Consider the following 50,322-nt stretch of genomic DNA (forward strand, 5'->3'; position numbering starts at 1 on the left):
CCTTCCGCCGCCGCTGCCTTCAACGATCCCGTGACTCCCACTACCGCAAACGACTCAGCACGCTCGGAAGCTACGAACCGCCGTAGCAGTACTAGGCGAGGGCGCCCCGCGCGTGGACGTGGTGGCGGCCGATCGGCAGCATCAGCGGCTTGCCGGACACCGGGTCGGTGATCACCTGGCTGTCCAGGCCGAAGACCGCGCGCACGCACTCCTCGGTCAGCACCTCGGCCGGCTCGCCGGCGGCGTGCAGGTGACCGTCGGCCAGGGCGATCAGGTGGTCGGCGTAGCGGGCGGCCATGTTCAGGTCGTGCAGGACCATCACGATCGTGGTGCCGCGGTCGCGGTTCAGGTCGGTGAGCAGGTCCAGCACCTCGACCTGGTGGCTGACGTCGAGGAACGTGGTGGGCTCGTCGAGCAGCAGCAGCTCGGTCTGCTGGGCCAGGGCCATCGCGATCCACACCCGCTGCCGCTGACCGCCGGAGAGTTCGTCCACCGAGCGGTCGGCCAGGTCGGCGGTGTGGGTTGCGTCCAGGGCGGCGGCGACCGCACGGTCGTCGTCCTTGCTCCATCGCGACAGGATCCGCTGGTGCGGGTTGCGACCGCGGCCGACCAGGTCGGCGACGGTGATGCCTTCCGGGGCGATCGGTGACTGCGGCAGCAGGCCGAGGGTGCGGGCGAGTTCCTTGGCCGGCATCCGGTGCACCTCGCGGCCGTCCAGCAGCACGTGCCCGGCGCGCGGTGCGAGCAGCCGGGACATCGAGCGCAGCAGCGTCGACTTGCCGCAGGCGTTGGCGCCGACGATCGCGGTGATCCTGCCGGGCGGCAGGAGCAGGTCGAGCGATTCGATGACGACGCGCTCGCCGTAGCCGACGGTCAGTCTCTCGACCGTCAGTGAGTGGTCGGTGGTCACAGCGAGCCTCCCGCGCGGTTCGTGCGGACGAGCAGATAGATGAGGTAAGGGGCGCCGAGGACTCCGGTGATCACACCCACCGGGAAGCGGGTGTCGAAGGCGAACTGGCCGAGGAAGTCCGCGACCAGCACCAGCAGCGCCCCGACCAGGCCGGACGGCAGCAGCAGCGATCCGCCGGGGCCGATCAGCCGGGCCGCGATCGGCCCGGCCAGGAAGGCCACGAACGCGATCGGTCCGGTGGCCGAGGTCGCAAACGCGATCAGGCCGACAGCCGCCACGATCGACACCAGCCGGGTACGTTCCAGCCGGGTCCCGAGAGCCGCCGCGGTGTCGTCGCCGAGTTGCAGCATGGTCAGGTTCCGGGCCTGGGCGAGCAGGACCGGGCCGAAGACCAGCAGCGCGATCAGCACCGGAACCGTCTCGTTCCAGGTGGAGCCGTTCAGGCTGCCGTTGAGCCAGCGCGTCGCCGCCTGCAGGTCCCACTGCCCGGCCTGGTTCAGGATGTAGGAGGTGGCGCTGTTCAGCATCGCGGCGATGCCGATGCCGATCAGCACGAGCCGGGTGCCGGCCACCCCGTCCTTGAACGACAGCACGTAGATGATCAGGGCGACACCGAGCGCGGCGGCGATGGCGAAGACCGAGACGCCGGTCTCGCCGAGGTTGAGCACGATGATGGCGAAGGCCGCCGCCGCACCCGCCGCCGAGCTGATGCCGATGATGTCCGGGCTGGCCAGCGGGTTGCGCATCATGGTCTGGAAGGTGACGCCGCCCATGCCGAAGCAGAGCCCGGTGGCCAGGGCCAGCACGGTACGGGGCAGGCGCAGCTCCCCCACCGTGAACGAGGCGCCGGGCACCGTCTCGCCGAGGATCACCCGCAGCACGTCGCCGGGCGGGTAGAAGGTCTGCCCGACCATCAGCGAGACGGCGACCATGCCGGCGACGGCCACGCCGAGGACGGCCAGCACGGTGCGCCGTCGCAGGCCGCGCCGGACCCGGCCCCGGGTGACGGCCTCCAGGGTCGAGGTGCTCACCGCGGGCACCGGAACGGTCGGCGTGCTCACAGTTCGCGTACCTTCTGCCGGCGGACGATGGAGATGAAGAACGGGGCACCGATCAGCGCGGTGATGATGCCCGCCTCGATCTCGTCGGGCCGGTTCACCACCCGGCCGATGACATCCGCGCCGGTCAGCAGCGCGGCGCCGACGAGCGTGGCGAACGGCAGCAGCCAGCGGTGGTCCAGGCCGACGAGCAGCCGGCACAGGTGCGGGACGATCAGGCCGACGAAGGCGATCGGCCCGGCGACCGCGGTGGCCGCGCCGCACAGCACCACCGAGCCGAGGGCGGCCACCGCCCGGATCAGGACGACCCGCTCGCCGAGGCCGGCGGCGAGTTCGTCGCCGAGCGCGAGGGAGTTCAGCGGCCGGGCGCAGAGCAGGCAGATGACCAGCCCGGCGACCAGGAACGGCAGGACGTTGCCGATGCTCTCCCAGGTCGCGCCGCCGACGCCGCCGACCTGCCAGGACTGGAAGTTCTCCGCGATGTCGCCGCGCGGCAGCACGACCGCTACCACCAGCGAGGCCAGCGCGGCGGAGGTGGCCGCACCGGCCAGTGCGATCTTGAGCGGGGTGGCGCCGCCGCGGCCGAGCGAGCCGACCGCGTAGACGAAGAGCGTGGAGATGGCCGCGCCGGTGATGGCGACCCAGATGTACGCGGTCGCGGTGTACAGCCCGACGGTCACCATGCCGACCGCGATCGCCAGCATCGCGCCCATGTTCACGCCGAGGATGCCCGGGTCGGCGAGAGGGTTACGGGTGACCCCTTGCATGACCGCTCCGGACAGTGCCAGCGCAGCGCCGACGAGCGCGGCGAGGACCGTACGGGGAATGCGCTTGACGACCGCTGCCTGATTGAGCGTCTCGTCGCTGCCGCCGAAGGCAGCGGTGATGTCGGCCCAGCCGACGAACCGGGAGCCGAAGGCGACCGATGCCAGCATGACCAGGACCAGGACGGCCAGGACGACCAGCAGCCAGCCCAGGCGCACCCGGGCCGGGCGTCGCAGGGCAGCGACGTCCGGCCCGGGCGGAGTTTCGACGAGCGTCATCAGAGCTTGTCGGCGGCCTTGCCGAGCAGGTCGACGTAGTCCTTGAGGACGAACGACACGGCCAGCGGCGTCGGGTTGGCGGCGGTGGCCACCGGGGTGCTGCCGGGCAGCGAGACGAACGAGCCGCGGGCGACCGCCGGGATCTTGGAGAGCAGCGGGTCCTTCTGCAGGGTCGCCAGGGTGGTGCCCTCGGCGTCACCGTAGGTCACGATGATGTCCACGTCACTGAGGTTCTGCACCTGCTCGGCGCTCTGGGTGAGGCTGAACTCGGTGGTCGTGGCCGAGGCCTTCTCGATGCTCGCCGGGTGCTTCATGCCGAGGTCGGTGAAGAACTGCGCCCGGGTGTCGTGCGTGGTGTAGAAGCTGATCTTGCTGAGGTCGGTCGGGTCGAGGTGCGTCAGGAACATCACCGACTTGCCGGCCAGCTTCGGGTAGCGGGCCGCCTCGTCCTTCATCTGCTTCTCGATCTTCGCGATCAGCGCGTCGCCCTCGGTGGCCAGGCCGAGAGCCTTGCTCTCCAGCTTGATGCTGTCGCGCCACGAGGTGGCCCAGGCCGCCTTCGGGTACGCGACGACCGGCGCGATCTTGGTGAGGGTGTCGTAGTCCTGCTGGGTCAGACCGGAGTAGGCGGCCAGGATGACGTCCGGCTTGGTGTTCGCCACCGCCTCGAAGTCGATGCCGTCGGTCTCGTCGAACAGCACCGGGGTCTTCGCGCCCAGCTCCTTGAGCTTCGCCGCGTCCCAGGGCAGCAGGCCGTCGCCGTCCTCGTCGCCGAAGTTGGCCTTGGCGTAGCCGACCGGGACGATGCCCAGGGCGAGCGGCACCTCGTGGTTGGCCCAGTTGACGGTGGCGACCCGCTCGGGCTTCTTCTCGATGGTGGTCGAGCCGAAGGCGTGCTGGACGGTGACCGGGAACGCCGCCGCGGCGCTGCCGGTCGTGGCGGGGGCCTCTTCATTGTCGGACGAGCCGCCACAGGCGGCGAGCGCCAGGGCAGTCGTCGCGGCGACGATCCCCGCGAGGAACCGGGTTGCGCGCATGGCTGTGCACTCCACTTCTAGGTAGGTAAGGCTGGCCTAAGCTAGCAGCGGGGATGCTTGCGAGATCAAATTTTGTGGTCCACGACACTCCAGCGCAGGCGCTGCGGCGCGGTACGGCGGCTCAGCCGTGCCGCGGCAGGCGGACGCAGACCACGGTCCCGGCCGGCCGGTTCTGGTTCAGGGTGAGGGTGCCGTGATGCCGCCGCACGATCGCGTGCGCCAGGGTGAGGCCCAGCCCGCTGCCGAAGATGCCGTGGTGACGCACGTTGCTGCCGCGGAAGAACCGGTCGGTGACGCGATCCTGCTCCCCCGCGGGGATGCCGATGCCGAGGTCGGCGATGCACAGCTCGGCGGTGCCGTCGTGGGCCCGCAACCGGACCCGGATCTCGCCGTCGGCCGGGCTGTAGGCGGCCGCGTTGGCGAGCAGCTCGTCGACGACCTGCCGGAGCCGGCCGCGGTCGCCGCTGATCGTCAGCCCGGCCGGCAGGTCGGCGATGATCGTCAGCTCGGTACGGCAGCGCAGCGCCGCCACCGCGTCACCGACGATCCCGGCCAGGTCGACGTCGGCCGCGGTCACCGGAAGCCGGCCGGTGTCGAGACCGGTCAGGTCGAGCAGGGTGGCGGCGATCTGTTCCAGCGTCCGGGCGTTGCGGCTGATCACTTCGATCATCTGCTGGTGGTCGACGTCGAGCAGGCCGGCGTCCTCGGCGAGCAGGGCGGCGTTCGCGGCGATCGACGTCAGCGGGGTCCGCATCTCGTGCCCGACCAGGTCGATGAAGTCCTCCTGCGAGCGGGTGAGCTGCCGGGCGAGCTGCTCGGCGCGGCGCAGCGCCACGTAGACCCCGATCTGCCCGGCGATCCCGTCGAGCAGCACGGTGAGCAGATCCTCGTGACACTCGGGTGTGCTCGCGTAGCAGGTCAGCACGCCGAGCAGGGTGCCGCCGTCGCGGACCGGCACGGCCAGCACGGTACGGATCCCCCGGCGCAGGCACACCTCCACCCGCTTCTGCTCGTACGGCGTGCGCAGCTCGGTGTAGCCGGCGATGTCCGGCACCCAGATCGGCTGGCCGCTCAGCCACACCCGGCCGGTGATGCCCTGCCCGCACAGCGGGGTGTGGTTGAAGAAGCCGTCCTCACCCGCGCCGGTGGCGTCGTGGTGCCCGACCGAGCGCAGGTCGCCGGTCGTGTCGTCGATGAGGAACAGTTCGGCGCACGGCCAGCCCAGCGTCTCGGCCACCACGCGCAGGACCTCCGGGGCGGCGTCCGCGGTCGACTCCGCCGTACGCAAGGCATGCTCGACCTGCCGGTGGCACTCGCGGAACCGTTCGGCGCGGCGCAACGCGGTGACCTCGTGGGCGACCGACACCGCGCCCAGCCGGGCTCCGCCGGCGCCGATGATCGGCTGGGCGGTGGAGGCGAAGGTCCGGGTCCGGTGCCCCGGCACCACGCTGACCACGTCCACGGCGGTGACGTGCTCGCCGTGGACGGCCCGCATCAGGGGTGTCTCGGTCCACGTCATCGGCCGCATGTCGGCGTGCCGCAGGAAGCCGTCGAACGTGGCGCCGTAGTCCGCCGGCAGCGGCTCGTCGGCGGACCAGCCGCGAACCTCGCGCAGGGCCCGGTTCATCACCACGACCCGGCCGGTGTCGTCGCAGGCGATCACGCCGACCGAGAGGCTGTCCAGCAGGGCGGTGAGGAAGCTGCCGTGCCGGTCGGCGAGCGCCCGGGCGGCGTCGCGGTCCGACAGGTCGGTGAGGAAGACGCAGGCCAGCGCCCCGGACGCGCCGTGCACCACGGACAGCGCCGCCTGGGTGGCCAGCCGCCGGCCGTCCCGGTGGCGGACGGTCACCTCGCGCAACACCGGCCGGTGCGGAGCGGCCGCGAACAACCGCTCCAGCGCCACGCTGATCGGCTGCTCGCCGTAACCGGGCAGCAGGCTGTGGTCCAGGTGCCGCCCGCACACCTCCCCCGCGGTGTAGCCGAGCATCCGGTAGGCGGCGTGGTTGTAGCCGACGACGATCCCGTCCGGGTCCACCGCCAGGAACGCCTCCTGCACGCTGTCCAGCAGGGCGGCGCTGTCCAGGCTGGCGACGTACTCGGAGCCGGGGATCTCCCGCGCGGTGCACAGCAGCTCGGCGATCTCGGTCAGGGTGGCGAGGTGGTCGTCGGACCACGTACGCGGCACGGTGTCGAACACGGTGAGCGAACCCAGCGGCAGGCCGGCTTCGTCGCGCAGCGGCACCCCGGCGTACGCCCGCACCCCGAACTGTTCCGCGAGCGGGTGCTCGCGCAGGTCGCCGGAGGCCAGCGGCTGGTTCTGGCTGACGATGTACTTGCACACCGAGTACGACAGCGGGGCGTCGCCGGTCGCCGCCAGCGCGTCCGGCAGCTCGTGCGCCCCGGCGAAGTGCTCCTCGACGTCGTCGACCAGGGTCACCGCCGCCATCGGAGCGCTCAGCAACCGCGCCGCGAGCCGGGCTATCGCGTCCACCGGCAGCGGTGCCGCCGGCAGGCCGCGGCGCGCACGGGCGACCGCGGCCAACCGGACCGGATCCCGGAGCACGGCCTCGTTCAGCACCACCATCGATCTGTCCGAATCCTTGAGTCAGGCGTTACGGTCAGCGGGGCAACGAGGGCATTCCCATCCTGGTGACGCACAATCTATGAAGTTTGCGAACTCAGCGACATTCAAGGCAGGTCAGACGGGCGCAGCTCGGTGGTCCCGTCCGCGGTGTGCACGATGACGGTCAGCGCGTCCACCTCACCGCCCGCCGGGCCCGGCCACCACGCCCCCCACCAGCCCGCCTTCACGCTGGCCTGGAAGACCTTGCCGCTGTCCAGGCGCACCTCGACCGCGGTGACCTCCGGCCCGGCCAGGCCGACGATGTTCGACCACTGGCCGTCACCGTCGCCGAGCGCGCTCATCGTCTCCAGCGTGACCGTGCCGCGCGGCGGCGTCGGCAGCCCGGCCGCGTCCGCCAGGCCCATCGAGGCGAACTGGTCGTCGCCGGCGCTCAGGCACTCGACGACGGTGCCGTTCTCCTTCCGCATGATCAGCAGAGTGGCCTCGCCACGCTGCTCGGCGAGCAGCACGTCCGACGGGCTCACGGTCGCCGAGGTGCCACCGACGTCGTTGGCGCCGCACGCACGCGCCTCGGCAAGCACCTGCTCACCGGTGCGCGACGCCGGCATGGCGGTCCAGGACGCGACCGCCTTCTCCGCGGCCCCGGGCACCAGCGCCGGCACGGCCACCGCCAGCACCGCGCCGATCCCGGCCGCGGCCACGCCGACCGGCAGCCACCGCCGGGCCACAGCGCGACCCGGCCGCTGCATCATCTTTTCCACGTACGCCTGTGAGCGGCGCCATTCCGCGGCGCTGGGCTCCCGGCCCCGAGCCGGGTCGAGGACGGCGAGGCTGTCGAGGTCCTTCATGCTTTCGTCCATTCCTTGACGAGCGGGGTGCCGGATCCGGCCGGGTCGAGGGCGGCCTGCAGTCGTTGGCGGGCACGGCTGAGCCGCATCGCGAACGTCGAGCGGCGGCAGTTCAGCACGGTGGCCGCCTGCTCGGAGGTGAGGCCGTCGAAGGCGATCAGGGCGAGCACCTCACGGTCGGCGGCGCTCAGGGTGCGCCAGGCACGCTCCAGGTCGACGCGGGCCGCCGTACCGGTGGAGTCGTCCGGAACCTCGTGGGTGCCGGCGGCGACCAGGCGGACGTCGAGGGCCCGGCGCCGCAGCCAGCCACGGGTGCGGTTGGCCATGGTCCGGCGGGCCACGGCGAACAGCCAGGGCCGGGCGTCCTCGGGGAGCTCACCGAAGCGCCGCCAGGCGGTCAGGTAGACCGTCGAGACGACGTCCTCGGCGTCATCGGCCGGAATCCGTCGTTCGACGAACCGCAGCAGGTCGGCGAAGGTGTCGCGGTGCAGCCGGCGGAACCGGTCCTCGGCGTCCGCGGCCGGTTCCCTCATCGGGGTGTTCCTTGGTCCATGCCCCCTACCTGTCCGGCTCGGCGGGGGTTGTCACACCCGAGATCTCGTCAGGAGGTGGCGGCCGAATCCGCCGTACGGTCGCCGTGGCCCGCGTTGCGCCCGGGGCGACCGGTCAGGATGCGCGGGCCGCCCGCGGTGATCGCGACGGTGTGCTCGGAATGTGCGGTGCGCGAGCCGTCCGCCGAGCGGATGGTCCACCCGTCCGCGTCGAACCTGATTTTATCGGTGCTGCGGCAGAACCAGGGTTCGATCGCGATGGTCAGGCCCGGCTCCAGCTTCATCCCCCGGCGGGCACGGCCGTCGTTGGGCACGTGCGGCGCCTCGTGCATGGTGCGGCCCAGGCCGTGCCCGCCGAATTCGACGTTGACGCCGTAACCGTAACGGCGGCCGACCGCACCGATCGCGGCGGAGATGTCGCCGAGTCGGCCGCCCGGCCGGGCCGCGGCGATCCCGGCCTCCAGCGCGACCTCGGTCGCCTCGATCAGCTTCTGGTCGGCCGGGTCGGGGTTGCCGACGATCACCGAGACCGCCGAGTCGGCGACCCAGCCGTCGATGCCGACCGCCATGTCGAGGCTGAGCAGGTCACCGTCGCGCAGCACGTAGTCGTGCGGCAGGCCGTGCAGCACCGCGTCGTTGACCGACAGGCAGAGCACGTTGCGGAACGGGCCACGGCCGAAGGAGGGCGCGTAGTCCCAGTAGCAGGACTCGGCGCCGCGCTCCTTGATCCGGCGGCGGGCGTGGTGCTCGAGGTCCATCAGATTGACGCCGACGGCGGCGGTCTCGCTCAGCTCAGCGAGCAGTTCGCCGACGAACTGGCCGGTGACGGCCATGCGCTCGATCTCCGCGGGCGACTTGAGCTCGATCACGGCTACCTCCCTTTCCGGATGCGGTATTTTTATACCACGACTGATCCGGTGGCCATCGGGACTATCCTGCTGACATGGTTCGCCAACCGCTCACCGCCGAACAGATCGCCGCGGGCCGCCGCCTCGGAGCCGCCCTGCGGGCCGCCCGGGCCGACCGCAGTCTCGTCGACGTGGCCGTGGCGGCCGGCATCTCCCCGGAGACCCTGCGCAAGATCGAGGCCGGCCGCCTGCCGGCGCCGGCCTTCGGCACGGTGGTCTGCCTGAGCGAGGCCCTCGACGTGCCGTTGAGCGACCTGGCCGAGGTCTGGCTCGCCGACATGCCCGCCCGCCAGGCCTCCTGACGCCGCGGCCCCGGCCGCTTCGGTCGGATCGCCGATAACGCCGTGCGTCGATCGCCGACATGCTGGACGGCATGGACCCCGATCGGCTCCTGACGATGGCCACGGAGGCCGACGGCCCGGCGGGAACGGACGACGACCGGCAAACCGACCACCTCGTCCGAGCGCTGGGCGACCTGATGACCGCCGACCGCCGGCCGGCCGCGGCGCGGCTGCTGGCCGGCCCGCTCGCCACCGCGGACTGCCCTCCACGCCTGCTCCGGGAAGCCGTCGAGCTGGCGATCCGGCTCGACGACCCGCGGCTCGCCCTGCGGATCAGCGCCCGGCTCGAACCCGGCGCGCCCGGGCTGACGGTCCAGCGCGCCGGGCTGTTCCTGGATCTGGGCCGCCTCCGGGAGGCCTGGCAGCTGGTCGAGGACGACGGCACCACACCGGACCTGCGCGAGATCCGGGCGCGAACTCTGCTCAGCGCCGGGTTGCCCGTGCTCGCCGTCGACGCCCGCCGGGAGCGGCATTTCGGCTGGTCGGAGTGGGGTCGGCGCTGGTGGCGCACCGGCGGCCCGCTGTGGTTCGTCCGGGCTCGCGGCCGGCGCCGCGAGGAGGGCGAGCTCGACGATCGGCTCGGTCCGGCCGAGGATCCGGGCGAGGCCCCGGACCCCGCCGGCCTGGCGGCCGCGCTCGTCGAGGCCGCCGACGTGGCCGAGATCACCGATCAAGCCACGTCGCAGGGGGCCGCGGAGGCGGTCACCGTTCTTGCGCCCCGCCACGATCCGGCACGGCCCAACGTACGGCTGCTCACCCACCTGGCCTGGGCTCTCTACCTGAGCGATCAGGAGGAGCTCGCCCTGGTGCGGATCCGCGAGGCCCGCGCCCTGGAACCGGCCGACCCCGCCCTGCTGGACGCGGAACTGACCTTCCTCAAGTACCTGGACCGCTACGTCGAGGGGCTGGAGGTCGCCGAACGGTATGCCGCCGCCTCCGGCACCCCGGCGGAGGCTCGTGCATGCCACGGCGACCTGCTGGACGACTTCGGGCTCTACGCCCTGTCCTACGAGACGTTCGGTCCCGCCGACGGCCTCAGCGCGCAGTGGCGTGCCGAGCGGCGCAGGCAGTGGTGGCACACCGGGGGCCCGCTCGGCCGGCTTCGCCGCCGGTTGCGCTTCTCCGACGAGGCCATGCTGACGTCGTGGAGGACCCGGGCGGGCACGCTCGCCCGTGTTCTCGGCTCGGTCGTCGGCGCCGAGCGGGTCGCCGCACTGCGCGTGGTGGCTGATCGCTTCACGTTCGGGGAGGCCCGGCGGCGTCTGCGGTGGGGACGGATCAACCTGGTGGCGCGGCTCACCGCCGGCTATGCCGGATGCGTCCTGGCCGGCGTCGCCCTCAGCCGCCTCGCCGGTGACCTGCCACCGCTGTGGTCGGCGTCGGCCGGCCTGGCCGGCGGCCTGCTCGTCCTCTGGCTGCTGACCCGGGTCTACCGTTTCACCCGAGCCGAGCCCGGCGACCGCATCCTCACCCGGGTGCTTCCCGCCATCCTGGCGGTCGGTGCGGCCGGCTGTCTCATCACCCGAATCGGCGGCCGCTGGGCGCTGCTGATCGGGGCGACCGTGCTGGCCCTCTCGGCGGTGACCGCGTTGCGCCTGGTCGTCGCGGGCGGGGTCCGGGTCGGTGAGGTGCTGTGGCTACGCCGGTTCCAGCGAGCCGATCCGCGCGGCGCGGCCCTCGTGGATCTGCTCGACGTCCTGACCGACCTGACCCGTCCCGCCCTGCGCAACGACATGGCCTGGCGGCGCCAGTGGTTGCAGACCCTCGAACGGGTCGCGCAACGCCTGGAGAACGACCTGCCCACGCTCTTCGCCGTCGACCCGAGCAGCATGGACGTGCTGCGGCGCCGCGGCCGCGGTGCCGCGGCGGGGATCCGCGAACTCAAATATCCGCTGGTGGCGGCACCGCCCGGCACCTGGCGCCGGATCGAGACCGTGCTGCGCAGGGACATCGCGGCCCTGGCGGACGGTTCGCTGGGCCGTCTGCACGCGGTGGATCCGCCCACCCCACCGGCGCACGCCCGGCCGCGGCGGCAGATCGCCGTCGATGCGGTTCGCACGCTGGTCTTCGCCGGCCTGCCGCTCGCCGTCGTGCTGACGGCACAGCCCTGGCTGAGCTTCAACGAGACGATCCTCAACTGGGCACGCCTGCTCAGCATCGGCTGGGCCCTGCTCTACGTGCTGCTCACCGCTGACCCGACGTTCCGCGACAAGCTGCGTACCGGTTTCGCCCTCATCAACCTGGGACGCGGGACCGGAGAGGCCGCACAGCTCGACTCGCCGGAACCGGAGAAACGGTCCGGACCACCCCGATGACCCGGCCTTCGGCGTGCCCGGGCAGCGGGCGGCGAGAGGCGTAGAGTGAGGGTCTGGTTGCCTGGCGATCGGATTTCGAGTTCCCGGCCTCGGTGGACCTTGTTTCGCTCCGTTCCCACGGATCGGGACCCGTGCCTGCGTTGGTCCTGACGATGGGTGGCCCGATGACCCGGCCGAAACGGCGTGTGGCGCCGCAGACCGACAGCCGAGCTCGCGCCGAGGCGCTCTACCGCGCGGCTGCCGCAGCCCGGCACGCCCCCGCGGTCGACCAGGCCCAGCCGTGGCGCTGGCGTCTGACCGGCGCCTTCCTGGATCTCTACCTGGACCGCGACCGCACTGCCCAGGGCGACACCCTGACTCCCGGCCAGGCCGCGCTGAGCTGCGGCATCGCTCTGCACCACGCGCGCCTGACCCTCGCCGCGCGCGGCTGGCGGGTGAGCGTGGACCGCTGCCCCGATCCGGCGGCACCGCTGCACCTGGCACGGCTGCGCATCGACGGCCCGGCCGCGGCGAGCCCGGGCACCGCCCGGCTGGCCCGCGCGATCCGGCTGCGCAACGCCGACCCGCGCTCGCTGAGCGGTGAGCCGCTCGATCAGCAGGACCTGCGTCTGCTCATCCGGGCCTTCCAGTCGCACGACGTCCGCGTCCACGCGCTGCGCCCGGACCAGATCCTCGCGCTGGCGACGGCGGCCGCGCACGCCGGCGACGTCACGTCCGCCGAGGCGCGGTGGCACGAGGAACTGTCGCTGTGGGCCGGCGGAGACCGGATCGTCGGCGCCGGTGAGCGGCTGCGGCTGCCCGTCCGGCACGCGGTGCACGACCGGGCGGCGACTTTCCTGGTGCTGCACGGCTCCGGCGACGACGTGCGCGACTGGCTCTACGCCGGTGAGGCCCTGTCCGCCGGCTGGCTGGCCGCCACCCAGCGCGGCGTGTCGGTTCTCCCGCTGAGCGCACCGGTCGCGCAGCCGGCGGCCCGGCGGGCGCTGCGGTCCGCGGTGTCCGAACTCGACCAGCCGTACGCGGTGCTGCGCCTGGGCCGGCACGCCCTCCCGGCTGCGCCGCAGGCCCGCCGGCTTCCGGTCACCCAGATCATCGGGCGGCCGCTTCCGCTGCGGGGATGAGGCAGTTCCGGCGGTAAATATCGAGGCAGCCGGCGTGTAGAGTCGGATCGAGCAAGCCGCCAGGCGGGAAACCGGTCGATGCGTCACGCGTCGGCGGACCCGGCGGACAAGGGCGTCGCAGGCGTACGACTCGGCGTCTCCCTGGGTTACCTGGCGGCTCATAGTCATCGTGATCCGCGGCCCGCGGTTCGCCATCGCGACCCGAGGAGCAGCGTGCCCCTGACACCGGCCGACATACACAACGTGGAGTTCGGCAAGTCCCCGCTCGGCCGACGTGGTTACGACGCGGAGCAGGTCGACGCCCTCCTCGACGAAGTCACCGACGAGATGAGCCGGCTCCTGGAGGAGAACGACCTCCTGCAGACGCGCGCCCGGCGTACCGATGCGGTTGCAGCCGAGCCGGCGGCCGACGGCCGCGACCGGGCCGAGATCGCCGCGGCCGCTGCCGAGCTGGACCGGGCCCGCCGGGCCTGCGATCAGGCCGAGCAGGGCGCGCGCCTGCTGAAACGGCAGCTCGACGAGGCACGGCGGGCGGTCGCCCCGGCACTCTCCGGTTCGGCCGACCCCGCCCGGGTCCTCGCGATGGCGCAGCGCACCGCCGACGACCACCTGAGCCAGGCCCGGCAGAAGTCGCAGGCGCTGCTCGCCGACGCGCAGGCCGAGTCGAGCCGGATCAACGGCGAGGCACGGAAACTGGTCAGCGACATCCAGCACCACTCCCACCGCCTGCACAGCGAGTCGGCGGCGGCGCTGCGGATCAACCGCGACGACGTCCTCCACCAGATCGACGACCTGACCCGGTTCGCCGAGAACTACCGGGCCGCCCTGGGCGACCGGCTGACCGGCCAGTGGCAGCACATCGACGGCACCGCGGGCGGCGCGGACCCCGCGTGACGGGTCCGGCGGCCCGTCAGCGCGGGTGGTCCGCCGCTGCCATGCGCCGGGCCGCCTGAGCCTCATTCCGGGTATACCGGTCATAAGACCTAACGATCGTTGACGAAGGCGCCGGGCATGTAGGCGACGAACGCCGGGGTGTCACCCAGGCCCAGCGACTCGGCGTCGGCCTGCAGGCGCCGGGCGGTGGCCACCCGGCCCCAGTGCCCGGTCACGGCCCGGTGCTCGACCGCCCGGACCGCGGCGATGATCTCGCTGGGCGTGAAGGCGCAGTGGCCGCGGCGGTTCACGTAGGCCTGCCGCAGCAGCCGCTGGTCGCCGGCCGCACGCACCTGCCGGGCGTACTGCTCCTCGAACTCGACCGGCGCCAGCTGGTCGTAGAGCGTGTGCAGGGTCAGGTTCGGCACGTCGAGGTGGCCGGAGAGCGTCGAGGTGCGGGTCAGGTTGCGCAGCGCCTCCCGGTCGGCGCGCACGTCGGCGTTGCGGGTCAGCGTGGTGAGGTCGGCGCGCAGGCTGAGCCCGGCGGTGCGATAGAGCGCCCGGACGGTGTCGCGGTGCGGCGAGCGCGCCAGCAGCGCGGCGTAGTCGACCCCGGCGTTCCAGGACGCGTTCCCGCCCGCCGACAGTTCGATGAAGTACCGCGCGGGCATGATGAACGGCAGCGCCGCGACCAGCCAGTCGTACTGGGCGGCGGCGACGCCTTCGGCATCGCCCGGCGGCTGCGCCTGCGCGTTCGACCAGGTGGGCATGTTGAGCAGGGCGGTGGCCAGCGCCAACCGGGCACGGCCGGCCGCAGACGTACGGGCGGAGCTCGCCGTCGTCACCAGCTGGGCCGCGGCCGCCGCCCCCTCGGCCGGGCTCGCGTAGCCGACCAGCTTGACCGGGTCCTCCGGGCGCAGCAGCTGGTTCAGGGCGTACTCGCCGTCGAGCTGGTAGTTGTTGAGGTTGACGCCGCCGGCCATCAGCCCGCAGGTCGACACCGCGCCGTCCAGCAGGCGGCCGCCGACCTGGGCCTCCTGCCCGCTGACGAGCCCGCCCATCGAGGTGCCCAGCGCGATGGTGAGCCGCGGCCGGCCGATGATGCCGGTGATGGCGGCCAGGCTCTCGAACTGGTCGCGGGTGGCGCTGCGCAGCGCCCAGAGCGAGCCGTTCGGGTCGTAGGAGGAGCCGACCAGGGCGTACCCACGGTCGAGCATCGCCTGCCGCACCTCGGGGCTCGGCGCGTCGATCGCTTCCAGCGCGCCGAAGCCGTGGCTGTAGAGCACGAGGGTGCCGTTCCAGCCGGCCGGCACGTCGGCGACCCAGGTGCCGCCGTCCCGCAGCACACCGGTGTAGTGGGTCGCCGGTGGCGCGGCGGTTGCGACACCGGGCGACAGCCCGGCCAGCAGGGTGGCGGCCAGCAGGGTGGTGGTGAGTCGGCGGATCACGGATGCCTTCATCAGCGGACCTCCGGTAGTCGTCCGGTGCGCACGCGCTCAGCTTGGGCAGCGTCAGTGCAGTATCCACGCACATCGATCCTCACCGCACGTGCGCACCGCCGGCACGGTCGAACTCATCGCCGGCCTGCTGGTGATCGTCATGATGCTGACCACCTACCTGACCAGCCGTCAGATGATCATCAAGACCGGCTGGGCCGAGGATCCGCAGCAGAAGATGATCCAGCGCCTGATGCTCTACGGCATCCCGGCCTCGCTGCTGGTCTCGGGCGTGCTCGTCCCGATCGGCGTGGTCATCTACTGGGTCACGAACAACCTGGTCAGCCTCGCCCAGCAGCAGTGGGTGCTGCGTGCGTTCCCGCCGCTGCCCATCCCCGCCAAGCCCAGCCCGGTCCAGGGTCAGGCGGCCCGCCAGCGCGCCCGGTCGCCGCTCTTGCTGGTGCAGCGCATCAGCTTGCCGGTCTTGCTGCGCCCGTACGCGCCCTCGGGCGAGCAGAAGGCGCCCGGGTGCACGCCCTGCTGGGTGGGGTTCGACTTCGGGGTCTTGGACTTGGTCGGCCGCGGGGTCTTCGTCGTCCGGGTCGGCGACGGCTTCGGCGACTTGGATCGCTTCGGTTTGGCGCTCTTCGTCCGCGACGGGGCCGGCTCGGCCGAGGTGGTGGCCGGCGCGGGTTCGCTGGTCGCCTCCGCCGGCTGGGCCTGCCCGGTCTCGTCGTCCGAGGCTGGGGGCGAGGTCAGGGTCGGCGTCGCGGTGGCGGTCGCGGCGACCCTGTCGGTCTTGTCGCCGTCCGAGGAGTCGAGGTAGGCGCCGAATCCGGTGAACCCGCCGCAGCAGAGCACGAGCACGCCGGCCGTCCAGCCGGCGATGATCTTCCAGGAGCGGCGCGGCGCGGCCGCCGGCTGCACGGCGGTGGGCTGGTGCCAGATCGGCGGCGGCTGGTCGCCGGATGGTGGGTAGGTCACCTGAGACACCCTGGCAACGCCGGTGATCGCCGTCGATTACCCGGACGGGTGTTTACCGGCCGCCGACCCGGCGGCCCGCGGTGGATGTTCAGCGGAGCAGATCGGCGACGGTGGCGAGGCCGGCCTCGATCGCCCGGCGGGGCGTGTTGCCGAAGCCGAGGATCAGCCGCGGCGGCGGGTTCGCGGCGCGGTGATGCAGCGGTGCCATTCCGTAGAGGCCGACGCCGCGCCGGCCGGCCTGCTCGATGATCCGGTCCTCGGCGGCGCCGGGCGGCAGGTGCAGGATCGCGTGGAACCCGGCCGCGAGACCGGTGAGCCGCAGGTGCGGGGCGTGCCGGGCGGTGGCCGCGACGAGGGTTTCCCGGCGGGCCGCGTACTCGGCGCGGGCCCGGCGCAGGTGCCGGTCGTAGCGCCCGGACTCGATCAGCAGCGCCAGGGCCAGCTGGTCGAGGCCGGGACTGCCCCGGTCGGCCAGCCGCTTGCCGCGGGCCAGCGCCTCGTGCAGCCGGCCGGGGGCGACGATCCAGCCGAGACGCAGCGCCGGGGTGAGCGACTTGCTCACCGTGCCGAGCGAGACGACGCAGTCCGGCGCGAGGCCCTGCAGCGAGCCGACCGGGTCACGGTCGTAGCGAAACTCCGCGTCGTAGTCGTCCTCGATGATCAGGCCGCGGCAGTCGCGGGCCCAGGCGATCAGCTCCCGCCGCCGGGAACCGGTGAGTACCACACCGGTCGGCCACTGGTGTGCCGGGGTGACCAGCACCGCGCGGGCCCCACTGCGGCGCAGGGCCGCCACGTCCAGGCCGTCGTCGTCGACCGGCACGGGCACGGCGGCGAGCCCGGCCGCGGCGGCCAGTTCGGTGACGGCGGCGCCACTGCCCGGGTCCTCGTACGCCAGGGCGCCGATCCCCTCGCCGGCCAGCGCGGTCACCACCAGGCTCAGGGCCTGCTGCATGCCGGCGCAGACGATCAGGTCGTCCGGGGTGGCCGCGACCGCGCGGACCCGGGCCAGATAGGAGGCGAGCACCTCGCGCAGCCGGCGCCGGCCGACCGCGTCGTCGTAGTCGAACGCGGCGTTCGGCGCCGTACGGCAGACCTCCCGGACCGCCCACGCCCACGCTTCCCGGGGCGCGAGGCCCAGGTCGGGGACGCCGTGCCGGAAGTCGGCGACCGGGTGACGCACTGCCGCCGGCGCGGCGGGTTCCGGTCGCGGCGCGGCGGGCCGGTTCACCGCGGTGGCGGCCACCCGGGTGGCCGCGCCGGGCCGGCTGGTGAGGTATCCCTCGGCCTGCAACTGGGCGTAACAGTCCTGCACCAGCCCGCGGGACAACCCCAGGGTGCGGGCCAGCTCACGCGACGACGGCAGCGGCTCACCACCGGCCAGCCGGCCGGTGCGGATGGCCATCCGCAGCTGCTCCTCCAGTTGGGCGCGCAGCCCGGTGCGGCCACCGCGATCGATGGTCACCAGCAGCTCGGGGCCGGAACCGGCCCACTCGACGCGCACGAAACTGGACCTTATCAGGGGGCCGGTCCACTCCTACGGTCGTCGATATGACCGTTGACCTGCACCGCGCACCCCTCGTCACCCGCCCGCTCATCCTGCAGTCGCTGTCGCTGGCCGGCGCCTCGATCGGCTTCTACCTGCCGCTGTCGGTGGTGCCGGTGTTCGCCGCACAGTCCGGTTCGGACCGGCTGGCCGGCCTGGCCACGGTCGCGCTGCTGCTCGCCACCGTCGCCGCGGAGCTGGTCACGCCGCGGCTGACCGCGCGGATCGGGTACCGCTGGTCGCTGGCGCTCGGGCTGGTCCTGCTCGGGGCGCCGACGGCCGCGCTGGTCGTCAGCTCGGACGCGGTCACGATCCTCGCGGTGAGTGTGGTGCGCGGCGCCGGATTCGCGATCTGCACGGTGGCGGGTGGTGCGCTGGCCGCCACGACCGTGCCGGAGCAGCGACGGGGCGAAGGGCTGGCGCTGATCGGGCTGGTCACCGGCGTGTCCGGCATGCTGGCCCTGCCCGCCGGGGTGTGGGCCGCCGCTCAGTGGGGTTATCCACCGGTGTTCCTGGCCACCGCCCTGCTCACGATGGCGCCGCTGCTCTCCGTACCGTGGCTGCCGCATCGCACCGCGCCAGCCGGTCCGTCCGGGCACCGTGGCGTGCTGGCCGGCGTACGCGATCCGGCTCTGAGCCGGCCGGCCGCGATCTTCGCGGCCTCGACCGCGGCGGTCGGGGTGTTCGTCACCTTCCTGCCGCTGGCCGCCGCCGCGCAACCGGCCTGGGTGATCACGCTCGCCCTGCTCGCGCAGGCGGCCGCGGCCACCGCGACCCGCTGGGTGGCCGGCCGGATCGGCGACGTCCACGGCCCGGCCCGGCTGCTGGCGCCCGGCCTCCTGCTCGCCGTCGCGGGCCTGGCCGGCCTGGCCGTGATCGGTTCGCCGGCGGCGGTGGTCTGCGGTTCGCTGGTGTTCGGCGCCGGGTGCGGTGTGCTGCAGAACGCCACGCTGGCACTGATGTACAGCAGCGTCCCGGCCGGCCGGGCGCTCACCGTCAGCGCGATCTGGAACACCGCCTACGACCTCGGCATGGCCGGTGGCGCGCTGGTCGCCGGGCTGGTGGCCGGCTCGATCGGTTACCCGCTGACGTTCGTCCTGACCGCCGCGGCGATGCTGCCGGCCCTCGTCGTATCGAGAAGGGCCACATCCGCGTCGGGCACGCCGTACCGGTCGGCGCGGCATAGCCGCGACCGCACCGGGTAGGGGATCACCAACGAGTGAGGAGCCGATACATGCCGAAGCCGGTGTCCGAGCAGGTCGTGGTGATCGCGGGAGCGTCCAGTGGGATCGGCCGGGCGGCCGCGCTGGAGTTCGCCGGCCGGGGAGCGAAGGTGGTGTGCGCGGCCCGCGGCGAACAGGCGCTCGGCACGCTGGTGGACCAGATCCGCTCGGCCGGCGGGACCGCCGTCGCTGTGCCCACCGACGTCACCGACGCGGCGGCGGTGCGGGCCCTCGCCGAGACCGCGGAACGCGCGTTCGGGCGCGTCGACACCTGGGTCAACAACGCCGCCGTCGGGGTCTGGGGGCGGATCGAGGAGATCACCCCGGACGAGTTCGAGCGGGTGATGCGGGTCAACCTCCTCGGGCAGGTGCACGGCATCCAGGCCGCGCTGCCCGCGCTGCGGCGGGCCGGCGGCGGTGTGCTGATCGGGGTCGCCTCGGTGGAGGGAATCCGGGCGGTGCCGCTGCACAGCCCGTACACCACCAGCAAGTTCGCGGTGCGCGGCCTTTACGACTGCCTGCGCATGGAGCTGGCCCAGGAGGGCGCGCCGATCGTGGTCACGACGATCCTGCCGTCCTCCACCGCCACGCCGTTCTTCGAGCATTCCCGCACCAAGCTGGGCGGCATGGCGAAGCCGCCCCCGCCGGTGTACGCGCCGCAGGTCGTCGCCCGGGCCATCGTCTACGCGGCCGGCCATCCCCGCCGGGAGATCGCGGTCGGTGGCACGGCCGGCGCGGCGTACCTGGGGCAGCGCTTCTTCCCCGCCCTGACTGACGTGATCTTCTCGATCCGGCGCATCGGCGCGGACATGCTGCACGCCGACCGCCCCGACAACGGCATCGACAACCTGGACGGCCCGATCGACGGTCCCGGCCGCGTCACCGGCGAATACGCCGGGCGGATGTTGCGGCACAGCGCGTACACCTGGTTGATCGGCCGCCGCCGCCGGCCCGGCGAGCTGGCGCTGAGCGGCCTGCGCCGCCTGCACGGCCTGGCCCGGCAACGCCAGAAGGCGGTGTCAGCGGGCCGCCCGCTGACACCGCCGGCTGTCACCAGGGGCGGATAGGCGGGAAGGGGTATCTTCGGTCCGGAACGAACCGGACGACCCGGTTCCGCTGGAAGGCTGAGCGGCGCCGATGGGACTGCGATTCGAGACGCGCGGGTCCGACTCCGAGTGGGTCGACACGGTGTGGACCTGCACCAGCGAGCGGGTCACCGAGATGACCTCGGTCGCGACGGCGCGCTGGGGCCTCGTCTTCTGGCAGCGCGACGGCCAGGCCTACGCCAGCGTCACCGGCCCGGAGACCCGGACCGGCACCGCGCCGGTGCCGGAGGGCGCCGGCTTCGTCGGCATCGACTTCGCCGTCGGCACGTCACTGCGCGCCCTCCCCGCGGCGGTCCTGGTCGACCGGGGCGCCGAGCTGCCCGGCACCACCCGGCGCACCTTCCGGCTGGACGGCGCCTGCTGGGAGACGCCGGGCCCGGACGACGCCGAGGCCCTGGTCGACCGTCTGGTCCGCGCCGAGGTGGTGATCCGGGACCCGCTGGTGACCGCGGTCCGCCGCGGCCACCAGCCCGAGGTCACCGACCGCACCCTCGAACGGCGGTTCCGGGCGGCCACCGGGCTGACCCAGGGCGCGGTCCGCCAGATCGAGCGGGCCCGCCGGGCCTGCGAGCTGCTGGCGGCCGGCGTTCCCAGCGCCGGGGTGATCGGCGACCTCGACTACTTCGACGAGCCGCACCTGGCCCGGGCGCTGCGCCGTTACGTCGGCCGTACGGCGGGGCAGCTGCGCGACGGCGCCGGCGGGGCGATCGCCCTCGACCTGGATCAGCGCGTGACGTCGTAGATCAGCTTCACGATGCCGTTGGAGTAGGCCTCCGACTCGCGCAGCTTCAGCGTCTGCTTCTCCCGGTCGGCGGTGCTGAACAGGCTCTTGCCGCCGCCCAGCAGCACCGGGAAGACGAGCAGGTGGTAGCGGTCGATCAGGCCGGCGTCCGACAGGCGCCGGGCGAGTTCCGCGCTGCCGTGGATGAAGATCGCGCCGCCCTCGGTCTTCTTCAGCTCGGCGACCTCCTCGACCGAGCGCAGGATCGTCGTCGGCCCCCAGCCGTCGGCCAGGTCGCCCTCGCCGAGGGTGGTCGAGACGACGTATTTCGGCAGTTCCTTGTAGGCGGCGTGGTCCTCCGACTCCCGCCAGGTCGGCGCGAACGCCTGATAGCTGCGGCGGCCGAACATCAGCGCCGTCGTGTCGGCGAGCTCCTCGCCCTTGAGGGCGAACGCCTCGGGCACGAAGTCGATGTCCTTGAACACCCAGCCGCCGCTGCGGTGCTCCTCGCCCGGCCCACCACCGGGCGAGTCCAGCACACCGTCGAGCGAAACGAATCCGGTATAGACGAGTTCACGCATGGGCTCAGACTAGGCACGCCCCCGGCCGCCGTCTTGTACAGAACCGACGCTTGCCCAAGTCTCAACCGGCGGTTCAAAGATACGGTCGAAGCCGTGGAGCTCAGCATGACCGAACTGCGGGAGGTCGCCGCCTACGCGGTGGCCTGCGCGGAACCCGCACTGGCGATCTACGAACGGGACCGGCCGGACGACCCGCGCCCCCGGGCCGCGGTCGCTGCCGCCAAGGCGTTCGCTGACGGGGGCGAGCGCACCAAGGCGATCCGGGACAGCGCGTGGGCGGCGCACCGGGCGTACCAGGAGACCCGCGACGCCGGACTGGCGGCGGCGAGCGAGGTGGCGCGCGCGGCTGTCGCCGCAGCCAGCGCGGCGTTCCTGCATCCCCTGGCCAAGGCCACGCAGGTTTTGCACATCCTCGGCCCGGCCGGCCACGCCGCCCGGGCTTTCGAGATCGACGCCGGCGGCGATCGTACGGTCGGCGCCGGCCACCTCGAGCGGGCGGCGGGTCTGGCCGGCCCGGTCGTCGTCGGTGTCCTGGCGCGCTACCCGAGCGCCCCACCCGGCCGCGGCCGTCCCGGAGAGCTGGTCCGGGAACTGGACGCCACGTTACGACGGTTTAAGGTTGGCCCGTGACGGACCGCTGGAGCGGTTCTATTTCCGGGGGCCCCGGTCCGCAGCTGGGCCAGATCGACGGCGCGACCGGCCGCTGAGCGCCCTGGCGGGTAACCGACAAGCACCACCAGCTGTCAGGGGCTGGACACCCGCGGTGACGCCATCGGCCTACCCTGACGCTGTCTCGGCCCGTCCAACCCGGGGGTGCCGACATGGTGATCCATGCACCCGCCTCACCCGAACTCACCGTCCTCGGCTGGGCGGCGACGTGCTGCGGGCTGGCCGCCCTGTTCCTCAGCGGCGTGCCGCTGCCCCTCGTCGTCCTGCCGCTCGCCGCCGTCACCGTGGCACTGAGCACCGTCGCGCTCTACCGGGGCGGCGCCGGCCTCGTCGCGCACGGTCTCACCGGGATGGTCACCGCGCTGGTCAGCGTCGCCGTCACGGTCGCACTGATCCTCACCGCCCCGGCCACCACCGGTGTCCGCCGGCAGCCCGGTGAGCCCGGCGGGGCGGGCGGCGCGCTGCCGCCGACGCAGAAGCTGGCCGCCCCGGTGCCGGTCGTGCTCGGCCCGGCGTCGGTGGCCGCTTCCCGGACCGCCGGCCCGAGCACCGACTCGGCCGGCAACACGGTCCGGTTCTCCGCCACGAACGTGCTGGACGGTGATCCCAGCACGGCGTGGCGGGTCGCCGGCTCGGGCGTCGACGTGGTCCTCGCCTTCGAGTTCGCCGAGCCGGTGCACCTCAGCGCGGTCGGGATCATCCCCGGTTACGCCAAGGTGGACTCCGGCAACGGCGTCGACCGGTTCACCCAGAACCGGCGGGTCCGCGAGGCCCGGTGGACCTTCACCGACGGTTCCGCGCTGGACACCCGGTTCACCGACGACCGCGAGATCCAGTACGTGGACGTGGACGTCGACACCACGGTCGTCCAGCTGGCGATCACGGGGTCGAGCCGCCGTACCGACCGCAACTACACGGCCATCTCCGAGGTCGTCTTCGTCGGCTGGCCGATCCGCTAGGAGGCGGACATGTACGACACGACGCGCCTGCTCTGCGCGGCCGCCTACCTGGACCGCCGCTTCACCGACCACGTCGTGCGCCGGGTGCTGCGCGAGGAGCTGCGCGCGGTCGCACCGTCGTTCGGCGTCGACATCGTGCCGGTGGTGCGGCACTGCCTGGCCGCACAGCGCCGCCGGCTGCTGCGCGACACCATGCTGGTGCTGGTGGCCGCCTCCTGGTTCCTGATGGTCCGTTTCGGCGCCGACCTGATCAGCGCCGGCATCCAGGTGCTGCTGCTCGCCTGGGGTGTGGTGTTCCTGGCCGCCTGCCTGGACCGCTACCAGATCCTCGCCGGGTTCTTCCCCGGGCGGTTCGACCCGGGCACCGCACCGGAGCCGGCCACCCGCAAACAGTCCCGGCTGCTCGCCGAGCTCGGGCGCAACGAGACCGGCAACGTCACCGTCTACAGCGGCTTCCGGCCCTTCGTCGGCGCCGGCGTGGCGGGCGAGAGCTGGTCGTTCACCACCGACCTGCGCAAGGGCCGAGAGGATTTCGACGTCGTGCACGAGCCGCGCCCGTTCGAGGTGGACGACCTCTACGCGCACCTCGGCAAGGCGCTGCGCGAGCTCGACCTGGACGGCCTCGACGTTCACCACCGTCTCTTCGTCAACGGCCAGGACATCCGCCGGCAGAGCTGGGTCCTGCCCGACCCGCTGCGGCGGCCGGTTTCCGTGGTCGAGCCCGGGTGGATCCAGCAGTACCTGCGCACCCCCACCCATCAGGTGCGTCACTATCTGGTCGCGCAGCTGGTGGACTGGAGCGGCGAACTGGTCGTGTCGATCTTCCTGCGGTTCGCGCGGACCGGCTCGTGCCTGGTCTCCGAGGCGGCGTACTTCGTGCTCCCGCCGCTGTGGGAGAGGTACCACGCCGTGGACCGCCTGCGGCCGGGCGCCGACGTACGCAATGCCCTGCGGATGGTCGCCCGCACCGCCCTGCAGGCGCCGTTCCTGCTGCTGCTCTCCCCGTTCACGGTCGGCGCCCGGCTGCTCGAACCGGCGGCGCTGTTCCTGGAGCGGCGCGAGATCCGCCGCCAGATCCGCTCCGATATGCTCTTCGACTACGGCGCGGCGACCAGCGTGCGGGAACTCGGCACGGCGCCCGGCTACCGCCGCTACTTCCAGATGCTCGACCACTCGGCGTACGTGAAGTTGCTCGACCACGCCGTGCTCAACGCCGTCATCGACTTCCTCGACGAGCACGACATCGACACCAGCGACCTCAAGGAACGCCAGTCGGTGATCCAGAACAACGGCGTGATCGTCTCCGGCGGCGGATCCCTGCAGGCGCAGAGCATGGCCGTCGGCAAGGGCGCCAAGGCACGGGCGAAACAAGCGCGGGACCGCGTGAAGGTGCCGACGAGAAAAGGGGGTTCACGATGACCGGTCCACGGCGCAACGAGGGCATCATCGTCACCGGCGGCCGCATCGACGCCGGCGCGCTCGCGGTCGGCCGCGGCGCCCGCGCCGAACAGGTCGTCCACCAGGCCGCGACCGACCTGGCGGCGCGCGGCCAGGCCGAACTCGCCCAGGCCCTGGAGGAGCTGATCCGCCGGATCGACGAGCACGCCGCCCAGCTGGCGAACGCCGGCGAGCTGAAGGAGTCGGCCCAGGTGGTCGCCGAGGAGCTGACCAGGGACGAGCCCAACCGGACGACCGTGACGGGTGTCCTCGCCGGCATCGCCGAGAGCGTCAAGTCGGTGGCCGGTGTGGCGGCCGCCGCCCAGGCCCTGGTCCAGGCGGTAGCCACCTATCTCTAGGCGAGGCCGAGCGCTTCGGCCTCGTCGCGGTGGGCGCCGCGGGTCGCGCCGATCGCGCGGAGCACCTCGTTGATCGCCGGGCCGGGCAGCGGCGGATCGGACGGCTCGCCGATGACGTGCGGGGCGTCGGACCAGCCGCGGCCCGGCCACTGCGGGACCAGCGACGTGCCCCGGGCGCCGGCCGGGACGTCGGTGCCGGGGGCGGCCTCGTGGTAGAGCATGCCGGCCTGGGTGCCGTCGGTGCTGAGCCGCACGAAGGCGATGGTGGCGCCGGGCACCGCGGTCAGGCCGGCGCACTGCAGGGCGGCGGTGATCAGGAAACTGCCGTCGCCCTCGTCGAGGCCTTCGGCGTAACCGCGGACCATCGCCCGGGCGATGCAGTCCTGCATCGCGTCGGTGGCCATCGGCAGGTGGCGGAAGCCCTGCTCCAGCTCGGTCAGGCCCGCCGCGACGCCGGTGACCGCGTCGCGGTGGAACACCAGGCCCTCCACGATCGACTCGCTCATGTCAGCATGCTCTCATCCGTCGATCGGCACGAGCTGCACGATGATCTTCTTCTTCGCGCCGTACTCGATGATCTCGTCGAGCATGGCGAGGAACTCGGGCGTCGCCGCGGAGCGCGGGTAGGCCAGACGGAACACCCAGACCGAGATGTCGTCGGGGCGGATCACCGCACCCCAGGAGCGGTCGGGAACCGTACGGTAGTGGTGGAGATCGTCGATGTGCAGCTGGATCTGCCGCCGCATCAGGGCGAGCCCGCCGGAGACCCGGTAGCTGTCCTTGCGCGGGTCGATGGTCTTGATGCTGATCGCCGTGCCGCCGTCGTGGCTGGTGTAGACGTCGATGCCCTTGCTGCGCGGCGGCAGGTTGCCGCCGAGCGCGTCCTCGATGGTGAACCGGTCCTGCGGGTCCTTCCACGGGGTCTGCAGGTCGGGGACCTGCACCGGCGACGACGTGCCGGTCTGCCGGGTGCCGAGGTCGACCTTGCCGGCCTTCAGGCCCTCCGCCGGATAGGTGGGCGGCGCACGGCCGGCGGCGGCCTCCTGGCGCTGTTTGCGCAGCCGTTCGACCTCCTGCTTCACCTGGGCGGTGGTCATCGCGGTCGCCTGGATCTGCACCTGCGCGGTGATCGACACCGTGACGACGCCGCTCTTGGCGGCTGCCCGTTTCTGCGCCAGCCGGGCCTGCGCCATCGCGCCGGACGCCGCGTCGGTGCAGGTCACCGTGCCGGTGCCGTTCGCCGGGACCGGCGTGGGCGGGCTCACGCACAGCCCGGCCGGGGTGCCGTCGACCGCGATGTTGGCGGTCATCGTCGCGGTGACCTTGGAGTCGACCACGGTGGTGTCGCCGGCGCCGGAGACGTCGCTGGTCACCGCGGCGTTCACGGTGCAGGCGCCGCCGCACGCGATCTGGCCGGTGGTCCGCGCGTTGAACCTGACCTGCGGGTCGGCCGCGTCGACGAGTTGGGTGGCGGAGTCCTCCAGTTCCGCGTAGAGGTCGTCGACCTCTTCCGGGTTCAGCGCGCTGACGTCCATCTCGCCGGCCGGCTCGGGCGCGGGCACCGCGGGCGGTTCGGCCGGGCCGTGCAGCCAGGCCCGCAGCACCCCGCCGGGAATTGCCGGCAGGTCGGGCAGGTCAGGCAGGGAGGGCAGGGACGGCAGGGCGGGGCGGGCCGAACCGGACGACCGCGACGGGACGGACGGGAAGGCCGGCAGCGACGGGACCTTCGCCGCCGGCACGTAACGCAGCACCCGGTGCGGCTCGTCCTGGCTCACGTAGAGGTCGCCGCGGCCGGCGTGCGCCCGGTAGGCCGCCACCCCGCCGACGGTCGACTCGGTGAACTCGACGGCCTCGTCGACCAGCGTCGACAGCTGGGCGGCCAGCGCCTGCGGCGTCTGCGCCGCCGGTCCGGCGCTCGCCAGGGCGCCGCCGGCCACCCACCGGTTACGCAACCCCAAGCCGGCTTCGGCAGCGCCGGGCAGCAGGCCCTTCGGGGTCTTGAGGTACGTCTTCCCACCCACCCCGAGCAGCCGGAACTCCTGCCCGGCCAGGGTGATCGTGCCGACCGAGTCGCCGTGGCGGGTCACCCGGCCGGCGGCCTGCGCCCCGGCGAACGAGGTCCGGTAGGTGACCGCCTCAGCCTTCGCCAGGTTCCCGATCGCCCGGTCGAACGGCTCGCGCCCCGGTCCGCCCGGCCACAACCGCCACGCGGCCAGACCACCGACCAGCAGAACGACCAGCGCGATCGCCAGTCCGATCAGTAACGCCCGCCGCGACCGCGGCCCACTGTCGCCCGTCGTCTCCATCGTTCGGCCCCCGTCCGCCATCCGGATCGACGCCAAACAATACTGTCGGGGCGTCGATGGAGCGGCGGGCGGGTCGGGTTCGCACCGCTGTGACACGGTGGTGGGATGAACCCCGCTGCCTGGCAGGGGCCGCCCCGCGACGTCCTCGGCCGGCCCGTGCCGATCCAGCGGTTCGTCGCCCGGACCGGCCGCGCGGTCGTGGCCCTGCAGGAGGTCGTCGCCTTCCCGGAGGGCTGCCTGCTGATGTTGCTGATCGCCGCCCGGCGGGGGTCGCTGGAGGAGCCGGCCTGGGTGCGCCTGCACGACGAGACCGGGCTGCGGTTCGGGGTGCGCTTCCCGGACGGATCGAGGGCGACGACCGCCGGCAACGCCTTCCCGGGCTGGGCGCCGGCCACCGACCGGCCGGCGCCGCCGATGCTGGTCGAGGGCGACGGCGGTGCCAGCAGCGACGACCGGTTCTACCGCGGTGACCAGCAGCTCTGGCTGTGGCCGCTGCCGCCGCCGGGCCCGTTCGAGTTCCTCGTCGAGTGGCCGGGCATGGACCTCGGCGTCGCCGCCACCACACTCGACGGCGACGCCATCGCCCGGGCGGCGAAACTGGCCGAGCCGTACTGGCCGTGACCGGGCGGGTCAGCCCGGCGGGCGCTGCCAGGGCTTGCCGACGATGGCGTAACGCACCGTCGTGAAGCCGATGACCGTGCCGGCCGGGATGCCGGCCATGTCCTCGGTGAGGCGGTCGCGCTCACCGATGAACGCGCCGGTCACCGGGTCGATGACGATCTCCTCCTGGATGCCGGCGGCACTGACGCCCAGGGCCGTGCCGGTGTGCCCGTCGAGCGTCGCCACCTGCTCGGTGATCTGCAGGGTGGGCAGGTGGGTGAGTGCCCGGTACAGCGCCGCCCGCAGGCCGGCCGGGAGCAGCCCGCTGCGCAGCGCGTCCGCGACGTAGACGAGAACCTCCTGGTCCGGGTCGCGGCCGTGGCCCTCGGTGTCGTCGCGCAGGCGGTCGTAGAGCTTGCGCGGGTCGCGGGGCAGACCGGCGAGGAACGTGGCGCTCGGCGACTGCCAGTTGCCGTCCGCGGTGCACAGATCACCGCTGTCCGGGTAGAACGCTCCACACCGGCCACTCAGGCGCTCCGGGTCGGCCACGACGTCGAGCCCGGCGGCCGCGATCGCTTCGTCGGTGCCCAGCAGGCGGGTGCGCTCGCCGGTGTCGGTGCGCAGCTGGAACCACTCGCCGGACGGGTCGGCGGGCACCCACGTCTCGCTCCGGCTGCCGAACAGCACGGCCGCGTCCGGGGCCTGGCCGAGCGCCCGCGCGTGGGTGGCGATGTAGCGGTAGCGACCGGCCGGCACCGGCTCGTCCACGGTGCGGATCTGGGCGTCGGCGGCGGTGTCCAGGGTCTGCGCCACCTCCACCATCGCGCCGTGCGGCGCGGCGCCGCGCACCACCACGACGATCACCGCGGCGGCCAGCACCACGGCGGCAGCCGCGAGCGACAGCGACGGGCGCCACCTGCGGCGCGTCACGGTTGGCTGATCAAGACCGGACAGCACGCGTACGCGTACGCGCCGCACCGTGTCGGTGCCCTCGTCCGGCGCCGGGTACAGCTCGTGCAGAGCGGCGTCGAGCTCGTCGGTCATGACTGGCCTTCCGTCGGCGGGAGGGTGGTGGCCGAGGCGACGGCCCGCAGACCGCGCCGGACCCGGTGCAGCCGGGACCGGACGGTGCCCTCGGGGATGCCGAGCGCACCGGCGATCTCCCGGGTGTCCAGGCCGGCGAGGCTGTTGAGCAGCAGCACGTCCCGGTCGCCGTCGGGCAGCGCGGCGATCGCGGCAGCCAGCCCGGCCAGCCGGCTGCGGGCGTCGAGCCGTTCCGCGACCCGGTCCTCGGTGCCGTCGTCCGGTGCGGTGCGCCCGGAGAGCCGCTGTGACATCCGCTGCTGCTGCGCCTGGGTGCGGTGGTGCCGGCGCAGCAGGTTGACGGCGATCCCGTAGAGCCAGGCGCGGGCGCTGCCCCGCTCGGGCCGGTAGTCGCTGCGGGCCGACCAGGCGGCCAGGAACGTCTCGGCGACCAGGTCCTCGGCCTGCGCCGCCTCCACCTGCCGGGCCAGATAGCGCCACAGCCCCGGCGCGTGATCGTCGAAGATCGCGGCAAACCACGCGGCGCCCGGCGGATCGTCTCCTGCCGTCACGGGCACCTCCCCGCCGGCTGCCCCGGCCATCGGCAATCTCATGCCAGGTATTGCCAGAAGCCGCGCCGCGCGTTCACGCCACCCGGAGACTGCGGATGATGCCGGCCGGCGGGGCGGGATGGGTCATCACCACGGTGTGGCCGGCCGGCAGGTCGGCAAGGGTACGCCGGGTCCGACGTCGAAGAAGATCTGTTCGCTCATGTCTCCTCCGCGGGTCCGCCGGGTCCGCACGCCACGATAGTGCCGACCCGGCGGTCCGGCGTCAGGACGCCTTGCGGATGCCGGGGAGCTCGCCGCGCAGGGCCATCTCGCGGAAGCGGACCCGGGACAGGCCGAAACGGCTGAACACCGCCCGCGGCCGGCCGTCGATCATGTCGCGGTTGCGGCGGCGGACCGGGCTGGAGTCGCGGGGTAGCCGGGCGAGGGCACGCAGGGCGTCCGCTCGGGTGTCCGGGTCCAGCACCGACTTCTTGAGTTCGGCCCGCCGCTCGAAGTGGCGGGTGACCAGCCCGGCGCGGCGCTTCTCGCGTTCGGTGAGGCTGCGCCGGGCCATCAGCGGTCCTCCCGGAAATCGACGTGGCGGCGGGCGACCGGGTCGTACTTGCGCAGGACCAGCCGGTCGGGATCGTTGCGGCGGTTCTTGCGGGTGACGTACGTGTAGCCGGTGCCGGCGGTGCTGCGCAGCTTGATGACGGGGCGGATGTCGGTGCTCCTGGCCATCAGATCCGCACCCCGCGGGCGCGCAGCCGGGCGACGACCGAGTCGATGCCGTCCCGGTCGATGATCTTGATCCCGGTGGTGCTGACGGTCAGCCGCACGGTGCGGCCGTCGGCGAGGCGGTAGCGGCGGCGCTGGACGTTCGGGTTCCAGCGGCGGCGGGTGCGGCGGTGGGAGTGGGACACGGCGTTGCCGAAGCTGGGCTTGGCGCCGGTCACGTCACAGATGTGGGACATGGTGGCGACTTTACAATGAAAACCATTTCCAATAAAAAGAAGGGGTGAGCACCGAACCCATCGCGTCCGCCCCGCCCGCCTCGGTCGACAACCGGCCTGCCGTCACCGTGCTGTCCGGGTTCTCGCCCGGCGCGGTCCACGCGGCTGCCCGAGCTCTGCTGATCGCCGACGAGCGGCTGCTGGCGGTCAGCCACGACATCACCGGCATCCGCGACGGAACGGTGCGCCGCACCGTGCGGTCCGCCTCCGCGCTACTGGAGCAGGAGACCGTGGAACTCGTCCACGGCTGCGTCTCCTGCACGCTGCGCGAGGACGTGCTGCCGACGCTGGTCCGGCTCGCGCGTACCCGGCCGGGCAGCGACATCCTGCTGATCCTGCCGCCCGCCGTGGAGCCCGAGGCGGTCGCCGCCGCCTGCTCGCACTGTCTGGTCGACGGCGCGCCGGTCACCGACGTCGTCCGGTTCGACTCCTACGTCACCGTGGTCGACGCGGACCGTTTCCTCGACGACCTGGCCAGCAGCGACGACCTGGCGCACCGCGACCTGCACGCCGCCGAGGACGACCATCGCGCGGTCGCCGAGGTGGTCGCGCACCAGGTGGAGTTCAGCGACACGGTCATCCTGTGGAGCCGGCCGGACACCGACACGCGGGAACTCAACCGGGTCGGCACGCTGGTCCACCGGCTCGCGCCCTGGGCGTTCCAGGTGCCGATCGGCACGGCCAACAGCCTGGACTGCAGTGGGCTGGCCGCGCTCGTACGCCGCAGCGGCCGGCACGACCCGGAGCGCCCCGGCGTGCTCGGTCTCGCCCTGGAGGGCCGGGCCATCGCCGTGCACGACCCGGACTCGGCCGAGGTGGTCTCGATCCTGTTCGACGCCCGGCGCCCGTTCCACCCGCAGCGGCTGCACGACGCCCTCGACGAGTTCACCGGCGAGGCGCTGCGCGGCCGCGGCCAGCTGTGGATCGCCAGCCAGCCGGACACCGTCATCGCCTTCGAGTCGGCCGGCGGCGGGGTCCGCCTGGGCAGCCTCGGCTACTGGCTGGCCGCCCTGCCGGTCGAACGCTGGACCGGCACCAGCGACGACCGGCGGCTCGCCGCCGACCTCGCCTGGGACCCGTACTACGGCGACCGGCGCACCGTGCTGGCGCTGATCGGGCTCAACCTCGACCACGCCGCGGTCACCGCGCTGCTGACGTCCTGCCTGCTCACCGACGCCGAACTGGCCGAAGGCTTCGACGCCTGGCGTGACCTGCCCGACCCGTTCGCGGGCTGCTTCCCACTGACCGATTCACCCTGACCAGCCACCCGTTCTGGACCGGCCGGCAGCGCCTGCTCGACACCGCCGGCCGGGTGGAGAGGTTCCGCGCCGAGTACGCCAGGAGGGCACAGCAGTGATCGCATGATTCACTGTCACCCGTGACGTGGCGAAACCTCCGGCCGGCGGCGGCCGCCCTCCTGCTGGTAGCGGTCGTCGCCGGCGGGCGCTGGCTGTATCACCGCCCGCCCTACGGGCCGGAGGCGCTGGGCGTCGAGTCCTCGCTGACCTACGTCACCCCCGCCGAGGCGGCGGCCGCGCTGGGGCACGGCGTGCCCGAGCCGGTGATGCGCAAAGGCGACTCGGTCGTGCTCGGCCGGATCTCCTGGCGAACCCCGCCCGAGCCGCTCGGCAACGGCCACTTCCTGATCTTCCTGATCGACAAGCGCACCACCACCAAGGTGGACTTCTACGGCGGCACCTCACCACGGGGCACCGCCGCCATCGGCACCGGCAGCGCCTCGGCGGACAACGAGATCGCCGAGCGCTACCCCTGGTTGCGGGGCGCCCGGGACCCCGACGGCGGATCCCGGCTGTCGGTGGGCGACGGCGCCGCCACTCCCCTGACCTTCGCCGCCTTCGTGCCCGCCCGCCCGGCCATCGCCAACCTGATGCTGGCCATCGCCTACCGCGGCCCCGACCAGCAGCTCTACTGGGCGCACCGACTGCAGGGCTAGGCCGCGGTGTGGCGGGCCAGGGCTGACACAAAGGCGTCCCAGGCCGGCCGGGGCACGTCGTGTCCCACCCCCGGCAGGATGAGCAGTTCCGATCCGGGCATCGCCCGGTGCAGGGCCTCGGCGTGCGGGAGCGGGAAGACCGGGTCGCGGTCGCCGTGCACCACCAGCACCGGCACGGTGATGTCGCCGAAGCGGTCGGGGCCCGGGCCGTCGAGGTCGATGGCGTAGTGGTTGGCGAGCGTCGCGGCGTAGTCGCGGCTGCGAGCCACGTCGTGGGCGACCAGCGCCCGCACGGCGGCCTCGTCGAAGTGATCCGGGCCGCCCGAGTACGCCCGCGCCCCCGCCACGACGTAGTCCACCACCGAGGACGGCTGGGTGAGATCCGGCGCGGCCGGGGTGTTCTCGCCGAGCGAGTCCGACGGCGGCGGCAGGCCCGGCTCACCGGTGGAGGTGGAGACGAACGTCAGCGACGCCACCCGGTCGGCGTGCTCGGCACCGAGCGCCAGCCCGATGCCACCGAACATGGACTGGCAGACGACGTGCGCCCGGCCCACACCCCGAGCGTCCAGCACGCCCAGCGTGTCGGCGACCAGGTCGCTGAGCGCGTAGCCCGGCTCCCCGGGCGGATAGCTGGTGGACCGCCCGGTGTCCCGCGGGTCGTAGCGGACGACGAACCGCCCGTGGGCCGCGATCCGCTCGCACAGGTCGGCCTCCCACCACAGCATCGAGGCCGCCGCGCCCGGCACCAGCAGGATCGCCGGGTCGCCGGAGCTGCCGAAGGTTTCCACGCACAGCTCCACGCCGTTGACCGGCAGGAGCACCTCCCCGTTCGACACGTGACCACTCATGGGGTCACGCTAGCGCGGTGTCCCTGATGGTCTACCAGGGTTCTTGTCGAGGAGCGCCTCGAGCCGCTGGACGAGTCCATCGTCGAGGTACTCCGTGGCGGTCTCGCGGAAGGCTCCAGGTCCACACGCTTCACGGACCTCCGCGAGCCGACGAAGGTTCAGGGGCTGTTGCGGCACACCGAGTTCCTCATGGACGCGGAAGGACCTCAGGAGTAGCTCGACAGCCTTCTCCTCCGGGCCCACCTCCGAGTACAGCGATCCGAGTTGAGCACAGGTTGCCGCTGAAGCCCGGGCATCGCCGATTTCTTCCTCGATCTTCAACGCCTGGGTGTAGCGGTACTCCGCCTCGTCGTGATCCCCCAGTGCTTGAGCCAACGTGCCGAGATGGTGATAGGCGTAGGCAATGCCGTAACGGTCACCGAGCGCTTCCGCGACCGCCAGGGCTTGCTGATACCAGCGTTCCGCGCCCGGCAGGTCGCCGTTGAGCTGGGCAAGGGTTCCCAGATGGTGGTGAACATTGGCCACCTCGGCCGCGTCCCCCATCTCCTCGAAGATCGCCAGAGCTTCGCGGTAGAACCTCTCCGCCTCGACGACATCCTCCCGTTCCGAGGCGAGCTTGCCGAGCCGGCCGTATCCGCTGGCCATCCCGGCGCGGTCGGCGGCCCTCTCCGACATCTCGAGGCCGTACCGGTAATGACGCTCTGCCTCGGCGAATCGACCGAGGCTCTGCAGGCACATACCGAGGTGGCCATGGCTGGCCGCTATGCCTTTCGCATCCTCGAGCTCGGAGAATATGGCGAGGGCTTGCCGATAATGACGCTCGGCGCCGGGAATGTCACCGCGACGGTGTGCGAGAGTGCCCCGCTGGTGCAGGAAGCGCGCCGTGTCACCGCGGTTCGCCATGTGCTGGGAGGCTGCCTGGGCGCGCTGATAGTGCTGCTCGGCCCCGGCGAGATCGCCTCGTCGTGCGGCGATGTTACCGATCCTGGCGTGCCAGTCCGGCCGGAAGAACGATTCGGCCGGGAGGCGGTCCAGCATCTCGTAGCTGAGGCTGACCTCGCGATCCCAAGCCCCGACCCCGTCCAGGGCATCGCACAGGTGCTGGGCGACGTTGCTCGCGGTGAGAACGGCACCCGCCGCGAGGAAATGGTGACGAGCCTCGTCCCAGTATTCGACGCGTACCGCAGCGGAGGCCGAACTGGTTTGGGCGAGCTCCAGCCAATACAGGGCCGCAGCGGAATGGGCACGCTCTACCTGTTGAGCCTGCCCGGAGGCACGCCAACGCTCGTGCAGTTCGACGGCTGTCCAGCGATGCATGACCACACGTCCGTCTGCAAAAACATGGAGCAGACCGGTGAACCGGATGGCCGCGAGAAGATGATCCAGCTTTTCGACACTCTCCACCGCAAGCGCGTCCCGGTCAACCGGTTGCCGGTAGACACTGATGTCGATCAGTAGATCCACCGCACCGTCGATCGTTCCCAGATGATCGAGGTGCTCGGCGAGCAACACGTCATCGGCGGCGATCGCAGCGACCTCGCCGATCGCCGCGTCAAGGGAACGGGTTTCCGCCAACCAGGCTTCCGCCTTGTGATCGCCGAGGCGCTTCCTGACCGCGCTGGTCAACCGCCTGGTGACATCCGAGAATCGCGCCTTTCCGTTTCCCAGCAGGGAATCCAGATATTCGAGTGTCCGGGGATGGCCGCCGACGCAGTGCCAGATGCGGTCAGCGGTCGCCGCGTCGAACACATGTCGCTGCAGCGACGGCAGGGCCCACATGAGTTTCCGGCTCTCAGCGCTGCTCATCGGGGCCAGGTGATGCCAATGCAGCAGGTCGTCCACATCGTCCGGGACGACGAAGGGAAAGCGCGAGGTGATGACCATGCGACTCTCCGCCGGCCGGAGGATCCAGCAGGCGAGGAGGTCTGCGAGCGAAGAATCCAGGATGGTCCGGCGCCCCTCGCCGGTGAGGTTCTCCTCGAACTCGTCGAGCACGAGAAAGAGAGGGACGCGGGTGAGTAGGTCGTCGTGCAGCAACGCGAAACGGACCCGCCACGGCAGGTCCATTCGAGTGAGCATCTGCACGGCTTCGGTCTCCGGGCCGGCGGTCAATCCCTGGCGCAGCAATGCGGCGCGGAGCGTCGCCGCGACTGCGGCGAAGATGCCGTCCACCGTGACCCGGCCGGTGCAGGTGACCACGCGCCAGGCCGGATCACGGCTGGTGATTCGCAGCACGATCTCTGCTGCCAGGGTTGTCTTTCCGATACCGCCGATGCCCAGCAGCACCAGCCCGGTCACCGCGCCGTTCGTCAGCATCGACGGAAGGTGGCGCTGTTCGCTACGACGACCGACGAACTGACCGGCCGGCCGGGCCAGAATGCCTCCCACCGGGACCGGACAGGGCGGCGGCATTCGATTCCTCGTCGCGGCATCCACCACGATCACCTCGGGCTGGGCCGCGAGGACCGTGACGACACTCCACTCGTCCAACGCGGCGAGCAGGGATTCGATCGGCCGGTTCGAGCCGGCCAGCTCACGCTGAACCATCCTGCGCGCGTCGGCCACGGCATTGATCAGGTTCACACCCGGCCGCGATGCCAGCTCAGCGTAGAGGCGGGCGAAGAGCTTGGTGGCATACCGATCGGTGACTGACGTCTGGATGCCGATGACCGCGGACGCTCCCGCCGCGGTCAACGCCGCAGCGAAGGAACCGCCCTCCGGCTGAGCAGCGATGTCGGTGTAGCAAGCGGCCAGGGCGACCACCGGTGGCATCGCGCCGGGCGGAATCGCCTCCTCCACGAAGCGGGCGGCGGTGATCTCGCGGGCGTCGCCGGCCTCGTCCTCGAGGATCAGCTCGCCCGGCCGCCCGTGCGCGGAAAGATGCAGTACGTGCGCCCCTCCCTCAGCGAGCGCCGCACGAATAGCTGATGTCGTTGCGAACGGGACTATCGTGACCTGCGCCGCGTTGCGCTTGGCAGCCGTCATGGCGTTGATCACCGTTGAGAGCTCGTGCTCGTAGTCGAGCAGCGGGCCACCGCCGGTCTCCGGCGAGGCGATGGCGACCACGATGCGCAGCGGACCCGGGCCGGGACTGACCCGCCCGGCCGGCACCTTCCTGAACACCGAAACCAGCGGATGCAGCGCCAGCGGTCGCCCGCTCACCGGATCAGGAACGGCCTCCCACGGCAACTCGCTGTAGGCCGGGGCATCGACGGCCAGGCGTACCGGCGCGGTCTCGCCGGTTGCGCGCGTCATCACCCGGATGAGAGCCGCGCGTAGTGGGCCGGGCAGGAACGAGTCACTCAGTAGGTCGCCGGCCCTCCGCAGCGACAACATCGCTCCCGCTTCCGCGGCGGGCGGAGGATCATCCGGGGATGAGCGCACCTCCAGTCTCGTCGGCTGTGCCCGCCGGCGCAGCACGTCGTTCATCGCGTGCGCGAGCCCGGGAGACACCCCACGGTGCGGCGCGGAAACGTCGATCCCGGCGCCCGCGAGCCGGACGTCGGTCTCGGAAACGCTCAGAAGCAGGTCGAGAGGGGACCCCGGCGGCTGGGCCGCGGCAATCCGCACATCCGCCAGACCCACCAGCAGCGGCGCGATGTCCTCGGTACGTGCCACCCACACCGCGTGCTGCAGATAGGCCGACGGCCCGCTCTGGTAGCGAGCCGAGACCACCCCGACAACGCTGCCGTCGTCAACTCGCCGGACCGGAGCGCCGCTCATTCCCTTGACCAGGTTGGGAGCGTTAATGACGCCGAGCGGCACCTGGTCCTCGCGGACCGCCGGGCCGTGCCATGTCGCAGCCGTGCTGGAAACCGCGAACGGTTGATCGTTGAGGAAGCGCGAAACCCCCGTCACATGCACATCCGTGGCCGGGTCCACGGAGTCCGACGCAGCCAGTGCCGGCACGCAGCTGTCCAGCGGCTCGGCGCTGGTCAGCACCGCCAGGTCGCGCAACTCGTCCACCGCGTGGACGCGGGCAATCCTCGGAGGCCCCGAGGACAGCGCACCCACGTGCACGTCAGCACCGGGCTGCTCGGCGCCGCAGTCGGCAACGACGTGCCACGCGGTCACCAGCACACCCGGCTGTATCTGGAAACAGGTCCCCACTGCGGTCCCGGCCGAATCGACGACCCTGCCGAGATAGCCCGGTAGCTCAGCGGGCGACGTCATAGGTCAACGTCACGGCGAGTGCGGCGCCGGCCTTTCCCTTCGCCATCAGCACGTTGCCTTCCAGCGACACGTTGAGGCCGAACTCGACCTGCACCTCTCGCGGCTGCCGGCCGGACTTGATCAGACGGTCGATCGTGCCCGCCACGGACTCGGCCACACCGAGAACGGCCGCTTCGGCGCGCTCGTAGGCGTCCTTGACCTGTGATGCCGCGGAGGTCGGCTCGGAACCCACGACGTTGACCGGCGTAGCCTGCACAAGAATCTCAACGCCCGCGAACTCGACCGGCACCACATGGGCGGCAACATCACTCATAGCCAACAACGCTGGCACAGCATGTCAACGATCCCCGTGCTCAGGCCGGGCACCTCAGGGGCTCGGGGTGGAACCGGTGTGGGGGCGGCTGCGTCGTACCGGCATCGGCCGCTCGGCCGGCAGGGGTGTGGAGGGTTTCATGCGGATGCGATGGTTCGGTGTGGTGCTGGCCGGGGCGCTCGCGGCGGGGTGCGGCAGTCCGTCGGCCGCGCCGGGCGTGCCGGACGCGACCGCTTCGGCAGGGGCGGCGCGGGGTGGGCCCGCCGCACTGGTGGGGTTGTGGAAGCTGTCGGTTCCGGCCGAGCCGGCGGAGACCGTGATCCGGTTCGGGGGCGACGGCGAGCTGGGGCTTTTCCGGCCCTGCCTGACGCTCAGCGGCCAGTGGAGGGCGAACACCGACGGCCTGGTGCTGGGTGACCTCAACAGCTACAGCGTCCCCACCGAGCAGCCGGAGTGCGCCTCGGTGAAGGAGCCGGACGCCGACGCGGACCTGGTGCCGGAGTGGCTGGCCCGGGTGGCCGCTTTCCGTGCCGACGGTGCGCAGCAGATGCTGCTGGACGCGAGCGGCGCGACCGTCGCCCGGCTGATGCCCGGCGCGAGCCCGGTGTCCCGGCCCGACATGGCGGCCGAGGTGACCGGCGTTCCCACGCTGGATGCGGAAGCCCGTGAGCAGCTCGAAGCCGTCGCCGCACCGCTGCCGGCGAAGCTGACCCCGGCCACCACGGCGGCCATGCTGGGTCGGTGGCGGCCGGACCCGATGCCGTCCGAGGTCATGGCGGACGGGCCGTTCGTCGAGTTCCAGGACGGCGGGAAGTGGCAGGGCAGCGACGGCTGCAACGGCGAGGGCGGCCGCTGGCTGGCCGGGCCGGACGGCGCCCTGCTGGCCGCGTCCGGGCCGACCACGCTGGTCGGCTGCGAGAACGTGTCGGTGGGCTCGTGGCTGGTGGAGGCGGGCCGGGCCGGCTTCGACGGCACGACGCTGGTGCTGGTCGACCCCGCCGGCAAGGAGCTGGGCCGGCTGGTCGAGTAGGCGCAGGTGACGTGGTTGGCCCGGTGGATCGCGAGCAGGGCCGCCTCGGACACGCAGTAGGGCAGGGTGAGCACGAGATGTATACCTGCCTTTCCGTGCGGAGGAATGGTCCACTGAGCGGACCAACAGAACCACCAGGCAGATCACAGGCGGATCAGGATGCGTTGAGGAAGGCCAGGACCGCCATCACCCGGCGGTTGTCGTCGTCCGAGGGGATCAGGTCGAGCTTGGTGAAGATGCTCGCGATGTGCTTGCCGACGGCGCTCTCGCTCAGGAACAACCGCCCGGCGATCGCCGCGTTGGAGCGGCCCTGCGCCATCAGCTCCAGCACCTCCCGCTCCCGCGGGGTGAGCCGCGACAGCGGCGAGGCCGAGCCACCGGAACTGAGCAACCGGGCGATGACCTGCGGATCCATCACCGTGCCACCGGCCGCCACCCGCCGCACCGCGTCCGCGAACTGGTCGCCGTTGAGCACCCGGTCCTTGAGCAGATAACCGACCGCGCCGGCGCCGTCGGCCAGCAGCTCACGGGCGTACAGCTGCTCGACGTGCTGGGACAGCACCAGCACCGGCAGGGCGGGCATCGCCCGGCGGGCGGCCAGCGCCGCCTGCAGGCCCTCGTCGGTGAAGGTCGGCGGCAGCCGCACGTCGACGACGGCCACGTCGGGCCGGTGCCGGGTCAGCGCCGCGCGCAGGGCCGGCCCGTCGGCGACCGCCTCGGCGATGGTGAAGCCGTGGCTCTCCAGCAGCAGGACCAGGCCGTCTCTCAGGAGGTGGAGGTCTTCGGCGAGGACGACGCGCACGGAACCTCCATGGTGACGACGGTGGGACCGCCGGGCGGGCTGTGCAGGGACAGGGAACCGTCGAAAGCGGTCAGGCGGCGACGGATGCCGCTCAGGCCGGTGCCGCCGGCCGGGTCGGCGCCGCCGGGACCGTCGTCGGTCACGACCAGGCGCAGCCGGCCGTCACGGTGGGTCAGCTCGACCGCGACGTGTGACGCGACGCGGGCCGCGTTGGCCAGCGTCTCACAGGCGGCGAAGTAGACGGCCGACTCCACCGGTGGATCGAGCCGCCCGGGCAGGTCCACGTGCACGGTCACCGGCAGCGGGGTGTCCAGGGCGACCGCGCGTACCGCGTCGCCGAGGCCACGCTCGGCCAGCACCGGCGGGTGGATGCCGCGGACCAGGTGGCGCAACTCGTCCAGGGCGGCGGCCGAGGTCTCCTGGGCCTGGGTGAGCAGCTGCCTGGCGCGTACCGGGTCGGTCTCCATCAGCCGGGCGACGGCGCCCAGGCCGAGACCGACCGCGATGAGCCGGGCCTGCGCGCCGTCGTGCAGGTCGCGTTCGATGCGGCGCAGTTCGGCGGCCTGCGCGTCGACGGCGTCGGCCCGGCTGGTGCTCAGCTGCGCGACCCGGGTGGCCAGCAGGGACGCGGCCGTCGGGCGCAGCAGGGCCCGGTCCCACCACAGCCGCAACCGCGTCACCGGGACGGCCAGGAGCAGGCCGAGCAGCGTCACCGCCAGCCCGGTGAGCAGGCTCGTCCAGTCCGGGATCGAGGCCGGGACCAGGCCGGCGAGTTCGAGGGCGTACCACAGCCAGAACGGGGTCACCCAGTAACCGGTGGCCAGGCCCAGCGGCACCGCCCAGATCACCCAGGTCAGCGGCTGCCAGACCAGGCCGAAGAAGCCGAGGCTGACCACGGCGGCCGGGAGCAGCGAGACCGGGCCGAGCGGCAGCGCGCCCAGCGACCACAGCTGGTCGCGCCAGGTGGCCGGGTCGCGCGCCACCGAGCCGTAGCGCCGGGCGAACTCGAGGTCTTTCCGGTTGTCGTACAGGGTGCGGCCGTACCGGTAGGTGCCGTCCTGGTCGGCGACCGGAGGCGGCGGCAGTGGCCGGTAGGGGCTGGGCAGGTCGGCGCCGGTCCACTCGCGCGCGAACCGGCGGTACAGCTCGACCAGCGGCCGCAGGACCGTGGTGATCGGCAGGAGCAGCCCGCCCAGCGACAGCACGAGCGCGACCAGGGACAGCAGGGTCGCGCCGAACACCGCGAGCGAGATCCCGGCCAGCCCGGCGGCGTGCCAGGTCAGCGCGAACGCCCGGCTGATCCACCGCCACGGCGCGGACGGCTTGCGGTCGGCGGGACGCAGGCGGGCCTGCGTCAACCGGCCATACCAGCGCAGGGCGAGCGGTGCGACCAGCACGGCAGCCGCGGTCGCGGCCACCGACACCCAAGGCTGCAACAGGGGTACGAGTAGACCGGTCACGATCAGCAGCGGGGTGCCGAGAATCGGCAGGGCGCTGGTGAACGGGGCGGCGACCAGCCAATACCACTCCCGGGCCGCCTCCGGGTCCTCGCCGTAGTGGTCCGCGCGGGCCAGCCAGCGCGGCACCACCGGGGACTTGAACAGGGTCGTGCCGTGCACGTACCAGCCGTCCGGCCGGCGCTGCGGGACCGGCGGCGGCCCCCGTTCGATATCGGGCAGGTCGGCCCCGGCCCAGGTGCGGGCGAGCCGCCGGCCGAGGGCGACCAGCCGGAACTGGCCGGCGACCGCCCTCGGGAAGGGCAGGACCACCGTGGCGGCTGCCACGACGAGCAGCCCGTAGCCGAAGCCGGCCACCGCCAGCAGGGCCAGGGCGGTGCACCGGGCCAGGGCGAGCACGTGACGAGTCATGTGTTCAGCCTTCGCCCGGGCGGCCGCGACCACATGGAGGCAGGCTACCGAGCCGGGTGGGGATAACTACACCGGTTGATGGAACAGGACCTCCGGGTTGGCGGTGGTCGGGCCGTCCAGCAGCGGCCGGGGCATCCCGCGCAGGTGCAGGTCGAAGAACGCGCCCACGTAGTCGCGGACGATCCGCGCGGCCCGGTCGCCGGGCAGGGGGAAGTCCGGGTCCGGCAGCCCGGCCTGTTCGGCGAGCACCGGCACGTCGGAGAAGTCGAAGTGGCCGGTGCCGGTCACGGTGAGCCACCGCTTCCAGCCGTCCAGTTTCGGCCAGTCCCGGTCCCACGTGGTGTCGAAGTCGCCGGGCCGGTGGCGGGGCATGCCGAGCATCAGGAACGGACGCCGGTCCAGTCCGGCCGCGGGCACCGGCTGGAAGAACGAGCCGTCCATGTTGACCCCGGCGCGCACCCGCCGGTCGGCGGCCATGGCGGCCGCGGCGGCGTTGCCGCCGATCGAGTGCCCGGCCATCCCGATCCGGGTACGGTCGATCAGCCCCGCGTGGCGCCAGGCCGGCCGGGCGTCGGTCAGCCGGTCGAGCAGGAACGTGACGTCCTGCGCCCGGCCGGCGACGACCTTGGCCTCGTCGTCGGTCAGGCAGGCGGCGCAGGTGAGGACCCGCCCGCCGGGGAAGGCGGTGCCGGCGGACTCGTAGGCGTGGTCGAGCGCCGCCACGACGTACCCGCGGCCGGCCAGTTCCTCGGCGAGGTGGGTGAGCGTGTGCCGGTGCAGCGCGAACCCGGGCGAGAGCACCACCAGCGGATACCGTCCCGGTCGCGGCCGTGCCGACTCCCGTGCGGCGGTACGGGTGCCGCCGACCACCTCCGGCTCGACCAGCCCGGTCGCCCCGCGCTCCGCGATCAGCAGCCGCGCCTCGGTGGTGCTGAGGTACCGCGCCGGCCGGCCCGGTCCCGCCGCCGGGTAGAACATCGACACCATCAGCTCGCGCGGGTTCTCCGGCACCCAGGGATCACGGCGGTCCCGGTCGACCAGGTGGAGAACGTCGCGGCCGACGGCGTACGGCCCGGACGGCGGCGGCAGCGCCAGCCGCGGCGACGCGGCAGCCGGCGGGGCGAGGGCGACGGTCCCCGCCACGGTCAGCGCGACGGCGGTGGCGATCCTCTTGGCGGCATCGATTGTCGTCATGCCCTCAGCCAACCGGAGCGCCCGGCCGGCCACACTCCCCCGCGCTGGAGTCTCGCGGGTATACCCAGCACTACCTCCGGCGGTCATGTCACAGGACGCCGTGCTGTCTCGACTCGTGTGGTGAAGGAAGAAGACACGAGGAGCGTCGTATGAGTCTCGATCTCTGGCTGTGGATCGTGGCCGCCCTGCTGGCCACTGTCCTGCTGATCAGCACCTCGAAGATGTTCGTACCCCGGGAGCGGATCGCCGCCGTCGGCCGCGCCGGGGAGTGGGTGATGGATTTCAGTCCCCGTGCCCTGCGGATGATCGGGACCCTGGAGATCCTGGCCGCGGCCGGGCTGATCCTGCCCGCCGTGCTGGACATCGCCCCGATCATGGTGCCGGTGACCGCCGTCTGCGTGGCGCTGCTGTTCACCGGCGCCGCCATCATGCGCCTGCGCCGCGGCGAGCGGGCCACGATCATCGCCGACCTGGTCTATCTCGGTCTGGCCGTCTTCGTGGCATGGGGCCGGTTCGGCCCCATGCCACTCGGCGGCTAGCGCAGGGTGTCGACGTCGATCACGAAGCGGTAGCGGACGTCCGACTTGAGCACCCGCTCGTACGCCTCGTTCACCCGGTCCGCGCTGATGATCTCGACCTCCGGGGCGATGCCGCGCTCGGCGCAGAAGTCGAGCATCTCCTGCGTCTCGGCGATGCCGCCGATGCTCGAACCGGCGAACGAGCGCCGCGCGCCGAACAGCGAGAACACCTGCACCGGCAGCGGCTCCGGCGGTGCGCCCACGCTGACCAGGGTGCCGTCGAGACGCAGCAGGCTCAGGTAGGCGTTGATGTCGACCAGCGCGCTGACCGTGTTGATGATCAGGTCGAAGGAGTTGGCCAGCGTCTCGAAGGTGGCCGGGTCGCTGGTCGCGTAGTAATCCGTGGCGCCGAAGGCCAGGCCGTCGTCCTTCTTGCTGAGCGTCTGTGACAGCACGGTCACCTCGGCGCCCATCGCAGCGGCGATCTTGACGGCCATGTGGCCGAGCCCGCCCATGCCGACGACGGCGACCTTCTTGCCCGGCCCGGCCTTCCAGTGCGCCAGCGGCGAGTAGGTGGTGATGCCCGCGCACAGCAGCGGCGCGGCCGCCTCGTGCGCGATCGACGCCGGCACCCGCAGCACGAAGTCCTGATCGACGACGACGTGCGTGGAGTACCCACCCTGGGTGACCGTGCCGTCGCGGTCGACGCTCGCGTAGGTCCCGGTGTTGCCGGCCACGCAGTACTGCTCCTGGCCGGCCCGGCAGTTGGCGCAGTCGCGGCACGAGTTGACCATGCAGCCGACGCCGACCCGGTCACCGACGGCGTGCTTGGTGACCTCGGCGCCGACCTCGGTGACGTGCCCGACGATCTCGTGCCCGACGGTCAGCGGGTAGGGCACCGGGCCCCAGTCGCCGCGCACGGTGTGGATGTCGGAGTGGCAGATGCCGGCGTAGCTGATCTCGATCAGGACATCGCGCGGCCCGACGTCACGCCGCTCGACCGTGGCACGGACGAGCGGTTCGGTGGCCGAGGGGGCGGCGAGGGCGTTGACGGTAAGGATGGTGGCTCTCCACTTCTTTCGTGATCATCATCCAGTAAACCGCATGGTCAGCGGCGGTCGGTGCCGACCAGCCCGCACTCGTACCCGAGAATCACCGCCTGTGCCGGGCTCTACCCGGCGTGGCGCGCCGCACGCCTCTCCCCCACCGAGGCGCTGCGCACCGTCTGAGGTGATCTGCCGACCACCTCGGGGACCGGGTTGCGCCGGGGCAGGCCGTCGATCAGCCCGTCCAGGCGCTTGAGCTTCGCGTCGCCGGCGTCGGCCAGGTAGTCCTCGGGGCTGGTGGCGTCCCGGCCGCCGGGCACCCCGGCCATCCGCAGCAGCACGGTGGCCAGCACCGCGACGGCCAGGTTGATCGCCAGGGCCACGATGCCGACGTACACGGTCATGCCGTTGCCGACCGGCCAGCTGGAGCCGCCGAAGTGGTCGGCGACCACCTGGCCGGTCGCGTTGACCTTGGGGATGTCGTAGAGCATCGCGAGGCCGGCGCCGAGCCCGGCGAGCAGCCCGGCGATCAGCCCGGCCCGGTGGAACCAGCCGGTGAGCAGCCCCAGGAATGTCGCCGGGATGGTCTGCAGGATGACCACCCCGCCGATCAGCTGCAGGTCCACCGAGAAGGCCGGGTCGACGGCGAGGATCAGCCCGGCCGCGCCGAACTTGACGACCAGCGACACCCACCGGCTGACCTGCGCCTCGGTGGCCGGTGAGGCGTCCGGCCGCAGGTAGGGGCGGTAGAGGCTGCGGGTGAAGGCGTTGGCCGCGGCGATCGACATCACCGCGGCCGGGATCAGCGCGGCGACGCTGAGCGCGGCGTAGGCGATCCCCGCCGACCAGCTGGGGAAGTACTCGTGGATCAGCCGCGGCACGACGGTGTTCAGGTCGCCGTCGACCGGGGTCACCCCGCGGGACAGGGCGAAGAACCCGAGCAGGGCCATCAGCGCCAGCGCCAGGCAGTAGACCGGCAGGGCGGCGGCATTGCGGCGTACGGTCGCGCGGTCCTTCGCGGCGAGCATGGCGACCAGCGCGTGCGGGTAGGCGAACACGGCCAGCGCCGAGCCGACGACCAGGGTCAGGAAGCCGAGGTGGCCGGTCTCCGGCAGCAGCAGCCCGTCGATCCGGGAGGGGGTGGCGGCGAAGTGCTCGCCGGAGACCCGGAAGGTGCGGTCCCAGCCGCCGTACATGGCGACCACCAGCAGCGCGGTCAGCAGCATCCAGGCCATCAGCACGTCCTTGACGACCGACAGCAGGGCGGGCGCGCGCAGCCCGGAGCGGAACGTGCAGACCGACACCACGGTCACCGCGGCCAGCAGCGGCCACTCGCCGCCGAACCCGACGGTACGCAGCACCGCCTGCAACGACACGAGCTGCACGGCGACGTACGGCATGGTGGCGAGGATGCCGGTGACCGCGACCGCGGCACCCAGGCCGGGGGAACCGAACCGGGCGCTGACGAACTCGCTGTGCGTGAGAAACCCGTGCCGCCGCGCCACCGACCAGGCCCGGGTGGTGAAGACGAAGGTCAGCGGGGTCGTGATGATCGCGAACGGGACGGCGAAGAAGCCGATCGCGCCGATGCCGTAGGTCAGCGCCGGCACCGCGACGAACGTGTACGCGCTGTACATGCTCCCGCCGATCAGGAACCAGATGGTCCAGTTGCCGAACGCCCGGCCGCCGACGCCCCACTCCTCCAGGCTGTGCGGGTCCTGCGGGGCACGCCAGCGGGCCGCGCCGAAGCCGAGCACCAGCACGACCGCCATCAGGACGACGAAGACGCCGACCTCGATCTGCCGGTCACTCATGGTCGTCCTCGCGGGTGACGAGGTGCACCGCCGAGATCACCACGATGGCGAACAGCGCGCAGGCGAACTGGTACCAGAAGAAGAACGGCACGCCCAGCACGGTCGGTTCGATCCGGTTGGCGAGCGGGGTGAGCAGCGGCGCCACGGTCGGCAGGAGCAGCAGCCACTGCCAGTGGCGGGAGCGGGGGGCCATGGAACTCCTTGCACTCAATCGCGCGCGGCACGCCCGAGGGCGTGCCGCGCGTCATTTTTCGAGGTCGGTGGATCAGCCGGCTTCGCGCCAGTTCTGCGCGGCGTCCGCGGGCAGCAGGTAGCCGGCCCGGATGTTGCGCAGGTCGGCCCGCACCACCTGGGCGACGTAGCGCGCGTGGCTGGGGTACAACCGGTCCAGGACGGCCCGGTCGAACGGGACGTGGGTGCCGAACAGCCGGCAGAACGACTCGCCGCTGTTGTCGCCGCTGTTCAGCGCGGTCGGCGCGGCCACCTGGGAGAGCCGGATCCCGCCGCGGGCCAGGCCCAGCTCGTCGCGCTGTTTTGTGCCGTCGGCGTTGACGGCGAGCGGTTCGGCGGACGGCGGGGGCGTGCCGCGGCGCACCCAGCGTTCCAGGTGGGTGTAGGACGCGGCGACCACGTGGTGCAGCGGGACCCGGCTGAACGGGGGCTGGGCGCAGTCGTACACCGGAGCGGCGCCGAGGTCACGCACCTGGATGGGCTGCCGGTAGACCTGGCCGGCGTGGCCGGAGTGGGCGCTGCCGGCCACCTCCCAGCGGCGGAACCGGTCGGTGTCGGCGGGCCGCACCGGGCTGCGCACGTCGGTCTCGGACAGCACCTGGAACACCGGCTCGGCGCCCTGCCGCGCCGGCGCGGTGCCGACGATGAAGCCGTAGCCGTCGAAGACCGGCCGGACCTGCGGCAGCACCCGGTCGTAGTAGACGGTCATCCGGGCCGCCGACTGGGACGCGCCGATGGCCAGCAGGGTGCGGGCTTTCAGCCCGCCGAGCGGGCGCCGGCTCGCGGTGAGTGCCTTCGCGGCCTGGGCGAAGATGTCGTACGACAGCTCGTCCGCGACGTACGCCCCGGCGCCCGTCACGTCGAGTGTGCCGTAGCGGGCCGGGCTCCAGCCGCGCAGCTGGTCCACGCCGACGCGCTGTGCGGAGACGCCGATCCAGGCGTAGCCGGCCCGGGTGACCGTGTCGGCGTTCCAGAGCGCGTCGAGGTCGTATCCGGCCGTGACGTTCTGCCACTCGACCAGGGCGGTGCCGTTGAAGCGCTCGGCCCGGGCCGGACGGCGCACGAGGATCCGGGTGGTGTACGGGACGTCCTCGGCGACCCGTACGCCGGCGGTGTCCCAGCCGTCGGCGCGGCCGGAGATCAGGAACTCCTGCTCCACATAGCCGCGCCTGGCCAGGTCGTCGGGTGTGGAGAAGAACGGATAGGTGTCACCGATGTCGGGTGACTTCGGGTCCCCGGGCACGGTGCCGGGCAACGGGCCGGAGACCGACGGCACGGCGACCGGCTCGACCGCGGCCGGCCCCGTCGTCGCGGGCTGGGCGGCGGCGGGCAGGCCGGCGACCGCGACGGAGGCGACGACGGCGATCGCGACGGCGGTGGATCGCCACGAATGCTTGACCATGCCGCACCATATGCACTCGTCGATACGTGGAGCCATGGTCGCGGGAAAAGCTGCGACAGGTGTCTCAGCAAGCCGCCAGCAGCAGGGTGCGGGCGGCCCGGTGGGCCAGGCCCAGGTCGGCGCTGCGGCCGGCGACCAGCTCCGCGTAGAGCGCCGACTCGATGATCCGCACGTACAGGTAGGCGAGATCGGCGCCGGCGCCGTCCAGCCCGACCTCCTGGAAGATCTCCTGCTGGGCGTCCACGATCCGCTCGGTGAGCCCGCCGGCGCTGGTCAGCAGGATCCGCGCGGCGGCCTCCGGCTCGGCGGCGATGAACCGGCGGAACGGCTCGGCGGCCAGCAGCCGCCCGGTGAACCGGTAGGTGATCTCGACGGCCCCGTCCACCCCGGACCGGGTGCGGTGGCGCCGGGCGTCGGCGAGCATCCGCTCGGCCAGCCGCCACAGCACCTCGCCGAGCAGCCGGTCCCGCCCGTGCGTCACCCGGTAGAGGGTGGCGCGGCTGATGCACATCGCGGCGGCCAGCCGATCCATGTCGACGGTGCCGTGCCGCAGGAAGAAGCGGCACCCGGCACGTGCCACCTCGTCGTCACTCACCACCCGACGGCCGGTCATCCCTGCACCGTACGTGATGTTGCTCGATGAAGGCCTCCAGGCGCTCGGCCGGCATCGGGCGGCCCAGCAGGTCGCCCTGGCCCAGCCGGCATCCGGCCGCCTGCGCGGTGGCCAGGTCGGCCGGGGTGGTGATGCCGTGGGCGACGACCTCCATACCGAGGCGCTGCCCGAGCGTCACCGCGACGTCCATGACGACGCCGGACTCCCCGAACGCCTCCTGGTCGATCTTCAGCAGGTCGATCGGGAGGATCCGCAGCCGGCTCAGCGAGGTCGGTCCCGCGCCGAAGTCGGTGGCCGCGGTCCGGATGCCCTGCGCCCGCAGCCGGCCCAGGTACGCCGCCACGTCATCGGTCGCCGGCCCGTGCGTGCCGTCGCTGACGTCGTTGAGGTCGACCTCGACGACCAGCGCCGAGTACGGCAGCTGATGGTTCTCCAGCGCGGTGTGCAGGCCGGCCTGGAACGCCGGGTCGACCAGTTGACGCGGCCGGACCTCGACGGCCAGCCAGAGCGACTCGTGCCGGCGTCGCCACTCGGCGAGCAGCCGGCAGGCACGGTGCAGCACCCGGTGCCCGATCTCGCCGAGGATCCCCAGCTCCTCGGCGAGCAGCAGCAGTTCGCCGGCCGGCACCGGGCCGAGCGTGGCATGCCGCCACACCGGCCGGACCTCGATCCCGGCCGGCGCGCCGCCGGGCAGTTCGGCGATCGGCTGGTAGTGCAGGTCGATCTCACCGCGGTCCAGCGCACCGGGCAGGTCCTGTTCCAGGGTGGAGCGGCGCAGCAGGCGGGTCTCCATCTCCGCGTCGTACCACTCGACGGCGGCCGGCGGCCCGGACCGGACCGACCGCAGTGCGAGCGCCGCGCGCCGGATGACCTCGTCGGTGACGTCGTCGCCGGTGACGTCGGCCAGGCCGGCCCAGGCGGAGAGGTGCGAGACCGTGCCGGCCGCCGTGTACGGCGCGGACAGCGCGTTGACCAGCTGCCCGGCGAGCAGGTGCGCGCGGACCGCCCCGCAGCGGGTGAGCACCGCGAACCGGGTCTCGCCCAGCCGGGCCGGGACGTCCGCGCCGGCCACCCCGGTCCGCAGCCGGCGGGCCGCCTCGACCAGCACGAACTCGGCCAGATCCGCGCCGTGCACGTCGCCGACCGCGGTCAGCCCGCCCAGCTCGATCACGATCATGGCGCCGGCGTCCGGGATCAGCTCGGCCGCCCGCAGCATCCCCTCCCGGTTCGCCAGGCCGGTCTGCCGGTCCAGGTGGGTGGTCTGGCGCAGCGCGTTCTCCAGCCCGCGCAGGTTCGTCACGTCGCGGATGTGGATGACCAGCGTGTGCCCGGGCTCGGCCGGGTCCGGGCCGTTCGTGGTCCACTCGGTCTCCCGCCAGCGGCCGAACCCGTCGCGCAGGCGGACCGCGAGAGCCGCCGCGGCGCCGTCGCGCTCGGCCATCCGCGCGCTCAGGTGGGCGTGCAGCATGTCGACCTGGTCCGGGTGTGCCAGCGCCGTCACCGTCCGGCCCAGGACCTCCTGGTCGGAGAGGCCGAACTGGCGTGCCGCGGCCGGCGACTGCCAGCGCACCGCCAGGTTGGCGTCGAGCACCATCGCCACGTCGGCCGAGCCGAACATCAGGCTGCGCAGCCGGTTGCCCTGGTCGGTGAGGTGCCCGGCCTGCCGGCGCAGGGCGACCGCGGTCACCCACTCGCGGGTCGCCACGGCCGACACCGCCACGGTGCCCAGCAGGATCGACGTGGCGTCCACCCGGCCACCGTTGATCAGGTGGTACACGGTGATCAGCGCCGAGCCGAGGATCAGGATGGCGAGCAGCGGGAAGCTCGCCGAGGGCTCGCTGCCGGGCGAGGGCATCGGGCCGACGTCCGGGGAGATCCGCACCGAGCCGTACCAGAGCAGCGCGGCGGCCAGGTTGATCGCGAACGCGGCGACCACGGCGGCCGTCGCCGCGTTCGGCTTGCCGGCGAAGTCCTGGCCGATGACCAGCGCGGTCATCCCGATCAGGGACAGCGCCGCGGCGGGCCCGCACCACTGCAGCGCGGCCCGGTGCCGGATCGCGTGGACGCCGGTGACCGCGACCGTGGCGGCCGCTCCCGCACCGAAGACCAGCGCGGTGATCGCCGCGCCGCGCCGGTCGCCGCCGCTGAACAGCAGCACCCAGGACGAGAAGATCAGGCAGGCCGTCACGCCGAGCACGTCCAGCCCGAACCGCAACCGGCCCAGCAGGTCGCGGCGCTGCTGCGGGCGCAGGATGGCCGGCAGGAACGTCGCGGCCACCAGGAAGAGCGCCACCAGCGGGATCTCGGCCGGCAGCGGGACACCGCCGGCGACCAGCACGTCCGGCGCGACCAGCACGGCGATGCCGCTGCCCGCTCCGGCCAGCGCGGCCAGGCCGATGCCGGCGGCCAGGGCCAG

The 50,322-nt window shown here is 72.7% G+C and carries 47 protein-coding genes and 2 pseudogenes; 19 read left to right on the forward strand and 30 right to left on the reverse strand.

Annotated elements, in window-relative coordinates:
* Positions 1-91 precede the first annotated feature (91 nt).
* The 8 genes from AB0F81_RS25935 to map form a co-directional block, all read right to left on the reverse strand.
* Entirely contained in the window at positions 92-910 is an 819-nt protein-coding gene (locus AB0F81_RS25935; RefSeq protein WP_360201251.1) for an ABC transporter ATP-binding protein, read from the reverse strand.
* Positions 907-1,971, reverse strand: a complete 1,065-nt coding sequence (locus AB0F81_RS25940; protein WP_360201252.1) for an iron chelate uptake ABC transporter family permease subunit — start codon at positions 1,969-1,971, stop codon at positions 907-909. The genes AB0F81_RS25935 and AB0F81_RS25940 overlap by 4 nt, the downstream gene beginning before the upstream one ends.
* A complete protein-coding gene (locus AB0F81_RS25945; protein ID WP_360201253.1) occupies positions 1,968-3,011 on the reverse strand; it encodes an iron ABC transporter permease in 1,044 nt (347 codons plus the stop codon). The genes AB0F81_RS25940 and AB0F81_RS25945 overlap by 4 nt, the downstream gene beginning before the upstream one ends.
* Positions 3,011-4,048, reverse strand: coding sequence for an iron-siderophore ABC transporter substrate-binding protein (locus AB0F81_RS25950; protein ID WP_360201255.1), 1,038 nt, complete (start codon positions 4,046-4,048; stop codon positions 3,011-3,013). Before AB0F81_RS25950 ends, AB0F81_RS25945 begins: the two co-directional genes overlap by 1 nt.
* A 121-nt stretch (positions 4,049-4,169) precedes the next feature.
* Positions 4,170-6,632, reverse strand: a complete 2,463-nt coding sequence (locus tag AB0F81_RS25955) for a GAF domain-containing protein (RefSeq protein ID WP_360201257.1) — start codon at positions 6,630-6,632, stop codon at positions 4,170-4,172.
* A 104-nt stretch (positions 6,633-6,736) separates the two neighbouring features.
* Positions 6,737-7,480 (reverse strand): hypothetical protein, encoded by a 744-nt coding sequence (locus AB0F81_RS25960; protein ID WP_360201258.1) that lies wholly within the window; start codon positions 7,478-7,480, stop codon positions 6,737-6,739.
* Entirely contained in the window at positions 7,477-8,013 is a 537-nt protein-coding gene (locus tag AB0F81_RS25965; RefSeq protein ID WP_360201259.1) for an RNA polymerase sigma factor, read from the reverse strand. Before AB0F81_RS25965 ends, AB0F81_RS25960 begins: the two co-directional genes overlap by 4 nt.
* Before the next feature lie 68 nt (positions 8,014-8,081).
* On the reverse strand, positions 8,082-8,900 hold the full coding sequence (gene map, locus AB0F81_RS25970; protein ID WP_360201261.1) for a type I methionyl aminopeptidase: 819 nt from the start codon (positions 8,898-8,900) through the stop codon (positions 8,082-8,084).
* A 74-nt stretch (positions 8,901-8,974) separates the two neighbouring features.
* Between map and AB0F81_RS25975 the strand changes: the two genes are divergently transcribed.
* From AB0F81_RS25975 to AB0F81_RS25990, 4 genes are all read left to right on the forward strand, one after another.
* Complete coding sequence (locus tag AB0F81_RS25975; RefSeq protein ID WP_360201263.1) at positions 8,975-9,241, forward strand: helix-turn-helix transcriptional regulator; 267 nt, start codon at positions 8,975-8,977, stop codon at positions 9,239-9,241.
* A 71-nt stretch (positions 9,242-9,312) separates the two neighbouring features.
* Positions 9,313-11,595: a hypothetical protein gene (locus tag AB0F81_RS25980; protein ID WP_360201265.1), complete on the forward strand. Its 2,283-nt coding sequence runs from the start codon at positions 9,313-9,315 to the stop codon at positions 11,593-11,595.
* A 131-nt stretch (positions 11,596-11,726) separates the two neighbouring features.
* Positions 11,727-12,716 (forward strand): nitroreductase, encoded by a 990-nt coding sequence (locus AB0F81_RS25985; RefSeq protein ID WP_360201267.1) that lies wholly within the window; start codon positions 11,727-11,729, stop codon positions 12,714-12,716.
* A 213-nt stretch (positions 12,717-12,929) separates the two neighbouring features.
* Complete coding sequence (locus tag AB0F81_RS25990) at positions 12,930-13,610, forward strand: DivIVA domain-containing protein (RefSeq protein WP_360201269.1); 681 nt, start codon at positions 12,930-12,932, stop codon at positions 13,608-13,610.
* A gap of 89 nt (positions 13,611-13,699) precedes the next feature.
* Here the strand turns inward: AB0F81_RS25990 and AB0F81_RS25995 are convergent, their stop codons facing one another.
* Positions 13,700-15,049 (reverse strand): hypothetical protein, encoded by a 1,350-nt coding sequence (locus AB0F81_RS25995; protein ID WP_360201270.1) that lies wholly within the window; start codon positions 15,047-15,049, stop codon positions 13,700-13,702.
* Positions 15,050-15,152: 103 nt separating this feature from the next.
* Here AB0F81_RS25995 and AB0F81_RS26000 point away from each other — a divergent pair.
* Positions 15,153-15,410, forward strand: a pseudogene (locus tag AB0F81_RS26000) (YidC/Oxa1 family membrane protein insertase); the annotation flags it as partial.
* A 453-nt stretch (positions 15,411-15,863) separates the two neighbouring features.
* Positions 15,864-16,004 (forward strand): hypothetical protein, encoded by a 141-nt coding sequence (locus AB0F81_RS26005; protein WP_360201272.1) that lies wholly within the window; start codon positions 15,864-15,866, stop codon positions 16,002-16,004.
* A 93-nt stretch (positions 16,005-16,097) separates the two neighbouring features.
* Here AB0F81_RS26005 and AB0F81_RS26010 read toward each other — a convergent pair whose 3' ends face one another.
* Complete coding sequence (locus tag AB0F81_RS26010) at positions 16,098-17,510, reverse strand: PLP-dependent aminotransferase family protein (protein WP_360201274.1); 1,413 nt, start codon at positions 17,508-17,510, stop codon at positions 16,098-16,100.
* A 47-nt stretch (positions 17,511-17,557) separates the two neighbouring features.
* Between AB0F81_RS26010 and AB0F81_RS26015 the strand changes: the two genes are divergently transcribed.
* From AB0F81_RS26015 to AB0F81_RS26025, 3 genes are all read left to right on the forward strand, one after another.
* The gene (locus AB0F81_RS26015) at positions 17,558-18,757 is read left to right on the forward strand and encodes an MFS transporter (protein WP_360201276.1); all 1,200 of its coding nucleotides are present in this window, start codon (positions 17,558-17,560) and stop codon (positions 18,755-18,757) included.
* Between the two features lie 29 nt (positions 18,758-18,786).
* On the forward strand, positions 18,787-19,842 hold the full coding sequence (locus AB0F81_RS26020) for an SDR family oxidoreductase (RefSeq protein WP_360201277.1): 1,056 nt from the start codon (positions 18,787-18,789) through the stop codon (positions 19,840-19,842).
* A 70-nt stretch (positions 19,843-19,912) separates the two neighbouring features.
* Entirely contained in the window at positions 19,913-20,623 is a 711-nt protein-coding gene (locus AB0F81_RS26025; protein ID WP_360201278.1) for a helix-turn-helix domain-containing protein, read from the forward strand.
* Here AB0F81_RS26025 and AB0F81_RS26030 read toward each other — a convergent pair.
* Positions 20,605-21,183: a dihydrofolate reductase family protein gene (locus AB0F81_RS26030; protein ID WP_360201280.1), complete on the reverse strand. Its 579-nt coding sequence runs from the start codon at positions 21,181-21,183 to the stop codon at positions 20,605-20,607. The two genes, AB0F81_RS26025 and AB0F81_RS26030, sit on opposite strands and share 19 nt — an antisense overlap.
* A 93-nt stretch (positions 21,184-21,276) precedes the next feature.
* Between AB0F81_RS26030 and AB0F81_RS26035 the strand changes: the two genes are divergently transcribed.
* From AB0F81_RS26035 to AB0F81_RS26050, 4 genes are all read left to right on the forward strand, one after another.
* On the forward strand, positions 21,277-21,813 hold the full coding sequence (locus tag AB0F81_RS26035; RefSeq protein ID WP_360201282.1) for a putative immunity protein: 537 nt from the start codon (positions 21,277-21,279) through the stop codon (positions 21,811-21,813).
* Between the two features lie 191 nt (positions 21,814-22,004).
* The gene (locus tag AB0F81_RS26040) at positions 22,005-22,811 is read left to right on the forward strand and encodes a hypothetical protein (RefSeq protein ID WP_360201284.1); all 807 of its coding nucleotides are present in this window, start codon (positions 22,005-22,007) and stop codon (positions 22,809-22,811) included.
* Between the two features lie 9 nt (positions 22,812-22,820).
* A complete protein-coding gene (locus AB0F81_RS26045; RefSeq protein WP_360201285.1) occupies positions 22,821-24,230 on the forward strand; it encodes a hypothetical protein in 1,410 nt (469 codons plus the stop codon).
* Positions 24,227-24,607 carry a hypothetical protein gene (locus AB0F81_RS26050; RefSeq protein ID WP_360201287.1) on the forward strand — a complete coding sequence of 127 codons (381 nt, stop codon included), beginning with the start codon at positions 24,227-24,229 and terminating at the stop codon, positions 24,605-24,607. Before AB0F81_RS26045 ends, AB0F81_RS26050 begins: the two co-directional genes overlap by 4 nt.
* Here the strand turns inward: AB0F81_RS26050 and AB0F81_RS26055 are convergent.
* Together AB0F81_RS26055 and AB0F81_RS26060 are read right to left on the reverse strand one after the other, a co-directional pair.
* On the reverse strand, positions 24,604-25,113 hold the full coding sequence (locus AB0F81_RS26055) for a hypothetical protein (RefSeq protein ID WP_360201289.1): 510 nt from the start codon (positions 25,111-25,113) through the stop codon (positions 24,604-24,606). The two genes, AB0F81_RS26050 and AB0F81_RS26055, sit on opposite strands and share 4 nt — an antisense overlap.
* Before the next feature lie 12 nt (positions 25,114-25,125).
* The gene (locus AB0F81_RS26060; protein ID WP_360201291.1) at positions 25,126-26,913 is read right to left on the reverse strand and encodes a hypothetical protein; all 1,788 of its coding nucleotides are present in this window, start codon (positions 26,911-26,913) and stop codon (positions 25,126-25,128) included.
* A gap of 105 nt (positions 26,914-27,018) precedes the next feature.
* Here AB0F81_RS26060 and AB0F81_RS26065 point away from each other — a divergent pair, with 105 nt between their 5' ends.
* Entirely contained in the window at positions 27,019-27,534 is a 516-nt protein-coding gene (locus AB0F81_RS26065; RefSeq protein ID WP_360201293.1) for a hypothetical protein, read from the forward strand.
* Positions 27,535-27,543: 9 nt separating this feature from the next.
* Here the strand turns inward: AB0F81_RS26065 and AB0F81_RS26070 are convergent, their stop codons facing one another.
* From AB0F81_RS26070 to rpmB, 5 genes are all read right to left on the reverse strand, one after another.
* Entirely contained in the window at positions 27,544-28,557 is a 1,014-nt protein-coding gene (locus AB0F81_RS26070) for a CU044_5270 family protein (RefSeq protein ID WP_360201295.1), read from the reverse strand.
* Complete coding sequence (locus AB0F81_RS26075; RefSeq protein ID WP_360201297.1) at positions 28,554-29,108, reverse strand: sigma-70 family RNA polymerase sigma factor; 555 nt, start codon at positions 29,106-29,108, stop codon at positions 28,554-28,556. The genes AB0F81_RS26070 and AB0F81_RS26075 overlap by 4 nt, the downstream gene beginning before the upstream one ends.
* 262 nt (positions 29,109-29,370) lie before the next feature.
* Complete coding sequence (rpsN, locus tag AB0F81_RS26080) at positions 29,371-29,661, reverse strand: 30S ribosomal protein S14 (RefSeq protein WP_360201300.1); 291 nt, start codon at positions 29,659-29,661, stop codon at positions 29,371-29,373.
* A complete protein-coding gene (gene rpmG / locus AB0F81_RS26085; protein WP_360201301.1) occupies positions 29,661-29,828 on the reverse strand; it encodes a 50S ribosomal protein L33 in 168 nt (55 codons plus the stop codon). Before rpmG ends, rpsN begins: the two co-directional genes overlap by 1 nt.
* Entirely contained in the window at positions 29,828-30,061 is a 234-nt protein-coding gene (gene rpmB, locus AB0F81_RS26090) for a 50S ribosomal protein L28 (protein WP_360201302.1), read from the reverse strand. Before rpmB ends, rpmG begins: the two co-directional genes overlap by 1 nt.
* Before the next feature lie 44 nt (positions 30,062-30,105).
* On the opposite strand from rpmB, the gene AB0F81_RS26095 reads away from it, so the two are divergent.
* The 3 genes and pseudogenes from AB0F81_RS26095 to AB0F81_RS26105 all read left to right on the forward strand — a co-directional run bounded on the left by AB0F81_RS26095 (position 30,106) and on the right by AB0F81_RS26105 (position 32,054).
* Positions 30,106-31,359, forward strand: a complete 1,254-nt coding sequence (locus tag AB0F81_RS26095; RefSeq protein WP_360201304.1) for a GTP-binding protein — start codon at positions 30,106-30,108, stop codon at positions 31,357-31,359.
* A gap of 2 nt (positions 31,360-31,361) precedes the next feature.
* Positions 31,362-31,457, forward strand: a pseudogene (rpmE, locus tag AB0F81_RS26100) (50S ribosomal protein L31); the annotation flags it as partial.
* 21 nt (positions 31,458-31,478) lie between these two features.
* Positions 31,479-32,054 (forward strand): hypothetical protein, encoded by a 576-nt coding sequence (locus AB0F81_RS26105; RefSeq protein ID WP_360201306.1) that lies wholly within the window; start codon positions 31,479-31,481, stop codon positions 32,052-32,054.
* Here the strand turns inward: AB0F81_RS26105 and AB0F81_RS26110 are convergent.
* The 3 genes from AB0F81_RS26110 to AB0F81_RS26120 are packed head-to-tail and all read right to left on the reverse strand — an operon-like array spanning position 32,051 to position 37,406.
* The gene (locus tag AB0F81_RS26110) at positions 32,051-32,902 is read right to left on the reverse strand and encodes an alpha/beta hydrolase (protein WP_360201308.1); all 852 of its coding nucleotides are present in this window, start codon (positions 32,900-32,902) and stop codon (positions 32,051-32,053) included. The genes AB0F81_RS26105 and AB0F81_RS26110 overlap by 4 nt on opposite strands.
* A 9-nt stretch (positions 32,903-32,911) precedes the next feature.
* Positions 32,912-37,075, reverse strand: coding sequence for a tetratricopeptide repeat protein (locus AB0F81_RS26115; protein WP_360201310.1), 4,164 nt, complete (start codon positions 37,073-37,075; stop codon positions 32,912-32,914).
* Entirely contained in the window at positions 37,059-37,406 is a 348-nt protein-coding gene (locus AB0F81_RS26120; RefSeq protein WP_360201312.1) for a CU044_2847 family protein, read from the reverse strand. Before AB0F81_RS26120 ends, AB0F81_RS26115 begins: the two co-directional genes overlap by 17 nt.
* Positions 37,407-37,527: 121 nt before the next feature.
* On the opposite strand from AB0F81_RS26120, the gene AB0F81_RS26125 reads away from it, so the two are divergent.
* Positions 37,528-38,418, forward strand: coding sequence for a hypothetical protein (locus tag AB0F81_RS26125; protein WP_360201314.1), 891 nt, complete (start codon positions 37,528-37,530; stop codon positions 38,416-38,418).
* A gap of 154 nt (positions 38,419-38,572) precedes the next feature.
* Here AB0F81_RS26125 and AB0F81_RS26130 read toward each other — a convergent pair whose 3' ends face one another.
* The 3 genes from AB0F81_RS26130 to AB0F81_RS26140 all read right to left on the reverse strand — a co-directional run bounded on the left by AB0F81_RS26130 (position 38,573) and on the right by AB0F81_RS26140 (position 42,282).
* Positions 38,573-39,220, reverse strand: coding sequence for a response regulator transcription factor (locus AB0F81_RS26130; protein WP_360201316.1), 648 nt, complete (start codon positions 39,218-39,220; stop codon positions 38,573-38,575).
* Positions 39,184-41,088, reverse strand: coding sequence for a histidine kinase (locus tag AB0F81_RS26135; RefSeq protein ID WP_360201317.1), 1,905 nt, complete (start codon positions 41,086-41,088; stop codon positions 39,184-39,186). The genes AB0F81_RS26130 and AB0F81_RS26135 overlap by 37 nt, the downstream gene beginning before the upstream one ends.
* Positions 41,089-41,154: 66 nt before the next feature.
* On the reverse strand, positions 41,155-42,282 hold the full coding sequence (locus tag AB0F81_RS26140) for a hypothetical protein (protein WP_360201319.1): 1,128 nt from the start codon (positions 42,280-42,282) through the stop codon (positions 41,155-41,157).
* A gap of 149 nt (positions 42,283-42,431) precedes the next feature.
* Here AB0F81_RS26140 and AB0F81_RS26145 point away from each other — a divergent pair, with 149 nt between their 5' ends.
* Positions 42,432-42,821, forward strand: a complete 390-nt coding sequence (locus AB0F81_RS26145; RefSeq protein ID WP_360201320.1) for a DoxX family protein — start codon at positions 42,432-42,434, stop codon at positions 42,819-42,821.
* Here AB0F81_RS26145 and AB0F81_RS26150 read toward each other — a convergent pair.
* The 6 genes from AB0F81_RS26150 to AB0F81_RS26175 all read right to left on the reverse strand — a co-directional run.
* Positions 42,818-43,861, reverse strand: coding sequence for an NAD(P)-dependent alcohol dehydrogenase (locus tag AB0F81_RS26150; protein ID WP_360201328.1), 1,044 nt, complete (start codon positions 43,859-43,861; stop codon positions 42,818-42,820). The genes AB0F81_RS26145 and AB0F81_RS26150 overlap by 4 nt on opposite strands.
* Positions 43,862-43,971: 110 nt before the next feature.
* A complete protein-coding gene (locus tag AB0F81_RS26155) occupies positions 43,972-45,660 on the reverse strand; it encodes a sodium:solute symporter (RefSeq protein WP_360201321.1) in 1,689 nt (562 codons plus the stop codon).
* On the reverse strand, positions 45,653-45,853 hold the full coding sequence (locus AB0F81_RS26160; protein WP_360201323.1) for a DUF3311 domain-containing protein: 201 nt from the start codon (positions 45,851-45,853) through the stop codon (positions 45,653-45,655). Before AB0F81_RS26160 ends, AB0F81_RS26155 begins: the two co-directional genes overlap by 8 nt.
* 72 nt (positions 45,854-45,925) lie before the next feature.
* Complete coding sequence (locus tag AB0F81_RS26165) at positions 45,926-47,293, reverse strand: alpha/beta hydrolase domain-containing protein (protein ID WP_360201324.1); 1,368 nt, start codon at positions 47,291-47,293, stop codon at positions 45,926-45,928.
* A 64-nt stretch (positions 47,294-47,357) separates the two neighbouring features.
* Positions 47,358-47,906 (reverse strand): QsdR family transcriptional regulator, encoded by a 549-nt coding sequence (locus AB0F81_RS26170; RefSeq protein WP_360201325.1) that lies wholly within the window; start codon positions 47,904-47,906, stop codon positions 47,358-47,360.
* Positions 47,881-50,322: EAL domain-containing protein (locus AB0F81_RS26175; RefSeq protein ID WP_360201327.1), on the reverse strand; the 2,442-nt coding region annotated here is incomplete at its 5' end. The genes AB0F81_RS26175 and AB0F81_RS26170, both read right to left, overlap by 26 nt.

Source organism: Actinoplanes sp. NPDC024001, from assembly GCF_040638955.1.
Lineage (GTDB): Bacteria > Actinomycetota > Actinomycetes > Mycobacteriales > Micromonosporaceae > Actinoplanes.

Coding starts and splice junctions, on each gene's coding strand:
- AB0F81_RS25945 (WP_360201253.1), bottom strand. CDS start 3,011: ATGACGCTCGTCGAAACTCCGCCCGGGCCGGACGTCGCTGCCCTGCGA.
- AB0F81_RS25950 (WP_360201255.1), bottom strand. CDS start 4,048: ATGCGCGCAACCCGGTTCCTCGCGGGGATCGTCGCCGCGACGACTGCC.
- AB0F81_RS25955 (WP_360201257.1), bottom strand. CDS start 6,632: ATGGTGGTGCTGAACGAGGCCGTGCTCCGGGATCCGGTCCGGTTGGCC.
- AB0F81_RS25960 (WP_360201258.1), bottom strand. CDS start 7,480: ATGAAGGACCTCGACAGCCTCGCCGTCCTCGACCCGGCTCGGGGCCGG.
- AB0F81_RS25965 (WP_360201259.1), bottom strand. CDS start 8,013: ATGAGGGAACCGGCCGCGGACGCCGAGGACCGGTTCCGCCGGCTGCAC.
- AB0F81_RS25975 (WP_360201263.1), top strand. CDS start 8,975: ATGGTTCGCCAACCGCTCACCGCCGAACAGATCGCCGCGGGCCGCCGC.
- AB0F81_RS25980 (WP_360201265.1), top strand. CDS start 9,313: ATGGACCCCGATCGGCTCCTGACGATGGCCACGGAGGCCGACGGCCCG.
- AB0F81_RS25995 (WP_360201270.1), bottom strand. CDS start 15,049: ATGAAGGCATCCGTGATCCGCCGACTCACCACCACCCTGCTGGCCGCC.
- AB0F81_RS26015 (WP_360201276.1), top strand. CDS start 17,558: ATGACCGTTGACCTGCACCGCGCACCCCTCGTCACCCGCCCGCTCATC.
- AB0F81_RS26020 (WP_360201277.1), top strand. CDS start 18,787: ATGCCGAAGCCGGTGTCCGAGCAGGTCGTGGTGATCGCGGGAGCGTCC.
- AB0F81_RS26025 (WP_360201278.1), top strand. CDS start 19,913: ATGGGACTGCGATTCGAGACGCGCGGGTCCGACTCCGAGTGGGTCGAC.
- AB0F81_RS26030 (WP_360201280.1), bottom strand. CDS start 21,183: ATGCGTGAACTCGTCTATACCGGATTCGTTTCGCTCGACGGTGTGCTG.
- AB0F81_RS26040 (WP_360201284.1), top strand. CDS start 22,005: ATGGTGATCCATGCACCCGCCTCACCCGAACTCACCGTCCTCGGCTGG.
- AB0F81_RS26045 (WP_360201285.1), top strand. CDS start 22,821: ATGTACGACACGACGCGCCTGCTCTGCGCGGCCGCCTACCTGGACCGC.
- AB0F81_RS26050 (WP_360201287.1), top strand. CDS start 24,227: ATGACCGGTCCACGGCGCAACGAGGGCATCATCGTCACCGGCGGCCGC.
- AB0F81_RS26055 (WP_360201289.1), bottom strand. CDS start 25,113: ATGAGCGAGTCGATCGTGGAGGGCCTGGTGTTCCACCGCGACGCGGTC.
- AB0F81_RS26060 (WP_360201291.1), bottom strand. CDS start 26,913: ATGGAGACGACGGGCGACAGTGGGCCGCGGTCGCGGCGGGCGTTACTG.
- AB0F81_RS26065 (WP_360201293.1), top strand. CDS start 27,019: ATGAACCCCGCTGCCTGGCAGGGGCCGCCCCGCGACGTCCTCGGCCGG.
- AB0F81_RS26070 (WP_360201295.1), bottom strand. CDS start 28,557: ATGACCGACGAGCTCGACGCCGCTCTGCACGAGCTGTACCCGGCGCCG.
- rpsN (WP_360201300.1), bottom strand. CDS start 29,661: ATGGCCCGGCGCAGCCTCACCGAACGCGAGAAGCGCCGCGCCGGGCTG.
- rpmG (WP_360201301.1), bottom strand. CDS start 29,828: ATGGCCAGGAGCACCGACATCCGCCCCGTCATCAAGCTGCGCAGCACC.
- rpmB (WP_360201302.1), bottom strand. CDS start 30,061: ATGTCCCACATCTGTGACGTGACCGGCGCCAAGCCCAGCTTCGGCAAC.
- AB0F81_RS26110 (WP_360201308.1), bottom strand. CDS start 32,902: ATGAGTGGTCACGTGTCGAACGGGGAGGTGCTCCTGCCGGTCAACGGC.
- AB0F81_RS26115 (WP_360201310.1), bottom strand. CDS start 37,075: ATGACGTCGCCCGCTGAGCTACCGGGCTATCTCGGCAGGGTCGTCGAT.
- AB0F81_RS26125 (WP_360201314.1), top strand. CDS start 37,528: ATGCGGATGCGATGGTTCGGTGTGGTGCTGGCCGGGGCGCTCGCGGCG.
- AB0F81_RS26135 (WP_360201317.1), bottom strand. CDS start 41,088: ATGACTCGTCACGTGCTCGCCCTGGCCCGGTGCACCGCCCTGGCCCTG.
- AB0F81_RS26140 (WP_360201319.1), bottom strand. CDS start 42,282: ATGACGACAATCGATGCCGCCAAGAGGATCGCCACCGCCGTCGCGCTG.
- AB0F81_RS26145 (WP_360201320.1), top strand. CDS start 42,432: ATGAGTCTCGATCTCTGGCTGTGGATCGTGGCCGCCCTGCTGGCCACT.
- AB0F81_RS26155 (WP_360201321.1), bottom strand. CDS start 45,660: ATGAGTGACCGGCAGATCGAGGTCGGCGTCTTCGTCGTCCTGATGGCG.
- AB0F81_RS26160 (WP_360201323.1), bottom strand. CDS start 45,853: ATGGCCCCCCGCTCCCGCCACTGGCAGTGGCTGCTGCTCCTGCCGACC.
- AB0F81_RS26165 (WP_360201324.1), bottom strand. CDS start 47,293: ATGGTCAAGCATTCGTGGCGATCCACCGCCGTCGCGATCGCCGTCGTC.
- AB0F81_RS26170 (WP_360201325.1), bottom strand. CDS start 47,906: ATGACCGGCCGTCGGGTGGTGAGTGACGACGAGGTGGCACGTGCCGGG.